Source organism: Streptomyces sp. NPDC104309, from assembly GCF_055584025.1.
Genome location: NZ_JBVJMV010000041.1, coordinates 1 through 57,671 on the forward strand (window position 1 = coordinate 1; position 57,671 = coordinate 57,671).

Annotated in this window: 42 protein-coding genes and 4 pseudogenes (1 of these 46 running past the window's edge); 17 read left to right on the plus strand and 29 right to left on the minus strand. The window is 69.7% G+C overall.

Features of this window, described 5'->3' with window-relative positions; genetic code table 11:
- Positions 1-275: 275 nt before the first annotated feature.
- The 4 genes and pseudogenes from ACZ68L_RS36915 to ACZ68L_RS36930 all read right to left on the minus strand — a co-directional run.
- Positions 276-2,252: a recombinase family protein gene (locus ACZ68L_RS36915; protein WP_469586407.1), complete on the minus strand. Its 1,977-nt coding sequence runs from the start codon at positions 2,250-2,252 to the stop codon at positions 276-278.
- Between the two features lie 1,005 nt (positions 2,253-3,257).
- The gene (locus ACZ68L_RS36920; protein ID WP_469586412.1) at positions 3,258-4,274 is read right to left on the minus strand and encodes a TIGR03842 family LLM class F420-dependent oxidoreductase; all 1,017 of its coding nucleotides are present in this window, start codon (positions 4,272-4,274) and stop codon (positions 3,258-3,260) included.
- Positions 4,275-4,322: 48 nt separating this feature from the next.
- Positions 4,323-5,714: a dihydropyrimidinase gene (gene hydA / locus ACZ68L_RS36925; protein ID WP_469586415.1), complete on the minus strand. Its 1,392-nt coding sequence runs from the start codon at positions 5,712-5,714 to the stop codon at positions 4,323-4,325.
- Between the two features lie 145 nt (positions 5,715-5,859).
- Positions 5,860-6,333: pseudogene (locus ACZ68L_RS36930) on the minus strand (amidohydrolase family protein); the annotation flags it as partial.
- Between the two features lie 53 nt (positions 6,334-6,386).
- On the opposite strand from ACZ68L_RS36930, the gene ACZ68L_RS36935 reads away from it, so the two are divergent.
- The 5 genes from ACZ68L_RS36935 (at position 6,387) to ACZ68L_RS36955 (ending at position 12,420) form a co-directional block, all read left to right on the plus strand.
- Positions 6,387-6,788 (plus strand): peptidase associated/transthyretin-like domain-containing protein, encoded by a 402-nt coding sequence (locus ACZ68L_RS36935; RefSeq protein WP_469586417.1) that lies wholly within the window; start codon positions 6,387-6,389, stop codon positions 6,786-6,788.
- A gap of 234 nt (positions 6,789-7,022) precedes the next feature.
- Positions 7,023-8,387: an MFS transporter gene (locus ACZ68L_RS36940; RefSeq protein WP_469586420.1), complete on the plus strand. Its 1,365-nt coding sequence runs from the start codon at positions 7,023-7,025 to the stop codon at positions 8,385-8,387.
- Between the two features lie 54 nt (positions 8,388-8,441).
- Positions 8,442-9,749, plus strand: a complete 1,308-nt coding sequence (locus ACZ68L_RS36945) for a hydantoinase/oxoprolinase family protein (RefSeq protein WP_469586423.1) — start codon at positions 8,442-8,444, stop codon at positions 9,747-9,749.
- Complete coding sequence (locus ACZ68L_RS36950; protein ID WP_469586426.1) at positions 9,746-10,864, plus strand: DUF917 domain-containing protein; 1,119 nt, start codon at positions 9,746-9,748, stop codon at positions 10,862-10,864. The genes ACZ68L_RS36945 and ACZ68L_RS36950 overlap by 4 nt, the downstream gene beginning before the upstream one ends.
- Positions 10,858-12,420, plus strand: coding sequence for a helix-turn-helix domain-containing protein (locus tag ACZ68L_RS36955; RefSeq protein WP_469586429.1), 1,563 nt, complete (start codon positions 10,858-10,860; stop codon positions 12,418-12,420). Before ACZ68L_RS36950 ends, ACZ68L_RS36955 begins: the two co-directional genes overlap by 7 nt.
- A 141-nt stretch (positions 12,421-12,561) precedes the next feature.
- Here ACZ68L_RS36955 and ACZ68L_RS36960 read toward each other — a convergent pair whose 3' ends face one another.
- The 5 genes from ACZ68L_RS36960 to ACZ68L_RS36980 all read right to left on the minus strand — a co-directional run bounded on the left by ACZ68L_RS36960 (position 12,562) and on the right by ACZ68L_RS36980 (position 19,076).
- Positions 12,562-14,238: a hydantoinase B/oxoprolinase family protein gene (locus tag ACZ68L_RS36960; RefSeq protein WP_469586432.1), complete on the minus strand. Its 1,677-nt coding sequence runs from the start codon at positions 14,236-14,238 to the stop codon at positions 12,562-12,564.
- Entirely contained in the window at positions 14,235-16,277 is a 2,043-nt protein-coding gene (locus tag ACZ68L_RS36965) for a hydantoinase/oxoprolinase family protein (RefSeq protein WP_469586435.1), read from the minus strand. The genes ACZ68L_RS36960 and ACZ68L_RS36965 overlap by 4 nt, the downstream gene beginning before the upstream one ends.
- 110 nt (positions 16,278-16,387) lie before the next feature.
- Positions 16,388-16,852 carry a nuclear transport factor 2 family protein gene (locus ACZ68L_RS36970; RefSeq protein WP_469586437.1) on the minus strand — a complete coding sequence of 155 codons (465 nt, stop codon included), beginning with the start codon at positions 16,850-16,852 and terminating at the stop codon, positions 16,388-16,390.
- Positions 16,853-16,953: 101 nt separating this feature from the next.
- Positions 16,954-18,237 (minus strand): aspartate aminotransferase family protein, encoded by a 1,284-nt coding sequence (locus tag ACZ68L_RS36975; protein WP_469586440.1) that lies wholly within the window; start codon positions 18,235-18,237, stop codon positions 16,954-16,956.
- The gene (locus ACZ68L_RS36980) at positions 18,234-19,076 is read right to left on the minus strand and encodes a nitrilase-related carbon-nitrogen hydrolase (RefSeq protein WP_469586443.1); all 843 of its coding nucleotides are present in this window, start codon (positions 19,074-19,076) and stop codon (positions 18,234-18,236) included. Before ACZ68L_RS36980 ends, ACZ68L_RS36975 begins: the two co-directional genes overlap by 4 nt.
- Before the next feature lie 269 nt (positions 19,077-19,345).
- On the opposite strand from ACZ68L_RS36980, the gene ACZ68L_RS36985 reads away from it, so the two are divergent.
- The gene (locus ACZ68L_RS36985) at positions 19,346-20,614 is read left to right on the plus strand and encodes an aspartate aminotransferase type Ic (protein ID WP_469586447.1); all 1,269 of its coding nucleotides are present in this window, start codon (positions 19,346-19,348) and stop codon (positions 20,612-20,614) included.
- Between the two features lie 349 nt (positions 20,615-20,963).
- On the opposite strand, the gene ACZ68L_RS36990 is transcribed toward ACZ68L_RS36985, so the two are convergent.
- Entirely contained in the window at positions 20,964-21,437 is a 474-nt protein-coding gene (locus ACZ68L_RS36990; RefSeq protein WP_469586449.1) for a carboxymuconolactone decarboxylase family protein, read from the minus strand.
- 415 nt (positions 21,438-21,852) lie between these two features.
- Between ACZ68L_RS36990 and ACZ68L_RS36995 the strand changes: the two genes are divergently transcribed.
- Together ACZ68L_RS36995 and ACZ68L_RS37000 are read left to right on the plus strand one after the other, a co-directional pair.
- Positions 21,853-22,674, plus strand: coding sequence for an SDR family NAD(P)-dependent oxidoreductase (locus ACZ68L_RS36995; RefSeq protein ID WP_469586452.1), 822 nt, complete (start codon positions 21,853-21,855; stop codon positions 22,672-22,674).
- Between the two features lie 226 nt (positions 22,675-22,900).
- On the plus strand, positions 22,901-24,049 hold the full coding sequence (locus ACZ68L_RS37000; RefSeq protein ID WP_469586455.1) for a Rieske 2Fe-2S domain-containing protein: 1,149 nt from the start codon (positions 22,901-22,903) through the stop codon (positions 24,047-24,049).
- A gap of 419 nt (positions 24,050-24,468) precedes the next feature.
- Here ACZ68L_RS37000 and ACZ68L_RS37005 read toward each other — a convergent pair whose 3' ends face one another.
- The gene (locus ACZ68L_RS37005) at positions 24,469-24,738 is read right to left on the minus strand and encodes a helix-turn-helix domain-containing protein (RefSeq protein WP_469586458.1); all 270 of its coding nucleotides are present in this window, start codon (positions 24,736-24,738) and stop codon (positions 24,469-24,471) included.
- A gap of 41 nt (positions 24,739-24,779) precedes the next feature.
- On the opposite strand from ACZ68L_RS37005, the gene map reads away from it, so the two are divergent.
- On the plus strand, positions 24,780-25,547 hold the full coding sequence (gene map / locus ACZ68L_RS37010) for a type I methionyl aminopeptidase (protein ID WP_469586460.1): 768 nt from the start codon (positions 24,780-24,782) through the stop codon (positions 25,545-25,547).
- Positions 25,548-25,658: 111 nt separating this feature from the next.
- On the opposite strand, the gene ACZ68L_RS37015 is transcribed toward map, so the two are convergent.
- Both ACZ68L_RS37015 and ggt read right to left on the minus strand, forming a co-directional pair.
- Positions 25,659-26,411: a glycoside hydrolase family 75 protein gene (locus ACZ68L_RS37015; RefSeq protein ID WP_469586463.1), complete on the minus strand. Its 753-nt coding sequence runs from the start codon at positions 26,409-26,411 to the stop codon at positions 25,659-25,661.
- 146 nt (positions 26,412-26,557) lie between these two features.
- Positions 26,558-28,366 (minus strand): gamma-glutamyltransferase, encoded by a 1,809-nt coding sequence (gene ggt / locus ACZ68L_RS37020; protein WP_469586466.1) that lies wholly within the window; start codon positions 28,364-28,366, stop codon positions 26,558-26,560.
- A gap of 100 nt (positions 28,367-28,466) precedes the next feature.
- On the opposite strand from ggt, the pseudogene ACZ68L_RS37025 reads away from it, so the two are divergent.
- Together ACZ68L_RS37025 and ACZ68L_RS37030 are read left to right on the plus strand one after the other, a co-directional pair.
- Positions 28,467-28,757 (plus strand): annotated as a pseudogene (locus tag ACZ68L_RS37025) (hypothetical protein); the annotation flags it as partial.
- A 59-nt stretch (positions 28,758-28,816) separates the two neighbouring features.
- Entirely contained in the window at positions 28,817-29,701 is an 885-nt protein-coding gene (locus ACZ68L_RS37030) for a serine hydrolase domain-containing protein (protein WP_469586469.1), read from the plus strand.
- 3 nt (positions 29,702-29,704) lie between these two features.
- On the opposite strand, the gene ACZ68L_RS37035 is transcribed toward ACZ68L_RS37030, so the two are convergent.
- A complete protein-coding gene (locus ACZ68L_RS37035) occupies positions 29,705-29,998 on the minus strand; it encodes a hypothetical protein (protein WP_469586471.1) in 294 nt (97 codons plus the stop codon).
- A 59-nt stretch (positions 29,999-30,057) separates the two neighbouring features.
- Between ACZ68L_RS37035 and ACZ68L_RS37040 the strand changes: the two genes are divergently transcribed.
- A complete protein-coding gene (locus ACZ68L_RS37040) occupies positions 30,058-30,429 on the plus strand; it encodes a hypothetical protein (RefSeq protein ID WP_469586474.1) in 372 nt (123 codons plus the stop codon).
- A gap of 60 nt (positions 30,430-30,489) precedes the next feature.
- On the opposite strand, the gene ACZ68L_RS37045 is transcribed toward ACZ68L_RS37040, so the two are convergent.
- The 4 genes from ACZ68L_RS37045 to ACZ68L_RS37060 all read right to left on the minus strand — a co-directional run bounded on the left by ACZ68L_RS37045 (position 30,490) and on the right by ACZ68L_RS37060 (position 39,126).
- Complete coding sequence (locus tag ACZ68L_RS37045) at positions 30,490-30,984, minus strand: hypothetical protein (RefSeq protein ID WP_469586477.1); 495 nt, start codon at positions 30,982-30,984, stop codon at positions 30,490-30,492.
- Between the two features lie 91 nt (positions 30,985-31,075).
- On the minus strand, positions 31,076-37,282 hold the full coding sequence (locus ACZ68L_RS37050) for a DNRLRE domain-containing protein (protein ID WP_469586539.1): 6,207 nt from the start codon (positions 37,280-37,282) through the stop codon (positions 31,076-31,078).
- 237 nt (positions 37,283-37,519) lie between these two features.
- Positions 37,520-38,173 (minus strand): response regulator, encoded by a 654-nt coding sequence (locus ACZ68L_RS37055; RefSeq protein ID WP_469586479.1) that lies wholly within the window; start codon positions 38,171-38,173, stop codon positions 37,520-37,522.
- Positions 38,170-39,126: a HAMP domain-containing sensor histidine kinase gene (locus ACZ68L_RS37060; RefSeq protein ID WP_469586482.1), complete on the minus strand. Its 957-nt coding sequence runs from the start codon at positions 39,124-39,126 to the stop codon at positions 38,170-38,172. Before ACZ68L_RS37060 ends, ACZ68L_RS37055 begins: the two co-directional genes overlap by 4 nt.
- 563 nt (positions 39,127-39,689) lie before the next feature.
- Here ACZ68L_RS37060 and ACZ68L_RS37065 point away from each other — a divergent pair.
- A pseudogene (locus ACZ68L_RS37065) lies at positions 39,690-40,066 on the plus strand (hypothetical protein); the annotation flags it as partial.
- Positions 40,067-40,092: 26 nt separating this feature from the next.
- On the opposite strand, the gene ACZ68L_RS37070 reads toward ACZ68L_RS37065, so the two are convergent.
- From ACZ68L_RS37070 to ACZ68L_RS37090, 5 genes are all read right to left on the minus strand, one after another.
- Positions 40,093-40,623 carry a hypothetical protein gene (locus ACZ68L_RS37070; protein WP_469586485.1) on the minus strand — a complete coding sequence of 177 codons (531 nt, stop codon included), beginning with the start codon at positions 40,621-40,623 and terminating at the stop codon, positions 40,093-40,095.
- Positions 40,620-42,053, minus strand: coding sequence for an ATP-binding protein (locus ACZ68L_RS37075; protein ID WP_469586488.1), 1,434 nt, complete (start codon positions 42,051-42,053; stop codon positions 40,620-40,622). The genes ACZ68L_RS37070 and ACZ68L_RS37075 overlap by 4 nt, the downstream gene beginning before the upstream one ends.
- Complete coding sequence (locus ACZ68L_RS37080) at positions 42,050-42,733, minus strand: response regulator (RefSeq protein ID WP_469586491.1); 684 nt, start codon at positions 42,731-42,733, stop codon at positions 42,050-42,052. Before ACZ68L_RS37080 ends, ACZ68L_RS37075 begins: the two co-directional genes overlap by 4 nt.
- A 65-nt stretch (positions 42,734-42,798) precedes the next feature.
- Entirely contained in the window at positions 42,799-44,460 is a 1,662-nt protein-coding gene (gene murJ / locus ACZ68L_RS37085; protein WP_469586494.1) for a murein biosynthesis integral membrane protein MurJ, read from the minus strand.
- Positions 44,457-45,623, minus strand: a complete 1,167-nt coding sequence (locus tag ACZ68L_RS37090) for a lipid II:glycine glycyltransferase FemX (RefSeq protein ID WP_469586496.1) — start codon at positions 45,621-45,623, stop codon at positions 44,457-44,459. Before ACZ68L_RS37090 ends, murJ begins: the two co-directional genes overlap by 4 nt.
- Before the next feature lie 226 nt (positions 45,624-45,849).
- On the opposite strand from ACZ68L_RS37090, the gene ACZ68L_RS37095 reads away from it, so the two are divergent.
- Complete coding sequence (locus tag ACZ68L_RS37095; RefSeq protein WP_469586499.1) at positions 45,850-47,064, plus strand: L,D-transpeptidase; 1,215 nt, start codon at positions 45,850-45,852, stop codon at positions 47,062-47,064.
- Positions 47,065-47,206: 142 nt separating this feature from the next.
- Here the strand turns inward: ACZ68L_RS37095 and ACZ68L_RS37100 are convergent, their stop codons facing one another.
- Together ACZ68L_RS37100 and ACZ68L_RS37105 are read right to left on the minus strand one after the other, a co-directional pair.
- The gene (locus ACZ68L_RS37100) at positions 47,207-50,599 is read right to left on the minus strand and encodes a S8 family peptidase (protein ID WP_469586501.1); all 3,393 of its coding nucleotides are present in this window, start codon (positions 50,597-50,599) and stop codon (positions 47,207-47,209) included.
- 452 nt (positions 50,600-51,051) lie between these two features.
- A complete protein-coding gene (locus ACZ68L_RS37105) occupies positions 51,052-52,080 on the minus strand; it encodes a TrmB family transcriptional regulator (protein ID WP_469586504.1) in 1,029 nt (342 codons plus the stop codon).
- A 398-nt stretch (positions 52,081-52,478) separates the two neighbouring features.
- Between ACZ68L_RS37105 and ACZ68L_RS37110 the strand changes: the two genes are divergently transcribed.
- The 3 genes and pseudogenes from ACZ68L_RS37110 to ACZ68L_RS37120 all read left to right on the plus strand — a co-directional run.
- Complete coding sequence (locus tag ACZ68L_RS37110; RefSeq protein ID WP_469586507.1) at positions 52,479-53,435, plus strand: ATP-binding cassette domain-containing protein; 957 nt, start codon at positions 52,479-52,481, stop codon at positions 53,433-53,435.
- Positions 53,432-54,088, plus strand: a complete 657-nt coding sequence (locus tag ACZ68L_RS37115; protein ID WP_469586509.1) for a hypothetical protein — start codon at positions 53,432-53,434, stop codon at positions 54,086-54,088. Before ACZ68L_RS37110 ends, ACZ68L_RS37115 begins: the two co-directional genes overlap by 4 nt.
- Before the next feature lie 303 nt (positions 54,089-54,391).
- Positions 54,392-54,770 (plus strand): annotated as a pseudogene (locus tag ACZ68L_RS37120) (acyl esterase); the annotation flags it as partial.
- 58 nt (positions 54,771-54,828) lie between these two features.
- Here ACZ68L_RS37120 and ACZ68L_RS37125 read toward each other — a convergent pair.
- The 4 genes in view from ACZ68L_RS37125 to ACZ68L_RS37140 are tightly spaced (at most 16 nt apart) and all read right to left on the minus strand, a layout consistent with a single transcriptional unit that may run on beyond the window.
- Positions 54,829-55,701 carry an amino acid ABC transporter permease gene (locus ACZ68L_RS37125; protein WP_469586511.1) on the minus strand — a complete coding sequence of 291 codons (873 nt, stop codon included), beginning with the start codon at positions 55,699-55,701 and terminating at the stop codon, positions 54,829-54,831.
- Positions 55,698-56,342, minus strand: a complete 645-nt coding sequence (locus ACZ68L_RS37130; protein WP_469586514.1) for an amino acid ABC transporter permease — start codon at positions 56,340-56,342, stop codon at positions 55,698-55,700. The genes ACZ68L_RS37125 and ACZ68L_RS37130 overlap by 4 nt, the downstream gene beginning before the upstream one ends.
- Positions 56,343-56,358: 16 nt before the next feature.
- The gene (locus ACZ68L_RS37135; RefSeq protein ID WP_469586542.1) at positions 56,359-57,270 is read right to left on the minus strand and encodes a glutamate ABC transporter substrate-binding protein; all 912 of its coding nucleotides are present in this window, start codon (positions 57,268-57,270) and stop codon (positions 56,359-56,361) included.
- 13 nt (positions 57,271-57,283) lie between these two features.
- On the minus strand, positions 57,284-57,671 hold the 3' portion of the coding sequence (locus ACZ68L_RS37140) for an amino acid ABC transporter ATP-binding protein (protein WP_469586545.1). The gene runs 356 nt beyond the window's last position; the window shows 388 of its 744 coding nt (coding positions 357-744); its start codon lies beyond the right edge, outside the window; it ends in the stop codon at positions 57,284-57,286.

Genomic DNA, 57,671 nt, shown 5'->3' on the forward strand with positions numbered 1-57,671 from the left:
TGGTGGAACGAGACTCCTCTTGCCGGGACCCGGACCTCCCGGCTGGCAGCTCTCGAGCTCGCGGCCTGAGATCAATTGGGCAACAGGGTCATCGAAGGCTGGTACAACTTGCACCGACTGCACAGCAGCCTCGGCTACTTCAGTCTCGCTGAGTACGAGACCGCACTCGCAGCGTGACCACCACACCAATGGTGTCCGTCAAAGCGGAGCAAGCTCAGCCCAAGCGGAGCAGGATCACGACCCTCCCTATGGCCCCGTAGCCCAGTATCAATTGGTCAGACGTCCGGCATCACGGCGTGAGTCGGTGACGTCATCAAGATCGGATCGAAAGTGCAGCTGATAGCGATGTCTGGAAGTACGTAAAGCGGCGGCACCGCCGTACCCTCGCAGTCCCCCAGCGCGTCTACTGCCCGCTGCCAGGACCCGTCCTTCAGGTAGCCCAAGGCGCGCTGATAGACGCCTTGCGGACGCTGCCCCTGTAGCACCTCCACCGGGAGGGCACCCCACCGGACACCGTGGCGCACCTTGTACAACGCTGCTTCGAAGGCCACTCTCGGTGGAACCACACGTGTCTTCTTGCGTGGCTCAGGAAAGTACGAGGCCAACGCGGCCCACTGGTCGTCGGTCAACGGCCGAGGCACGGCACGTTGACGCTCGTTGAACCAAGCCTCAAATAGGCAACCCGCTGCCCGTATGGTGCCAGGAACCTTCGTGAGAGTACGGACCTCGACGCCCAGCAGATCAAGCAGTTCCAGTCGCTGCTCAACATCAAGCGCATCCAGGCGGCGCTGTACGTCCGCACCATCCTCCAGCACGCGTCTCGCCCGGATCTCCTGCCGCTGCGCCGCCGCCACGCGGCCCGCGACGGCCTCGCGCAACTGCCCCAGCCGTCGGTCTTTGTCGGCGAAGTCGTCCCCGACCTCAGCAAGAGCCGCCCGCAGCTCCTGGACGAAGCTGGAGTCCTCGCTCACTCCTGCCGTAACGGCCCCCGCGAGGGCAACAAGCTTCTTCTTCCTCACGCGGCGGCAGCGTTCGATGCGCGCATCAAGGTCCACCAGGCGTTCACCAAGCGACCTCTCCTGGCCAGGAACGACACCGAGCAAATCTTCAGCCACTACACGGAGCTGAACACGGTCGACAAGCAACTTGGCGACCTCACGCCACACCGCGTCCTCCAGCGGGCCAGCCACGATCTCCCCACAGTTGCAGGGTGGGTCGGACCGACGCCCCGTACACCGATAGGCGGTGCGGCCGCGGTCTTCCCTGTGCGCCCCGATGTAGTGATGCCCACACGAGGAGGTGACCCGGCCCGACAACAGGTACGTTCTCTGTTCTTCCCTCGCGTAAGAGCGGCGGGCAAGGGCAGCCCGTACCTGGCGGACACGGCCCGCAGGAAGCGGTATCGGCACAGCAATCCGGACAGTCTCTTCCGGTACCGACACCCCATCGCCCTCGTCACGATCGCGGCCGGCCCCGCGATGCCGCGCAAAGCGAAATGCGACGTACCCGTCCAGGGCCGTCTGCTGGAAAACCCTGGCCAGGTTCTCCCCTGTCCACGGCAAGCCTCGTGCCGTCACATACCCCAGCGCGTTGAGGTTCTCCGCTGCCTCTGCGGCGCTCAGCCGCTCCTCGCCGATCAGCCAGGCTCCGACATCGAGTAGCTCCACTCCCGCAGCCCGCAGGGTCGGCGCCTCACAGTCCCCCCTCGCTGGCAGCGTCAGCCAAAACGGTGCGACGCCCCCAGGCCAGCCGCCCGCCGCAAGCTTCATTTCTCGCCCCCTCAGGGTCCGTTCCAGGAGCAGTGCGTGCTCCAGCTCTGCCACGTAGGCAAGCAAGCTCAGCTGGATGCCGAACATGGGATGCTCGCTGTCGATACGGCCGTCCGCAGTCGCCACACGGACCCGCTGCCCCCGGCGGGTCTCGATATCTGTGGTGTCGTAGACCCAGCGATGGATCTCCCTCATAGTGCGGCCGATGCGGTCGAGCTTTCCGAACACGACAATGTCGTAGAGGCATCGCGCGAGGTCCGCATCCAAATCCGCCAGGTCCGGCCGTCGCGCCAACTTCCCAGACACGGCACCATCGGTATACACATCATAGGAATACAGCCCCTTCCCCACTGCGAAATCAAGCCAGGCAAGGCATTCGTTCAGCTGGATATCAATACCGTAGCCGCACAGTTGCCCAACTGTCGAAACCCGAAGGTAGACGGCTACCCGAATGAGGGGGGATTTGATGTTCACCATTCCCATTCACGAATCCAGCATCGAATCACTGACGTGAGAGAACGCACCGGCCCTACGCGCAGAAGGTGAGGCGTCGACCGCCAAGACTTCAGACAAGCAGATGTCTCGATCAGCATCCTCTTGCCTGGCACCGAGAAGGATCACCGCCAACCGTCGGCGATCCTCCGCCCCTAGCAGGCTGTGCTTCAAGACCACGTTGACGACAGGCGCCTTACAGCAGCCGTCGACCAGACAATCCTCTCCACCCATCGAATCACTACCCCTGAGAACACGTAAGGAGAAAGGGGGATCGCTTCAGACATCGCCCGCTCGACCGAGAATCATCGGCGGCAGGCTTCCCTTCCACGTCACCATTGACACCCCCCTTCATGCCCACTCTCTTCTCGCGCTACACTCATTTCCGCGCGTGGGCCACAATGCCGAATTCTAGGGCAGTGAAGTGAAAGAGTTCCCCGGATACTCCAGTTGCCACCTCATAGCCGCTCTTGGACCGCGCCACCACCAATACATACGCGCCAACCTGCCTTCGGGGCATCTGGAATGCCGGCTACCCCCATCCTCATACCCGGCTACAGCCATGCCCGGAAAAGTCAGATCGTCAGCCTTCGAAGCACCGAAGATGTAGGGCGACCGATAGGCAAGACACCAATGACGATCAGACGGGGCACTTCAGTGGTACTTCGGGCATAGCTGCTGATCAAAATACGATCGCCGAAGTCGGGACTGCTGCACGAGTAGGTGCCGGCCTCGTGACACTCTTCGTCCTGTGGATCAAAGGAATATGACTGGAGGGCTGTGTAACAGTCACCACAGGCTCACTGGTTTCCCAGCGGCGGCCGCTTCCGGCTCGCCGAGCGCTCGGCCGGCGCGGATCGCAGTGTCGACCGCACGGGCGCGATACGCAGGCCCTCGGAAGTCCGCGAGAGGACTTCCGAGGGCGCACCGGTGGCCCCTTCTTCGGTGGGCCGGCACCACGTCGCACCGACTGTACGGAGGTACGGCCGGTCCGCGTCAGGCGTTGATCGCGGGGATGATGTCGGTGCCGTAGGCGTCGATGGTGGCCTCGCGGTTGTCGTGCATGTTGTAGACGGCGAACTGGTCGACGCCGAGGTCCCGCAGATGGCGGAGCTTGTCGATGTGGGCCTCGGCGGGGCCCAGGAGACAGAAGCGGTCGACGATCTCGTCGGGGACGAAGGCGGTGTCAGGGTTGTCGGCGCGGCCGTGGTGGGAGTAGTCGTAGCCCTGACGGTCCTTGATGTACACCGTCAGCTCCTCAGGGACGATCGAGGAGTGTTCGCCGTACTTGGCGACCAGGTCGGCGACATGGTTGCCGACCATGCCGCCGAACCAGCGGCACTGGTCCCGGGCATGCGCCATGGCCTCGGGCGAATCGTCGGCCGTGACATAGGCCGGGGCGGCGACGCAGATCGTCAGCGCGTCGGGGTCGCGGCCGGCATCGGTGGCGGCCTGACGCACGGCCTTGATCATCCATTCCGTCAGGAACGGGTCGGCGAGCTGGAGGATGAAGCCGTCGGCCTTCTGCCCGGCCAGCGCGAGGGCCTTGGGACCGTACGCCGCCATCCACACCGGCAGCTTGCCGTCCTTGACCCACGGGATACGGATCGGATTGCCGTCGACCTCGGCCTCCCGGCCCTCCGCCAGATCGCGGATGACATCAATGGCCTCACCGAGCCGGGCCAGGGTGTTCGGCTTGCGGCCTGCGACGCGCATCGCCGAGTCGCCCCGTCCGATCCCGCAGACGGTCCGGTTGCCGTACATGTCGTTCAGGGTGGCGAAGGTGGAGGCCGTCACCTCCCAGGTGCGGGTCCCCGGGTTCGTGACCATGGGGCCGACGACGAGGCGCTCGGTGTGTTCGAGGATGCGGCTGTAGATGACGAAGGGCTCCTGCCACAGCACGGCGGAATCGAAGGTCCAGCCGTAGCGGAAGCCGTTGCGCTCAGCCCTGCGCATGAGCCCGACTACCTGCGAGGCGGGCGGATCAGTCTGCACAACGAGCCCGAAGTCCACGCGGACCTCCAAAGTTTCGAGTCGATAGAGGACGAGACCCCGGTGCGCTCAGCCCAGGTACTGACAGAGGCCACGCGGCAGGAACACCCCGTGACCCGCGTGACCCACATACTTCCGCTGATCCACCACCACCTCACCCCGTGAGAGGACCGTCTCGACCTGGCCGGTCACCCTCTTCCCCTCGTACGCCGAGTAGTCGACGTTCATGTGATGAGTCTCAGCGGACAGCACCTGGGTGGCATGCGGGTCGTAGATGACGATGTCCGCGTCCGCACCGGGACCGATAGTGCCCTTCCGCGGGTAGAGACCGAACATCCGGGCCGGAGAGGCACACGCAATATCGATCCAACGACGTCGCGAGATTTGACCGTCCACCACCGCCTGATGGAGGAGGTCCATGCGGTTCTCCACTCCCGGCAGGCCATTGGGGATCTTCGAGAAGTCGCCCCGGCCGAGGTCCTTCTGCCCAGTGAAGCAGAAGGGGCAGTGGTCGGTGGAGACCACCTGGAGGTCATTGGTCCGCAGGCCCCGCCACAATGCCGCCTGGTGCTCCTTCGGCCGCAGCGGCGTCGAGCACACGTACTTGGCTCCCTCGAAGCCCGGCTCCGCCAGATTGTCCGTCGACAGAAACAGGTACTGCGGGCAGGTCTCACCGAACACCGGCAGGCCCATATCCCTCGCCCCCGCCAGTTCCGCCACCGCCTCCTCCGCGGACACATGGACGACATACAGCGGGGAACCGGCCACCCGGGCCAACTGAATCGCCCGGTGCGTCGCCTCCGCCTCCAACAGAGCCTTGCGGACCTCCCCGTGATAGCGGGGATCGGTCTCGCCCCGGGCCAGAGCCTGTTCGACTAGGACGTCGATCGCGATGCCGTTCTCCGCGTGCATCATGATCAGCCCACCCGTATCGCCGGCCACCTGCATCGCCCGCAGAATCTGGCCGTCATCCGAATAGAAGACACCCGGATACGCCATAAACAACTTGAACGAGGAAACACCGATCTCGACGAGCTTCGGCATCTCTCGCAGCGTCGACTCGTTCACGTCCGACATGATCATGTGGAACGCGTAGTCGATCGCGCAGTTCCCGTCCGCCTTTTCCATCCAGGCGTCCAGACCGGCCCGCAGCGCCTGCCCCTTCGACTGCACCGCGAAGTCGACGATCGTCGTCGTCCCGCCCCACGCAGCCGCCCGAGTCCCCGTCTCGAACGTATCCGACGCGAACGTGCCACCAAAGGGAAGCTCCATATGCGTGTGCGCGTCGACCCCACCCGGAATCACATACTTCTGCGACGCGTCGATCACCCGGTCCGCCGTCCACTCCTGCGTCCCCGGCGCCGCCAACGCCACCACCCGGCCGTCCTCGATCAGCACATCCGCATGCACCTCGTCCGCGGCCGTGATCACAAGACCACCGGTAATCAGAGTCCGAGTCATTTCCCAACATTCCCTTCACGCCGACCACTGACCAGGCCACCACCGACACGGGCCGGGGCCACGCCCCGGCCCACCGGCCCCCTCACGCCGCCACCTCGCACGGCACACGGCCTACTCCGTAAGAAAATTCCTGGTCACGCGACCGAACGAAACCCTTGAACGAGGTGACGCCCTCCGACACGAGAAGGTCCATCTCCTTGAGCGAGGACTCGTTCACATCGGAGAGGATCATGTGGAAGGCGTAGTCGATGGCGCAGTTGCCGTCGGCCTTCGCGTACCAGGCGTCGAGCCCTTCGCGGACCGCGTGGCCCACGGACTGGATGGCGAAGTCGACGATCGTGGTGGTACCGCCCCAGGCCGCCGCCCGGGTGCCGGTCTCGAAGGTGTCGGCGGCGTAGGTGCCGCCGAACGGCATCTCCATGTGCGTATGCGCGTCGACACCCCCCGGGATGACGTATTTGCCGGTGGCGTCGATCCTCCGGTCGGCGCTCCAGCTCTCGGCCGCGTCGGTGCCGTGCGCCGCGAGAGCGGCGATGCGGCCGCCCTCGATGAGTACGTCGGCATGGATTTCGTCGGACGCGGTGATGACGAGACCGCCGTGGATGACGGTGCGGCTCATGTACCCCTCCTCACAGTGGCGGAATGGGTCTACGCACGTAGATGAGGTGCGTGGTGAAGAACGTAGAAGTGGGTTACCCACTGTGGCAATACCGCTGCGGCCAACCGCTGAAGACGTTTCCGTTTCCCCCGCCCGGCACTCCACCGGCCCACAGCGGGACGCGGTGCGGCGCCGCCTGGAAGATCACCGCGAACGGTGTGGTCAGGACCGCTCAGGGCAAGGCGGTGAAGGGCGCGAAGGTCACGGCCGAGCTGACGGCCGGGGGCACGGCGCGGAAGCTGACCGGCACGACCGAGAAGGACGGCTCGGTGCGTTTCAAGGCCACGGTGGACCGGGGCGTCGCCGAGGCCACGCTCACCGTCACCGAGGTGCGCTACGAGCACCTCGCGTACTACGGCGAGCTCGACCCGGTCCGCACCCTGGACCTCACCCGCCCCACCGGCCACCGGGGCTGACCGTCCGGCCGGGCCCCGGAGTCACCGGGGTCCGGCCGCATCGCTGCCGCGCCGGGTTACCGTGGCAGTTCACGCCGGTGCGGCCCTCCACGGCCCGCCGGGGCACACAGCACAGCGGCCCCGCATGCCACTGTGCGCCGCGCACAGGTATCCGCTCCCGGGCCTGTCTACTGTGCCGCCATCTCCACCCGCTGAGTGGTGAGTCGGTCGGTACGAAAGCCTGGAGGACAGCCGGTGAGCGCGACAACCGCACGTTCCGGTGCAACCGGAGAACCCCTGCGACCGGGCGAGGGCCGAATCCACGGGCCGCGTCCCGTCGGCGCGTACTTCGAGGCCATGCCGTTCGGGCGCGTCCATGTACTGGCGGCGCTGGCCCTCTTCATGGCCTTCGTCATCGAGTCGTGGGAACAGCTCGCTCTCGTCTATGTCTCCGGTGATCTCGGTGACGCCTTCTCCATCGACGCGGGCCGCATCGGGTGGGCGCTCTCCGCCGTCGCGCTCGGCATGATCCCCGGTGCGCTGGTCTGGGGTCCGGTCTCGGACCGGATCGGCCGACGCGCGGTGTGTCTGTGGAGCCTGTCCGCGTACGGAGTGGTCGCGCTGGCCAGCGCCTTCTCGCCGAACTTCACGGTCCTGCTGATCACCCGGGTGCTGTCCGGTCTGGCACTGGCCGGGATCTACACGGTGACCTTCCCGTACTTCCTGGAGCTGCTGCCGTCCCGGATGCGCGGCCGGGCCGCGGTCTATCTGTCGATCGGCTGGCCGATCGGTGTGCTGGCCGCGGTCGGGGTCACCCAGCTGCTGGCGGGCCTCGGCTGGCATGTGGTGGCCATCGCCTCCGCCCTGGCGGGACTCTGGGTGTTCGCGATCCGCGCCTGGGTGCCCGAGTCGCCGTACTGGCTGGCCGGGCAGAACCGGCACGACGAGGCGGCGGCCGTGCTGCGCCGGCTGGGCGCCGACGTCCCGGACGGCACCCGCTTCGAGGTCGTCGCCCCCGAGAAGGCCGGACGTCCAGCGGAGCTGCTGCGTGGCAGGCTGCTGCGGATCACGGTGCTGATGCTCGTCGTGAACTTCACCTTCAACTGGGGCTACTGGGGTCTGCAGACCTGGCTGCCGACGCTGCTCCAGGACAGGGGTCTGAGCATGTCGGCGAGCCTCGGCTTCGTCGCCCTCAGCGCGCTGTTCATGATCCCCGGCTACGTCTCCGCCTCGCTGCTGACCGGACGCTTCGGCCGCAAGAAGGTCTTCCTGCCGTACGTCGCGCTCGCCGCGGTCAGCGGAATCTTCTTCGCCTACTCCGGCTCGCTGACCGAGCTGTACATCGCGAACTTCGCGCTCTCCTTCTTCAGCCTCGGTGCCTGGGGCGTGTGGAACACCTGGAACGGTGAGTTCTTCCCGACCGCGCTGCGCGGCACGGGGTACTCCTGGGCCACCGCGGCCCAGCTGGTCGCGACGTCGCTCGCGCCTTCGGTGGTCGGCTTCCTGCTGGCGCAGGCGACCGGGTTCTCGACGACGATCCTGTTCATCACGGCCTTCCTGGTGGTGGCGCTGCTCTTCGCCGCTCCGCTGCCGGAGACCGAGGGGCGGGATCTGGAGTAGGGCCGGGATCTCGAACAGGGGCGCGGTCCAGCGCCTGGTGGCAGGATGACGCAGGTGAGACTAGGTGTGGACGTGGGGCGTACGACGACGGTCGCCGTTCTCGTCGGTCCCGACGGCACCGTGCCGGCCCACGCCGTGGTCGACTCGTCGGCCTCGCTCGACCGCTCGCTGCGCGACGTGCTCGACGCGCTGGACCCGCACACGGACACCCCGTACGACGGTGTCGAGGTCGTCTGCCTCACGACCGACCTCGACCGCACGCCCTGCACCCCGTCACCCGTCGCCGTGCTGCGCATCTCTCCTCCCGGCCATCCCGCGCTCGGCCCGTCCCCGCAGCCGGGCGGGCTGACCCGCGTGGTCGCGGGCGGGTCCTCGCTCACCGGCCGGCCGCTGGCGCCGCTCGACCGGGCCGGCGTCGAGGCGTTCGCCCGGGACGCGGCGACCGCCTCGATCACCTCGTTCGCACTCTGCGCGGCCGGTTCGCCCGCCCGCCCCGAACCCGAACTGACCGCGGCCGCCGTGATCGCCCGCCACCTGCCCGGTGCGCACATCACCCTCTCGTACGAGATCGGCTCGCCCGGTCTGCGCGAGCGCGAGAACGCCGCGGCCGCCAATGCCGCGCTCGGCCGCTGGGCCGAGCACCTCACCACCACCGCCGAACGGGCACTGCGCGCCCGTGGCATCACCGCCCCGCTGTTCTTCGCCCGGGACGACGCCGGTCTCGTCTCCGCCGAGTACGTCCGCCGCTACCCGGTGATCGCCACCGTCTCCGCGGCGGCCTGCGCGCTGCGCGGAGCCGCGCTGCGGGCAGGCACCGAGCGGGCCGTCGTGGTCGACGCGGCCGGTTCCACGATCCGCTGCTCGGCCGTCACGGACGGCGAACTGGAGGCCGGGGACGCGGGCCCGGGGCCCGGCGGCCTCTGGATGGATGTGGGCAGGCCGCGCCTGGACACCCTGCCGTTCGGCGGCGAGGAACTGCCCGCCGACGCACGGCCCCGGGTCGACGCGCTGGTGGCCGGAGTGCTGGAGCGCTCGCCGGGCAGCACGGTGCTGTACGCGGGCGGCGCGGCCCCGTACTTCGGCGGCGGCGCGGACGGGATCTGCGCGGCGGCGTACGGTGCGGCGCGCTCCGACACGCGGGTGGAGCTGGAGCAGGTGGTGGTCGCGCCGGGCCGGGCGGAACTGGACCGGCTCATCGGGCTGGCCCGCGACCAGGCGCTGGCGCGGGTCGTGTCGGCGGGTGCGGCGCCGGGCGGTGCCCGGGTCGCACGGGCGGACCACACGCCCGTCTCATATCTGCCGGGCGGGGTGCATCGCATCAGGGTCCGGGCCGTGGGCGCACCCGCCGGGGCGACGTCATGAGCGAGCCACCGCTCCAGGTGGACGCGGCCGTGCTGGAGCGGCTGGCGGCCGGGTCGCTGGTGCTGGCGGCGGGCGCGGCGGAGTCGGCGTTCCGGGTGGCGCTGGACTGGGCGCGGGCATCGGTGGCCACGCACGGTCCGGTGTGGTTGCTGGCCCCCGGCGAGCTGAGCGGGCTGCGGCTCTGTGTGACCGTCACCCTGGTCGGCTCCTCGGCGGCGCTCGCCGAGCAGTTGCCGACGGGCGCGGAGACGGTGCGGGCGGTGCGCGCCCTGGAACGGCTGCTGGGCGCCCGCGCCGATGCGGTCGTCGCGCTGAACACGGCGGGCGAGAACGCGCTGCTGTCGGTGGCCGCCGCGGCGGACTGCGGGCTTCCGCTGGTCGACGGCGACGGCTGCGGACGGGTGCTGCCGCTGCTGGAGCAGTCGACGTTCACGCTGGCCGGGGTGGCCGCGGCACCGCTCGCGCTGGCGACCCCGTCGGGCGACGTGGTCGTGGTGGAGTCCGCGGGCGGACGAGTGGAGGACCTGGTGCGTCCGCTCGTTCCGGCGGCGGGCGGCTGGGCGGTGGCCGTCTGCTACGCCATGCCGGGCGAGGTCCTGGCCGGTTCCGTGGTGCCCTCCACGGTGAGCAGGGCGATCCGCGCGGGCACGGCGGCCCCCCGCGATCTGTTCGCCCCCTGGTCACCGCGGCGGCTGTGCCGGGGCCGGATCACGGCGGTGGAGCACCCGGCGGACGAATACGGCTACGGGACGCCGGAACCGTACGGCCGGCTCGGCGGCCCGGATGCCTCCCCGTGGCCCGCGCTGCCGTCCCGCCCGACGAGTGTGCTCGTCGCCGAGACGGAGGGGCTCGGCCGCCACTTCCGTCTGGAGGCGCACAACGAGGTGCTGCTGGCGCTGGCGGACGGGGCGCCGGTCGCCGCCGCCCCGGACCAGATCCTGATCCTGTCGGCCTCGGCCGACCGGCGTGTACTGGATGTGGAGCGGGCGGTGCCGGGCGTGGCCGTCGAGGTGGTGGTCATCCCCGCCGCACCCGCCTGGCACACGCCCGAAGGCCGACGGCTGGCCCGTGCGGGCGCGGTCGATCCGCAGGGCGCACAGGAGGAGCCATGGTGAATCGCCCGTCAGGCCGCGCGGTCCGCGAGGGCGCGCTCACCGTCGCCGAACTCGTCCAGCAGGGGCGGCTCGCCGGGGTCCGGATGTCCGGGGCGAGCGGCCGGGACATCGAGGTGCGGTCGGTGCGCATCGTGGACCGTACGGCGGCACTCGACACCCTGGAACCTCATACGGCGGTCGTGCTGACCGGCCGGGTGGCCGCCGCGGGCTGGACCGTGGAGATGGCGCTGCGCAAGGCGTGGGAGCATGCCGCGGCCTGTGTCGTGGTCACCGAGTCGGCGGGCCGGCCCGGCTCGGTGGGGGCGCTCGCCGACCGGCTCGGGGTGCCACTGCTGGTGATCGACGAGGACGCGCTGGACGCGGCGGTCCGGATCGCCTCCGCCGTCGCCCGGCCCGACGCCGGACGGACCGCGCTGGTGGCGCAGGCGGCCCGCGCGCTCGCCGACGCCGGACCGCACGCCGGGCGGGTGCTGTCCGCCCTGCACGCGATCCTGCCGTCCACGGCGGTGGCGCTGACCGGGCCGACCGGTGACGTGCTGGCCGGCCGGCGGGCCGCGCTCTCGGCGGAGGGCGGCGCGCTGACCGTCCGGGTGGAGGTGCCGGACGGCGACAGCGGCGCGCTGGGTGCTCTGGTCGCCCGGTCGGGCTCGCGGGTCGCGGGGTGGGGGGAGACGGTGCGGGACGTGCTCCGGCTCGCGGTCGCTCCGCTCACCGCGTGGTGCGCGGTGCGCCGCCTGGACGACGAACGGACCGGCCACCGCGCCGAGTTGCTGCTGCACCGACTGCTGGAGGATGCCTCCGAGGCTCCGGCCGGCGACGGTCCCGGGGCGGGGCCGGGCGAGGACGTACGCGCCGAGGCGGCGGCGCTGGGCTGGCCCGCCCGTGGCCCGCTCGTCGCGTACGCGCTGCGCCCGGTCGCGGGCCGGGACGGCCCGGACCCCGGCCCCGCGCTGCGCGCGGTGTGGGCGGCGGCGGGACCGGGTGGACCGCTGGTCGCGTACGAGGGTTGCTGGGTGGCCTGGCAGTCGGTGTCCCCGGCGGGCGGCGCGGACCCGCTCGACGGAGCGGCCCGGCAGTTGACCGGCGCCCTCGCCGCGCTGTCCGCCTATGTGCCGGTCGCGGGCGGAGTGGCCGGTACGGCGGCCTCGTTGTCCGCCCTCGGCCCGGTCCTCTCCGACGCGTGCGCGGCGGCCGGAGTGGCCGCCGCCGGGGACCCCGCGAGCGTGGTGCGCGGGGACCGCATGGGCGCGGCCCAGCTCCTGTCCGCCGTACCGACGGAGCTGTTGCGCGGCCCGGCCGAGGTGGTGCTCGCTCCACTCCTCGCGGCGGACCGGGACGGCACGCTGCTGCGTACGCTGGCGGTCGTCCTCGACGCGGGCGCGGCACCGACGGCGGCGGCCGAGGTGCTCGGTGTGCACCGCAACACGGTGGCGGCGCGGCTGGACCGTATTCGCGCACTGGGCTTCGATCCTGACGACGCGTCACAACGGCTGGCGCTCCATCTGGCCTGCCGGGTGCTGCTGTCCGAGGACAGGGACGGCGACGGCGAGCACTGAGCGGCTCGGCGGCCACCGCAGCCGCGGAATCACCGACCGCCGATGCGATGAGGTGGGCGGGCACCGCGGCGGTGCCCCGCCCGGGGCGGGGACTCCCGTTCCACGGTGCGATCGCGCGTTCGAACCCATCACGTCCGCCTGTCAGGCTCCGTACACGGCCGCCGCGTGCCCCGCCGACAGCAACCCCTGCCGCACGTCCTCGGCCACCGCTTCGGGGGACCGCTCCCCCGCCGGACCGAACCCGCCGCCGCCCCCGCTCTCGCAGCGCAGCACATCCCCCTCGCGGACGGTCAGCGCGTTGACCTTCAGCAGTGAACGCGCGCCGTCACGCCCCGGGTTGAGCGTGACCTGCGGCGGAGCACCCGCTGCCCCGCCGAAGACTCCCCAGGCCGGAGTGACCGAACGCTCCCACCACAGCGAGAGCTGCTGGTCGGTGGTGAACCGGTACTGCCGTACCACCCCGTTGCCCCCGCGCGTGCGGCCGGCACCGGCGGAGTCGGGGCGCACCGCGTACTCCTCGACACGCACCGGGAACAGGGTCTCCAGCACCTCGACCGGCATGTCGCGCAGCGAGCCGTTGACGTTGTTGATCAGGCAGGACTCGCCGTCGGAGGTCTCCCAGGCGCCCCAGCCGCCGACCGTCGCCTCCTGGGAGACGAAGAGCTTTCCGCTGCGCGGGTCGGTGCCGGTGAACTGGACGATCATCGAGTCGCCGTAGCTTGCCGCGGCGGCGCGGTCCGGGACGGCCGGGGCGAGCGCCTTGACGACCAGGTCGATGACCAGGCCGAGGTGCGAGTAGTAGTACTGACAGGCGGCCGGTTCGACGGCGGCGAGCATGGTGCCGGGTCGGGTCAGTACATCGAGTGGTTTGAACGAGCCACCGTTCAGCGGTACTTCGCCGCTCACAAGCAGCTTGTAGCCGACCCGGCAGGCCGCGACGGTCTGCGCGGCACCGCAGTTGACGGGCCCGGTCGCCTGGTCGGCGCAGTCGGTGACGTCCATCGTCATGCGGTCGCCGTCGATGGTGACGCGGACGGTGACACGCAGCGGCGCGCCGAGGTCGATGCCGTCGTTGTCGAGATGCCCCGTGGCCTCGTACACACCGTCGGGGATCGCGGCGATCTCCTGGCGCTCCAGTCGCTCGGTCTGGGCGAAGATCGCGTCACGGGCGGCGAGCACGGTCTCCAGACCCCACCGCCCGACGATCTCCGCGAGCCTGCGGGTCCCGGTGCGGGCGCAGGCGACCTGGGCGCGCATGTCGCCGAGGGTGGGGTGCGGGAATCGGACCTGCCGGGAGATCAGATCATGGATGAGCGTGCATGCCTCACCGTTCTCGTAGATCTTCAACGGGCCCATGCGCAGGCCCTCCTGATAGATCGTCGTGGAGTCCATGGAACCGCCGGGGTCCTTCGACCCCATGTCGATCCAGTGGGCGCGGGAGGCGGCGAAACCGACGAGTTCGTCGTCGACGAAGATCGGGGCGTAGACGGTGACGTCGTTGAGGTGCGTGCCGCCGATGTACGAGTCGTTGAGCACCCATACGTCGCCGGGCCGCCAGACCTCGCGGCCGTACATCTGCTCCGTGGCGCGGGTGCACTCCTCCAGATTGCCCAGGAAGATCGGCAGGCCGGAGGACTGGCCGAGGACGTGGTGGTCACGGTCAAGGAGCGCGACGGCGCAGTCCTTCGCCTCGTAGATGGTCGGGGTGTACGAGGACCGGATCAGGGTGGTGTTCATGTCCTCGGCGGCCTGGAGCAGCGCGCAGCGGATGATCTCCGTGGTGATCGGGTCGACGGCTGCCGTGGTCGTGCTGGTCATGCGACGCCTCCGAGCTTGATGACGAGGAATCCGTTGTCGTCCACGGTGACCGTGGCGTCCGGCGGGACGACGGTGGTGGAGGTGGCCTCGACGATGACGGCGGGGCCGGGGATGTACTGCCCGGGGGCGAGGTGTTCGCGGCGCAGCACCGCGGTGTCGTGCGCGGCGCCGCCGAAGACGACCGGCTTGACCGTGGTCGCAGGGGCCTCGCCCGGCGCCGCGGCGTACGGGACGGCGGCGAGTTCGGGGAGTCCGCCGAGCGCGGTGGTGCGCAGGGTGACGAACTCGACGGGCGCCTCGGGGGTCGCATGGCCGTATCGGCGCTCGTGGAGTTGGGCGAAGCGGTCGGCCACCGAGTCCAGGAAGCCTTCGGCGGCGGGCTCGGCCGGTCCGGAGAGCGGCACGGTCAGGGTGTAGTCCTGGCCTTCGTACCGCATGTCCACGGCGTGCTCGATACGGTGCCGGTCCGCCGGTACGCCCTGTTCGGAGAGGGCGTCGAAGCCCTCGGCCTGCAGAGCGGCGAGTGCGTCGGCCATGGCCGGGCCGTCGAGGTCGGCGCCCGGGGTGAAGAACTGGAGCGTGAGGTCGCGGCGGACCTCGGTGCCGAGCATGCCCCAGGCGGAGAACGCGCCGGGGAAGCGCGGTACGACGACTTCCTCGATGCCGAGTTCGCGGGCGATCTCCACGGCGTGCATGGGTCCGGCGCCGCCGAAGGCGAGGAGGACGAACTCGCGGGGTTCCAGGCCGTGTTCGACGGTGAGCGTACGGATCGCCTGGGCCATCTTGGCGCTGGCGACGTCGCAGATGCCGCCGGCCAGCTCGACGGGGTCGAGGCCGAGGGTGTCCGCGAGTTCCGCGACGGCCCGGTGGGCGGCTTCGGTGTCCAGGGTCATGTGTCCGCCGGCGAACCAGTCGGGGTCGACGCGGCCGAGGACGGTGTTGGCGTCGGTGACGGTGGCCTGTGTGCCGCCGCGTCCGTAGCAGGCGGGGCCGGGTACCGCGCCCGCCGATTCGGGACCGACGCGCAGTCCGCCCGCCTCGGCGTAGGCGAGGGAGCCGCCGCCCGCCCCGATCGTGTGCAGGTCGACGAGGGGCATGAGCACGGGGAAGCCGTCGGCGACCCCCTCGTTGGAGACATGGGGCCGCCCGCCGAGGACGAGCGACACATCGAACGAGGTGCCGCCCATGTCGACGCAGATCGCGTTCGGCCGCCCCAGCAGCGCGGACGCCGAGACGCCGCCCATGGTGCCGCCGACCGGTCCGGACAGCAGGGTCTGGAGGGGGTGGCGACGGGCGAAGGAGGCATTGACGACGCCGCCGGAGGACTGCATGACCTGTACGGGAACGGTCAGCCCGTGGGCGGCGAAGCGGTCCTCGATCCGGCCGAGGTAGCGGCGTACGACCGGCCCGGTGTACGCCTCCAGGACGGCGGACGAGGTGCGTTCGTACTCGCGCCATTCGCGCGCCACTTGGTGGGAGAGCACGATCATCACGTCGTCGCCGAGCTCCTCGGCGAGGATCTCGCCGGCCCGCAGTTCATGGGTGGGGTCGACGTAGGAGAAGAGCAGTGCGACGGCGACGGCGTCGAAGCCCTCGTCGCGGGCGCGACGGGCCGCGGCCCGTACGGCGCCCTCGTCGAGCGGGACCAGTTCGGTGCCGCGCGAGTCGAAGCGTCCGCCCGCCTCGGCGGTCGCGTAGCGGTCCACGAGCGGCACGGGCTTGCGGTAGTGCAGGTCGAACATGCGGTCCCGGTTGCCGCGGGCGATCCGGTAGACATCGCGCATCCCGGCCGAGGCGAGCAGCAGGACGCGGGCCCCCTTGCGTTCCAGCAGGGCGTTGAGGCCCTGAGTGGTGCCGTGGACGAAGAAGGAGATGTCGCCGGGGTCGTCGACCGCCCGGCCCAGCGAGGAGAAGACGCCCTCGGCGAGGTCCCCCGGCGTGGTGGGGGTCTTCGCCGCGTCGAAGGTGCCGCGCGTCTCGTCGTACGCGACGACATCGGTGAACGTGCCACCGATGTCCATGGCCACCCGGTAAGTCATGCCGCCTCCCGGCTTTCTCAAGGGAATGGCGTGACGCTATCGACGGGGCGCGGCGGGTCGCTGTGCGCTGCGCACGGTGGACGGAGTCCGGCCGTGCGCAGCGCCCGGCGTCAGCCGACGGGGCCCGGCCGGCGCACGTCCTCGTGGAGGTGGACGATCCGCCAGCTCTCCCCCGCCCGGTGCAGGATCACGGTGTTCCGGATCAGCTCGGGGCGGTTCGGCGTACCGTCTGCGGCGGGGGCGAAGTCGACGCGCAGCCAGAAGCGCAGGACGGCGATGTCGCCGAAGACGTCGACGGTGCGGTCGTACGCGGTGAGGCCGGTCTCCTCCGGTCCCTCACCGGCAGCCGGGCGGGCGTCGCGGATCCGGTCGAGGTCGGGCTTGCCGAGCAGGAGCGGGTCGGCGGCGGAGTCCCAGACGGTTGCCTCGGGATCGAGTGCCTCGTCGATCCCGGCCCGGTCGCCGGCGTCGTACGCCTCGTACATTCCGGTGAGGACGGCCCACACGGCGTCGGCATCGGCCGCCGACGCGCCGGGCCTGGCGGTGGACGGGAGGGGGAGGATGTTCTCGGGCATGGTGCTGCTCCTGAACGGACACGGGTGTGCTCGCGACACGGGGGTGTGATGGCGGCCAAGCTACACAGCCGCGTACCGGCCGTCGCCCACACCCCCGTCGCTCAGGCCACCGATCGGAGGGCCTCGGCCAGGATCCCGGCGCCCTCCTCCGCCTCCGCGACGGTCAGCGTGAGCGGCGGTGCGATCCGCAGCACGCTGGTGTTGTGACCGCCGCCCTTGCCGACGAGCAGACCGCCTTCACGGGCGGCTTCGAGTACGGCGGTGGCCGCCCGCGGGTTCGCCTCGTCGGTGCCGGGCTCGACCAGCTCGATCCCGATCATCAGGCCCCGGCCGCGCACCTCCCGTACGCACTCCGAGGCCGCGCCGATCGCACGCAGCCGCTCGATCAGCAGTCCGCCGACGCGGCGGGCGTTGCCCTGCAGATCGTGTTCGAGGAGGTACGAGAGGTTGGCGAGGCCGGCCGCCATGGTGACCGGGGAGCCGCCGAACGTCGAGATGGAGTTGGCGTCGAGGCAGTTCATGACGTCGGCGCGGGCCACGACACCGCCGATCGACATGCCGTTGCCGATGCCCTTGGCGAACGTGAGGATGTCCGGCGGACCGTTCTCGCCGTGCGCCTGCCAGCCCCAGAAGTGCTCACCGGTGCGACCCCAGCCGGTCTGCACCTCGTCGGAGATCCACAGGATGCCGTGGCGGTCGAGGACCCGGCGGAAGGCCGCGTACAGACCGTCGGGCGGTGAGGTGAACCCGCCGACGCCCTGGATGGGTTCGGCGATCAGGGCGGCGGGCTCACGGGTGTGGCCGAGCAGGTCCTCCAGATCGGCGACGCAGGCCGCGATGAACTCGGCGTCGCCGAGGTACGCGTAGGGCCCGCGGGTGCGGACGCCACCGTGCACGTACAGCGTCTGCAAGGGCGACAGGCTCGTGGGCGACCAGGCGTTGTTGCCGGTGATGGAGACGGCGGAGAAGGATCTGCCGTGGTAGCTGTTGCGCATCGCGAGTATCTGGTTCGACCCGCGGTACGCGGTGGCGAGCAGCAGGGCCGTGTCGTTGGCCTCGGTGCCGGAGGTGGTGAAGAAGACCCGTGCGTCCGGGATGCCGGAGAGCGTGGCGACGCGTTCGGCCAGCTCGACCATCGGCCGGTTGAGGTAGAGCGTGGAGGAGTGGATGATCCGCCCGGCCTGCTCGCTGACCGCCTTGGTCACCTCGGGCAGGGCATGGGCGGTCATGGTGGTGAGGATGCCGCCGAAGAAGTCGAGGTAGCGCCTGCCGTCGGCGTCCCAGACATGGCGGCCCTCGCCGTGGGTGATCTCCAGCGGGTCCTTGTAGTAGAGCGCCAGCCAGTCGGGGCTGACGGCGAGATGGCGTCGGTGCAGGCTGCTCACGGCTCCACCAGTCCTTCGTACGCGTCGGGCCGGCGGTCCCGGTAGAACGCCCACTGCTGCCGGACCTCGTCGATGAGGCCGAAGTCGAGGTCGCGGACGACGAGTTCCTCCTCCTTGTCGCTGGCGACCTCGCCGACGAACTGGCCACGCGGGTCGACGAAGTAGCTGGTTCCGTAGAAGTCGTTGTCGCCGTACTCCTCCTGGCCGACGCGGTTGATCGCGGCGACGAAGTACTCGTTGGCGACTGCGGAAGCGGGCTGTTCCAGCTGCCAGAGGTAGCTGGAGAGGCCGCGCGAGGTGGCAGACGGATTGTACACCAACTGGGCCCCGTTGAGACCGAGTTGACGCCAGCCCTCCGGGAAGTGACGGTCGTAGCAGATATAGACGCCGACCTTGCCCACGGCAGTGTCGAAGACCGGCCAGCCGACGTTTCCGGGCTTGAAGTAGTACTTCTCCCAGAACCCTTTGACCTGCGGGATGTGGTGCTTGCGGTACTTGCCGAGGTAGGAGCCGTCGGCGTCGATGACGGCGGCGGTGTTGTAGTAGAAGCCGGACTGCTCGATCTCGAAGACCGGCACGACGATCACCATGCCGGTCTCGCGGGCGAGTTCCCGCATCCGCAGGACGGTCGGCCCGCCCGGGACGGCTTCCGCCCAGCGGTAGTGCTCGGGTTCCTGCACCTGACAGAAGTAGGGGGCGTTGAACACCTCCTGGAAGCCGATGATCTTCGCGCCCCGGCGGGCGGCCTCGCGCGCGTGTTCCTCATGCTTGGCGATCATGGATTCGGTGTCGCCGGTCCAGGTCGCCTGGACGAGTGCGGCGCGTACTACTTGGGACATGAGCTGCTCCTTCGACGCGGCGTCAGAGAGCCTCTACGCGTTTCTACGCCCGTAGACACGTGCGTAGAGGAGAACGTAGGCCCCGTCACACAGCGGGGCAAGACCATCGCCGTGAAGCGGCGGAGTCGATCATGTTTCACACCCGTGCGGGCCACACGTCCGCACCGGCCGGGCCGGTACGGCACCCGGCTCCGATTTGCTCCCGCGCGCCGGTTTGTATTCTCGGCAGGCACCACCCCATCAGTGCGGCACCTGCGAGAGGAAACACCATGACCACCGAGCTGAGCCCCGCCGCCCTGACGGAGCCCCTTGAGCGGGCCCGCCAGGACTACCGGGACCTCACGGGACTCGGACTCTCGCTCGACCTCACCCGCGGCAAGCCCGCGCCGGAACAGCTCGACCTCTCCGACGACCTGCTGAGCCTGCCCGGCGGGCGGCACACCTCCGCCGACGGCACGGACGTACGCAACTACGGCGGACTGCAGGGGCTGCCCGAGCTCCGGGAGATCTTCGCCGGGGTGCTGCAGGTACCGGCCGGACAACTGCTCGCGGCCGGGAACTCCAGCCTCGAACTCATGCATGACTGCCTGGTGCACGCCCTGCTGAGCGTGCTGCCGGGCGCGGAGTCGCGGTGGGTGGAGCAGGAGCGGATCGCGTTTCTGTGTCCCGTGCCCGGCTACGACCGGCACTTCGCGCTGTGCGAGCGGTTCGGGATCGACATGATCCCGGTGCCGATGACGGCCGAGGGCCCGGACATGGATGCCGTGGAACGGCTCGTCGCCGAGAACCCCGCGATCAAGGGCATCTGGTGCGTACCGAAGTACAGCAATCCGGACGGTGTCTGCTACAGCGACGAGACCGTGGCACGCCTCGCCTCGATGAGCACCGCGGCTCCCGACTTCCGAATATTCTGGGACAACGCCTACGCCGCACACCACCTCACCGACGAGCCCGTCGAAATCGCCGATCTGCTCGCCGCCTGCACCGGGGCCGGGAACCCGGACCGGGCCTTTGTGTTCGGCTCCACCTCGAAGATCACGGCGGCGGGCGCGGGCGTCGCCTTCTTCGGCTCTTCGCCCGCCAATGTGCAGTGGCTGCTCGGCAACAACGCCAAGCGATCGATCGGCCCCGACAAGATCAACCAGCTGCGGCACGTCCTGTTCCTGCGGGACGCCGACGGGGTGCGGGCCCACATGGAGCGCCAGCGGGCCCTGCTGCAGCCCAAGTTCGAGGCGGTGGCGCGGATCCTGGAGGCCGAGCTCGGCGGGACGGGACTCGCGACCTGGACCTCGCCCAGGGGCGGGTACTTCGTGACCCTCCAGGTGCCGGACGGCTGCGCCGAGGAGGTCGTACTCCGCGCCGCCGAGGCGGGCATCGTGCTGACCCCGGCCGGCGCCACCCACCCGTACGGTGACGACCCGCGCGACGCGGTCATCCGGATCGCCCCCAGTTACCCGGGCCTCGCGGAGCTGGAGCAGGCGATCGCGGGACTCACCGTCTGCGTCCGTCTCGTGGGGTACGAGCAGCGGGCGCGCTGAGCCGCTGCGCCCGGACGGTCCGGTCAGGACGCCGTTGAGGATCCGAACCGGGCCGTCGCGACGGATTCCCCCGTGTGCGCGCCCACCGGCGCCCGGCCGGGGCCCGTGGGAACGGGGCCCGGCCGGACGCTTCCCTCCAGGTTCTTTCGTCCGGACGAGCCCGGCATGACCCGGACGAGCGGCCCCAGGTCCTGTCCTGTCGAGCTTCGTGGATCAGCCTGGGGCGTCTGGTGCGGTGCATCGCAAGGCGGAGGATCGTCCTCGTACTGGACGTACTTGGGCGACACCGACAACGCGGCGAGGTGCCGCACCAGACGCCCCGGGCCCGCGAAGATCGCCCGGACAAGTCCTAGGCGAACTGGCCGGGCCGGTAGTCACCGGCGGGCTGCTGGGTGATGACGTTCACGCGGTTGAAGGCGTTGATGAGGGCGATGAGCGACACCAGGGCCCCGAGCTGCTCCTCGTCGTAGTGCTTGGCGGCGTTCGCCCAGACCTCGTCGCTGACACCACCGGCCGCGTCGGCGATGCGGGTGCCCTGCTCAGCGAGTTCCAGGGCGGCGCGCTCGGCGTCGGTGAACACCGTCGCCTCCCGCCAGGCCGCGACCAGATGGAGACGCGCCGAGGTCTCCCCGGCGTGCTCGGCGTCCTTGGTGTGCATGTCGACGCAGAAGGCGCAGCCGTTGATCTGACTGGCGCGGAGCAGCACGAGTTCCCGCGTCGAGTCCGGCAGCGTCGAGTCCGTGACCACCTTGCCCGCCGCGACGATGTGCTTCAGGGCCTTGCCCGTGACCGGGTTGCTGAAAAGGTTCAAGCGAGCATTCATGGTGCACTCCTTGCCGTTGTTGGCGGTTACACCTCTCTGACGGAAACGGCACCGCAGGATGTGACGGCGGCGAATGTGACGTGCGTCTCCCTGCCTCATCACGACAGCGACCGTCCGCCGCGAAGCGATCAGGACAGTCACCCGGCCGCACCCGGCCGCACCCAGCCCCTCATGGGCCGCTCACGCTCTCCTCCGACCCGGCCCCATGCGACCACACACCCACAGGACCGCCCTCCGGTCCGCCCGGTGATCCGAACGACTGCGGGTGATCGAAAGTCTCTGGATTCGGACGAGCGGGTTCGTTATGGTCTTCAACGAGACGGAACGGTCCGTCTCGTCGAGTGAAGTGGCATGTCCTTTGCGGGGGCACCGCCGTGGAGCGCGGCGTTCTCCATGGACGAAGGAGTGGGTTTCTGTGCCGAGTGCCAGGGTTTGGTTCCTCACCGGTGCTTCCCGCGGCCTGGGACGCGCGTTCACCGAGACGGCCCTGGCCGCCGGGGAGCGGGTCGTGGCAGCCGCCCGCAACGTCGAGCCGCTCGCCGGGTTGGCCGAGGAGTACCCGGACGATCTCGTACGGCTCTCTCTGGACGTCTCCGACCGCCGGGCCGTGTTCGAGGCGGTGGAACAGGCGGTGACGGCTTTCGGCCGACTCGATGTCGTGGTCAACAACGCGGGCGGTCTGCTGTACGGCATGGTGGAGGAGGCCACGGAGGAGCAGATCCGAGATCACCTCGACGTCAACTTCTTCGGTGCGGTGTGGGTGACGCAGGCCGTGATCCCGCACCTGCGCGCGCAGGGTTCCGGGCGCGTCCTGCAGATCACGTCGATGGGCACCGGCGGCGGCATGGCCTCCGTCGGGTTCTACGGGGCGGGCAAGGCCGCGCTCGACTCGGTCAGCGAGGCACTGGCGATGGAGGTCGAGCAGTTCGGGATCAAGGTCACGGTCGTCCAGATGGGCGGCTACGCCACGGAGCTGTTCACGGCGGGCACGACAGCGACGGCACTCGACCCGGCCTACGACACGCTGCGGACCCGGCTGGCCGAGATGTGGGGCGAGGACTCCGGTCCGGATCCGAGCACGGCGGCACCCGCGATCATGGAGCTGGCCGCGCTGCCGGACCCGCCTCGTCGCCTGATTCTCGGCGGCCGGTCGTTCGACCTCGTCCAGGAGATGAGCCGGGCGCGCGCGGAGCAGTACCGGGAATGGGAATCCCTCAGCCGCATGGCACCGGGCTGACCCCGCAGGGCGGAGAGTCCGGCCCCGCCGAGCCCGCCGCCCGGGGGTCGCCACGCGACGGCCGGGCGGCCCCTGTGCACCGGCGGGCGGACGTCCCGGACGGCGCGAGCGCGCACGACGTCAAGGCGTTCCGCGTTCTTTCCCGTTCGGGTGATGTGCGGCGTGTCGGGAGGATCTCGGAGCGCTTTGGGCAGCCTCCAGGCGACCGATCCTGAGAGGGGAAGCAGTGGGGCTGTCACGCGCGTACGGGCACGCCATCAGTGAGGGGCCGACGCCGGCCGATGCGGCGGGGGCGCCGGCCCTGCCGTATCCGAGCGGCTGGGCCGCACTGGCCTTCTCCGACGAGTTACGGCCGGGCACCGTGCTCACCCGGCCGTTGGCGGGACAGGACGTGGTGCTCTACCGGCTCGGTACGGGGGCGGTCCGCGCCATCCGCCCGTACTGTCCGCACCTCGGCGCCCATCTCGGCCTGGCGAAGGTCGACGGCGACGATCTGGTCTGTCCCTTCCACTTCTTCGCGTTCGGCCCCGATGGCGCGTGCGTGCGGACGGGATACGACACGAAGCCGCCGAAGTCGCCTCTTACGCACCTGCCGGTGCACGAGGCCAACGGCGCTGTCTTCGTCTGGCGGCACCACGACGGCCGGGCGCCGGACTGGTTCATCCCCGACTGGCACGAGGTCGGTCACCGCCCGGCCCGCAGTGCCGCCTGGGAGCTGGCCGGCAATGTCCAGGAAGTCATCGAGAACTCGGTGGACCTCGGGCACTTCGCCACCCTGCACGGCTGGGCGAAGGCCGAGATCGGCGGGCCTGTCGTCTACGACGATGCCGCGTTCCACGTGTCCATGCGGGCCCACGAGTCGGCGCCGCTGCTGGGCGACTTCGTCGTCGAGGTGGAGGTGGACGGATACGGACTCGGTTGCCTGCACGCCGATGTGCACACGCCTCGGATCGGGCTGCGGATGTGCACGATGGTGCTGCCGACGGCGATCGCGCCCAACCGGATGCAGTTCCGGCAGAGGAACCGCATCGCGTTCACGGAGCCGGCCCGGCTGCCGGCCCCGCTCGCGCGGGCGGTCAGCCGGACCGCCGCGCGACTGCTGGACCGCGCGGTCTTCCGGTCCAGTTGCGAGTTCACCGCCGCCGACTTCCCGATCTGGAACCACAAGCAGTACCAGCAGCCGCCCCGGCTCGCTCCGGGCGACGGCCCGATCGGCCCGTTCCGGCGCTGGGCCCGGCGGTTCTACCCGCCGCCGGGAGAGAACGGGGGACACGGCTCGACCACGGCGGGCGAGGTCGGCCGGTTCAACGCCGCGACGGAGCCGACGCGGCGTGAATCCTCCGGAGTCACCGCGTCGGGACCCGAGCACGGCTGAGCCCCGCGCGGTGTCGGCATCGTCGCCCGGATACCCCGAACTCCGGCTGCTGCCCCACTCGTTCGAGAACATCACGCCGTACGATCCGTCACCGGCCTCCCGTGGATCCGCCGCCCCGGGGCGCGCGCACGACGCCGGCCACCCGTAAGGCACCCCGTGGCTGCTTGCGCCCACGCCCACCGCCCGGCCCCCGAGCGGACACGCGGACGGCATGGCGGCACACCTCCGCCGAGCCCCTGCTCCTGGCGGGCCGCAGCTGTCTTGGCACGCGCCACCGAGCCCCGTCGCGGGCCGCGGCGAGCGGGCCGAGAAGGAGCGAGGGGACGGGCGCCGCCAGTTGTCCGCACCCCACCCATGGTGGCCGCTCGGCTTGGACGGCGCGGACGATCGGGCCGTCCGGTGGAACGGCCCGATCGCGCCTACCCAGCCATCGGCACCGCGTCCGGCGCCGGGGCGCAGCGCCTGAGCAGTTCGTCCATCGACAGTCCGAGCGCCCCGGCCAGCGCCGCGACAGTGAAGAAGGCGGGGGTCGGCGCGCGACCCGTCTCGATCTTGCGCAGCGTCTCGGCGGAGATTCCGGCACTCGCCGCGATCTCGACCATACTGCGCCGACCACGCGCCTCACGGAGCAGCGCTCCGAGGCGTTCGCCGCGGAGGCGCTCTTCCGGGGTCAGGGGGGTCCGTACCATGCCGTCATTCTAATACCGCCACGACCGGTATAGTAATTGGCATGGTGCAGCTCAAGACGGACACATCCATCGAAGCGATGCGCGAGACGGGCCGGGTCGTGGCGCAGTTGCTGACGGCCGTGCGGGAAGCGGCGGCGGTCGGCGTCTCCCTGCGCGAACTCGACGCGGTGGCCCGGGAGGTTCTGCGCGAGGCGGGCGCCGGCTCGCCGTTCCTGAACTACCGGCCGCATTTCGCCCCGACCCCGTTCCCCGCGGTCATCTGCGCGTCGGTCAACGACGCGATCGTGCACGGCATCCCGACCGATCAACGGCTGTGCGACGGCGATCTGGTGAGCATCGACGCGGGCGCGACGCTCGGCGGCTGGGCGGGCGATTCGGCGATCAGTTTCACGGTCGGTCGCGCCCGGCCGGCGGACACCCGGCTGATCGACACGGCGTTCGCGGCCCTGGAGGCGGGCATCGCGGCGGCAGTGGTCGGCAATCGGATCGGCGACATCGCGCACGCCATCGGCACGGTCTGCCGAGCGGCCGGCTACGGCATTCCGGAGGGTTTCGGCGGCCACGGCGTGGGACGTTCGATGCACGAGGACCCGGCCGTCCCCAACGAGGGACGACCGGGCCGCGGCATGCCGTTGCGGCACGGGATGGTGCTGGCGATCGAGCCGATGCTGATCGGCGGCGGCAGCGACGGCTTCCACCCGGACCGGGACGGCTGGACCTTGCGAACGTCCGACGGCAGCCGGGCGGCGCATGCCGAGCACACGGTGGCGATCACCGACGAAGGTCCGCGCATCCTGACAGCGTTGTGAACACTTGGCGCCGGCGTCCTTCCCTGTGCCGCCAGGGCCTCACCTCTGGATCACGCCGGGCTCGCGCACCCCGCTCGCCGGTCCGGACCGGACCGGACCGGACGAAAAACCCTAGTTGTTCTGGATGAACTGCTTGGCCAGGGCCTCGCCGGCGGTGACGGCGGCGCTGTGGCTCTCGATCGGTGACACCTTGGAGTTCTTGAAGAGGATGTAGGTGACGCCGGAATCGACGCCACCGGTCTCCGGGTCGGGGTCGATGCCGAGCGCCTTGGCGGTGGCGTACGAGGCTTCACCGATGATCTTGCTGGGGCCGGTGTCGCCGACGACGGCGTACTCGACCTTGTTGTTGTAGATGACGGCGACGACGCCACCGCCCTTGATCCCCGCGCTGCTGTAGTTCCAGATGCCGCTGCTGCTCGGCACGACGACGTACGGCAGCCTCTCGGCGCTCAGCGGCTTGTCGCCGGAGGTGTGGAACGCGGTGTCGTCCTGGAACCACGGGTCGGTGTTCGCGTTGCAGGCGGTGGTGACCTGGCCGTCGCAGTCGATGTCCATGTCGGCCTTCCAGAACACGGCACCGTTCTTGCCGCAGACCGGTATGGTCGCCGACGTCTCCTCGTCCGTACGGTACTTGCCGGTGGAGATCTGCGAACACGAGGTGACCTTGGCCAGCAGATCGGCCGCACTGACGGAACCCTCCTTGATCCCGGCCCCGGACCGGTCGGCGGTGCCGGAATCCGCCCGGGGCGCGGCGCCGGACACGGTGCCCGGAGCCGGACTGGCCTCGGCGGCGGGGGTCAGCGTGGCGGTCGCGAGCAGGGCTGCGCCGGAGGCCGCGGCGAGGGCGAGCGTTCGAGTACGCACAGTGGGGGTGCCCTTCTATTAGGAACCTTTCCTTACCGACGCGGCCAAGATGGACCCTGCGTCATGCCCCCGTCAAGACCGCGGGGCCGGCTCTCGTGTGACACCCACGAAGAACCAGCCCCGCACAGAACCTTATTGACGTATCGTCAGGGTCGGTCGCTCGGATTCACGACCATGGCCGACCCCCCACCGCGGCGCACCTTCTCCGCAGCCGCCAGCCACCGACCGTCCGGCAACCGCTGCACACCCGTCGCCGCCCCGATCTCCGGGTTCAGCTTGAAGACATGCCCCAGCGCCTCCAGTTGTCCCCGTACCGGGCTGTTCCACAGCCCCGGTTCGAGCTCCGTCGTCGCCGAGTTGCGCTGACTGGCACGCGGCGCCGCGATGGCGTCGACCAGCGGCAGCCCTCGGTCGACCTTGCCGATGAGTGACTGCAGCACGGTCGTGATGATGGTCGCACCGCCCGGCGACCCCAGGGCCAGCACCGGCTCTCCGTGCTTCAGCACGATGGTCGGCGAGATGGACGAACGCGGGCGCTTGCCCGGACCGGGCAGATTCGGGTCGTGGACCGCCGGGTCGGCGGGCGCGAACGAGAAGTCCGTCAGCTCGTTGTTGAGCAGGAAGCCACGTCCCGGCACGGTGATCCCGCTGCCGCCGGTCTGCTCGATCGTCAGCGTGTACGCGACGACGTTGCCCCACTTGTCGGCCGTCGTCAGATGGGTGGTGTTCTCCCCCTCGTACGTCGTCGGGGCGGCCTTGTCGCCAGCCTCGCAGTCGGCCGGGTGGCGGGGGTCTCCCGGCGCCAGCGGGCTGATCAGCACCGCGTCGTCCTTGATCAGACACTCCCGCGAGTCGGCGAACCGCCGGCTGAGCAGCTCCTGCGTCGGTACGTCCTCGAACGCCGGGTCGCCTACCCACCGCCCCCGGTCGGCGAACGCGATCCGGCTCGCCTCGATGTAGCGGTGCAGATACCGCGCCTCGCTCGCCTTCGAAAGGTCCGTGGACTCAAGGATGTTGAGTGCCTCGCCGACGCTCGTACCGCCGGACGAGGAGGGCGCCATGCCGTACACGTCCAGGCCCCGGTAGCCGACCTTCGTCGGAGCCCGCCGCAGCGCCCGGTAGGACCGCAGGTCCTTGGCCGTGAGGTCACCGGGACGTACGACCCGGGTGGACCTCGGGTCCACCGGCGGGTTGCGCACGGTCCGGATGACGTCCTCGGCCAGCTCGCCCCGATACAGCTCGTCGACGCCCTTGCGACCCACCTGCTCGTACGTGCGCGCCAGATCGGGATTCTTGAAGACGGAGCCGACCACCGGCAGTTGACCGCCCGGCAGGAAGAGCTCCCTGGTCGCCGGGAAGTCGGCGAACCTGGCCTGATTGCCCTCGGTCTGCGAGCGGAACGTGCTGTCGACGACGAAGCCGTCCCTGGCGAGCCGCTCGGCCGGCTTCAGCACCTGCCGCAGCGACTTGCTGCCCCAGGTGTCGAGCGCGGTGTCCCAGGTGGCCGGCGTGCCGGGGGTGCCCACGCCCAGTCCGCTGGTGACGGCGGCGTCGAAGGCGATCGGCTTGCCGTTCTCCAGGAAGAGCGAGGAGTCCGCACTGAGCGGCGCGGTCTCCCGGCCGTCGATCGTCTCCACGGTGTGCTTCCTGGCGTCGTAGTAGACGAAGTAGCCACCACCGCCGAGACCCGCCGAGTAGGGCTCGGTCACACCGAGCGCGGCCGCGGTCGCCACCGCGGCGTCCACCGCGTTGCCGCCCTTGCGCAGCACCTCGATGCCCGCGGCCGACGCATCCGCGTCGACGCTGGCGACCGCCCCTCCGTACCCCACCGCGACAGGCGACTTGGGGGGTGGCGCGGTCGGTGGTGCGGACGAGGACGGGGCCGCTGCCCCGACCGTGACGACAGCGGCGAGAACAGCCGACAACGACACACTCCGCGCGACGGAACGTCGCATGCACACCTCCAGTGAAGGATTGTTCGCCGCAGGGTAGCGCCGCTCCGCCCGCCCCGTCAGGACCGACCCCTGAACCACGTGCCCGCTAACATGCCCGCCCATGAGTGACGACGTACGCAACACCGTGCTGGGCGTGACAGCCGCCGGATCAGTGCCGCGCTCGGCCGGCTCGCCCGCACCCACCTCCGGCGCCGCAAACTCCGCTGCAAACAGGCGTTCTTCGGGCTGCCGGGCAACTCCGAGTGCCTGCTCGTCGTCCACCGCGAAGCGGGCGGCGACGAAGCCGTGCACCGCCACGACGCCTTCGCCCTGCTCGAACTCTCGGCACTGATCAAGGACTGTTCGGCACACGCGCAGATCCTGTCCGCAGCAGGGCTTCGGGGAACGCACCGGATGCCCGCCGGCACAGCGGCATGTGCTCTCCCCCGTCCCCACCACTGAAAGGCTCCCATGCGCCCCGTCCCCACCTGCATCCTCAGCAGCGGCAGAGCCCCCCAAGCCCTGCATGGACACGATCTCGACGCATACGTCCAGATCGGGTCGCTGAGTAAGACACTCACCGGAACCGCGCTGGCCCAACTGGCCACCAAGGGCGTGCTCCAACTGGATGCCCCAGTGGAGCAGTTCCTGCCCGTCCCGCGGGGCACCGGCATAACCTTGAGGCATCTTGCCCAGCACACCTCCGGCCTGCCACGGCTCCCGCCGCACGTGAAACGGCGCGACCCGTACGCCGCCTTCGACGATGCCGCCCTATGTTCCGTTCTCCAAGGGCTGGACACCCTCACCACCACCGCCCCGGGCCATACCGAGGAGTACTCCAACCTCGGATACGCCGTCCTCGGAGCTGCGCTGACTTCCGCCGCGGGTATGTCCTACCAGGATCTTCTGGACCACTACGTCCTTGCCCCTCTGGACATCACCGAGGTAAACAGCACTCCGCCGCCGAACAGACGCCTCTACAGCCGTGGGCTGTTCGGTCGTTCACGCCGCCCCTGGACCATGACCGGCGCGATCCTGCCCGCCGGCGGACTCTGGGCCACCCCGCAGGCCACTGCTGACCTGGTGACCGCGCTCCTCGTGGAACGAAGGCTGGGGGAGCCAGCCATCTCCTGGCAGAGAGCCGGCACCGTGCTCTGGCACAACGGCGCCACCCGTGACGCCTCCGTCTTCGCCGGCGCCATGCCGGACGGCAGATGGGCACTGGTCCACCGCCTCACCGGGCAAGCAGACCGCACCGACGAACTGGGCATCAAACTCCTGCAACAGGCCTCACCTGGCAACCCAGCCGAACAACAAGGCCCGAACCGCCCCGCCGAGCAACAAGGAGACGAGTGAGTCTTACAGTTCCGCTTGTAGTGTCTCCCGCGCCGACTTCCTGGTGACCGGGTCGGTGTCCATGGTGATGTCGCGCCACTTGGTGCAGAAGGGGCCGTATCCTGCTGCCCACGAGCGCGTCGGCGCCCAGGACACCGGCCTGGGGCCCGTATCCGTGAAGCCGCAGAACGTCAGGACCGTGCACTCACCCACCACCGTGAGCCCGAGGAAGCGTTCACCGAGCAAGCCCCCGTGGGAGAGGCGCGCCTTGTTTCGGCCGCGCCAGTCCGCGTGCCCACCGGTCACTCCCGCCGCCACACTGTCTCCTGGAACGGCTCGGGCCGGTCACCGAAGCACGCGAAATCTGCCGCGGAGTCGTGGCCTCGACCAGCGCCCGGATCCTGGGGGCCGCCACCGTGGACGAGTACCGGGCGGGCCGCGCCCTGACTGAGGAGTGCGACGTGAACCTTCGCGAAGGCGGCCATATCAGCATCAACGCCTACTACGGCCCCTCCGCCCTGCAGGAGTTGTATCTCAACGGCCGCTACCTCGGGAGCGTCATCGGCGCCATCACCCGGTCGCACGCCTGCCCGGGGGCCCTCGGCACGGCGTACTTCAAGGTCACACCCCAGAAGTTGCCCAACAGCCGCCCCGCCCCGCTCGGCGCCTCGAAACGCGAGGCGCTCAACGAACTCCCCACGGCCTTCGCCACGACCTCCGGCACACGCCACGGCTGCTCCACCGGCTGATTCCGGCAGCCGTGGCCATGGTGCCGGAGACGGTGCCGCGTGTGCCAGCTAGCTGGATGATCAATTCCTCCTACTTTGCCCCCTGTTGATGCGGAAGGCGTACGCGGACGGCCACACGAGGGGCGAGAAGACGCAGTACACCAATGTCACCGCCGCCGGAATGAGGAAGAGAGGCGAGGAAAGGAAGGCGGCGAAGGAAGAGAGGCGCTCATTCCAGGTCCGCTCACCCAGGAGTACTCCGGTGACGAGGACGACGGCCATCTGAGTGGCAAGAATGATCACCAGCGACCGTGCCCTTGAGACCCAGCCGCTTGGCTGGATGTCTTCTCCATCGCGGATCAAGGTGAAGCCACCGCGGCGTGTGACGAAGGGTACGAACAGTGCGTAGGCGAGGGCGAGAAGCCAGCCCAGGAGCGGGATTCCGCCAAGGAGTTCAGCCAAGCTGTTCGTTCCCGTCGCGACGGCTCTGCCTGCGGTCAGGGCGTACAGGATCCAGAGAACAGTGGCCGAGACAGCCAGACGATTGGCTGTCCTGCAGCGGGGCCTCTTGGGCATCGGTGTGGACCTCTCGTGGGTGGGGGAAGAGTTGGGCCCTGTGGGCGCCGTCGGGCTGACGACGCCCACAGGTTCCTGGGGGTGCGGCGGGTTACGCAGGTCCGCACCGGCCGTGCCGAGCGTAGGCCCCGACGCCTATGCCGGCGCTGAATACAGACAGCCCTCGCTGGTAGTTGGAGTTGGACGGCTTGTGCCACAGACCGAACATGGCACCGCCACCACCCCAGCCGATCGCGCAGGCCGCCGCCTTGCGGTAGCTGTTGCCGCGTGCCGCATGCCGTGCCCCGCGGTAGGTCCTTGCGGCGTGGCGTGCCGTGCGTGCCGCCCGCACCACGCGGTAAGCGCGGTAGGCGCGAACGCCCCATGCCACTGCGCCGACGCCGGGGATGAATCCGGCAGCTGTCAGTGCGATGTCCCACTTGTACTTCCAGGCGACCCGTCCGACCCTCTTGGCGGCTCGCTTCACCTTGCTCCACCAGCTCTTGCCGTCGAGATCGAACTGATTGATGGGGTCGCCGGGGTAGGCGTACCGGTTGTCTCCGCCGCCGTACACCGGATCGATGGAGAGGAAGCGGCCAGTGTTCGGGTTGTAGAGGCGGGCGCCCATGAGAGTGAGGCCGGTGAGGGTCTCGGTGGAGCGCTGCTTGGCGCCGAGCCAGTTGTAGCGGGTGGCTGCCTGGCCTGCGCGCGGGTTGCCGTACTCGTCACTGTCCAGGGCGACCGGCGCCTTGCTGGTGTCCAGCGGGAGCTGGAGGGCGACGTCACCGTGGATGGTGGTGAGGTGCAGGACGGTGTCGCCGGTCTTGCTGGTGGTCGCGGCGAGGTCGCCGGTCGCCGAGGCGACGTTGCGGGTCGTAGCGCCCGTGGCGGTGTCCTCGACGATCCAACGGGGGCTGTCGCCGTCGCCGGAGTAGTGGTTGAGCTTGGACTCGGTCTGGGTCCAGGTGGTGCCGCTGCCGGTTTCGACCTTCCACGAGCGGAAGCGCAGGTCTGCGTCGAGCTGCCAGGTCTGGCGCTTGCCGCCGGAGGTCTGCTGGTGGGCGAGATCGTTGGCGTAGTAGCCGATGGTGCTTCCGGGCAGGGCGGTGGTGCGGCCGAACGCGTCGTAGGTGTAGCCGGCGTCGACCAGTCGGTCAGCGCTGTCGTAGGCGTGGCTGGTGGTGGTGCCTCCCGTGGTGGTGCAGTCGAGGCCAGGGGCCGCTGCCGTGTTGATGCGGGACTTGCGGTTGGTGCGCGCGTCGAAGGTGTAGCTGCGACGCTCGCAGACGGTGTCCGCGGTGTCCTCGACGGTGGTGAGTCGGCCGATCGCGTCGTAACGGTAGGTCTGGTCGGACCAGCCGTCGTGCGAGGTGACCTGGCCGTGGATGGACTCGGTGACCGTGTCGGAGTAGACGACCGTGCCGTCGCTGTCGCGAGTGTAGGTCCGCTGCAGCGTGCTGCCGGTGGTCTCCTTGGTGACGGTGAGGGTGTAACCGCCGGGCAGCTTCTCGGTCTTGACCTGGCCCTCGGCGTCGTACGTGGCTTGGAGGACGCCGGCGACGGAGTCGGTCCTCTTCGTGGCCAGACCGCGCGGCTCGGCGGTGTGGTCGTAGGTGTAAGTGACCGTGGAGGGTGCGTTGTCACTGACCTTGACCTGCCGGTTCAGCAGGTCGTACGCGGTCGTGGTCACACCGCCGTCGGCGTCCGTGTACGAGATGAGTCGGCCGAGCTTGTCATAGGCCTGGATGATCGTTCCGCCCGTCGGCGAGACCGTCTTCACGGCCTTTCCGGTGGCAGGGTCGTACTCGGTGGTGACCTCCGGCACCGCCTGACCGATGCCACCGGTGACGGCGACCTTGATGGTGCGGCCCGCGTTGTCGACGGTGGTCGTGGTCGCGCGGGTGACGCTGTTGGCCGTCTCCGTGACCTTCGCCGCGGTGCCCCACCAGTTGTACTCGGTGGTGGTGGTCGGCAGCTGGGTCGGGTTCGTGCCACCGCCGGTGATCGCCCCGGCCGGGCCCGTGGAGCACACCAGGTCGGCCCATTCCGGGCGGCCCTGACAGGTGCCCGTTCCGCTCGCGGACCAGTACGTGGTCACCCGGGTCGCTGCGTCCGTACCCGCCGCGCCGGGCAGGAGCTGCTTGGTGACACGCCCTTGGGCGTCGTACTCGGTGGTCTCGGTGATCGCGAGGCCGCCGGGGTCCTTGATGGTTTTCGTCGGCAGGCCAAGAGCCCAGTCGTAGACCGTCTGCCTGGCCCGGGCCTCACCGAGCACGGTGGGGTGCTCCCGGACCTGGGCGCCGGTCGTGGTCTTGGTGATCTGGTCCTTGACCTTCGCAGTTCCGTCGGTAGGGCGGCCTGCGTCGTATTCGTTGACCGTCCAGGTACGGGCGGTGACCGAGGTGCCGGTCGGAACCAGGATGGTGGTTCCGGACTTCAGGTCAGCCGTCAGGTCGATGCGCCGCAGCGGGCCGAACTCCTCCAGCTCGCGGGTGCCGTTCTCGTCGTAGACGGACCTCGTGGTGAGCAGGTCGGCGCGCTCGGCGCTGGTGAGCTGGCCGATGCCCAGCTCTGCCTGAAGTGCCCTGTCGGCGTTGCTCGTGCCCAGGGCGACGGCCCGGTTGGCTGCGCTGAGCTCGCGGACTTTGTTGCCGAACCGGTCGTACTCCGTGGTGGTGATGTACCCCCCAGGAGTAGCCGCGTTGACGGTACGTCCTGACACTCCCATGTAGGTGACATCGGCACGGGCGTAGGAGCCTACCGTCAGGCCACTGCCTTCGTGGGACGCGGGGACGACGTCGGCCGGGAAGACCGCAGTGGCGTCCGTCGGCGCGTCGAGCTGGCCCCAGGCCCTCACGTCCGCCGTGCCCATCTTGTACGGCGCTGCCGTGCCGGTGAGAGGAACGTCGTAGACGAGGGAGGTCGTCGCGGTGCCTTCCTGGACATCGCTGGTGCCCTGCTTCAGACCGGAGCGGGACGCCTTGAGCAGCATTCCTTCACCGGCGGTGACGGCGTTGCCAGCCTTACCGTAGACGAAGGACCAGGGCAGTTCACCCGGCGCGGTCAGCTGTGTGACCCGACCCGCGCTGTCGTAAGCATACTGAGTCTTGAGGGACGGGGTGATGCGCGGGTTCCATGCCTCGCGCAGACGGCCCGAACCGTCGTAGCCGTAGACCTGAAGGGTCTTGTACTCGGCAACCGTCGCGCCGGGCTCGGTGGACCAGCCTCTGATCGAACTGACCTGGCCGGCGAAGTCACCGAAGGCGGTGTCGGTGGCCGTTGTTGTCGTGGCGTAGACGAACTCCAGCGCGCGGCAGCCCTTCGTGGACGGCGTTGCCGTGCAGGCGGCGGCGGTCGCGGCCGACGTGGGGGCGATGACCCGCTTGGGCCGGGCCAGTTTCTTACCGTCGACCGTCACCGTCTCAGACACGACCGTGGTGGTGGTGTTGGAGAGGCCGTCCAGCAGGGTGCTGGACACCTGCCACGTAGTGGCGGCCGCATCGGGCTTGGTGAACTGGGTGACCGTGCCCTCGGTGTCGGTGAGCGTGAACGATCCGGTCACGCTACCGGTCAGGGTGAGGTCCTCGGACCCTGTCTCGGGGATCCAGCCGGTCTTCGCCGCATTGGCGGTGAAGTGGGTCTCATCACCCTCCGACTCGACGACGACAACGGCGGTGTCGGAGACTCTACGGATGTGGGAGAAGTCCGACTGGGTCGCCTCCGCGGCGGTTCCCGAGACCCACTCCTTGCCGAAGATCGGCGCCTGGCCTTCCTGCTTCGCGCCCATGTCCGGGGTGCGGGAGGACGCCGTCCGGGACACCGACAGGTCGAAGGCCGAGGCATCCGACGCGGACAGCGTGTAGTCACCCGTGAGCAGGTTGACCGAGCCCGGTCCGACTTCCTCTGTGGCCGCGCCGCTCGCAGTGCGGTCGACGATCACCGGCAGGGGCTGCGTGGAACCCGAACCGCCAGGACCGGTGAAGTCGGCCTTGATCTGGACCGTGCCGTCCGGGTCGACCGTGTCGGTGGCGTTCCACACCAGGGCCGCGTTCTTCCCGCCAGTCATGGCCACCGGCCACGCGGTCAGCGGACTGCCGCCGGATGTCACCTGACCTGCGGGAATCCGCACCCACGGGTCCGCCTCGGAGCGGCGCCACGAGAAGGACACCGCGTTGTACTTCGAGCCGTCCGCCTCGGCCACGAGCGGCAGGCGACGAGCGGTGCGCTCACCCTCGGCAGGCTGGACGAATCCGCCTGGGCCGGCGTGGAAGCTGTAGGTGATGGCCTCGGACTTGTTGTCGGCCTTGTCGACCTGCCGCACCTGGAGGGTATGGGTGCCGTCCTTGGTCGGGGTGACGGCGATGGTCTTGGCAGTGGTGGAACCCCCGGTGGCGACCTTGGTCCAGGTCACGCCGTCGAGGGACCACTCGACCCAGTTGTGGTCGGTGCCGTTCGGAGTGACGGTGAAGGTTCCGGCCTGGCCCGCGCCCTTCACCCATGCGCTGCTCGGGTAGTCCGTCGAGGTGATGCCCGTCGGGGCGATGGGCGAGGTGGTGTCGACCGTGAAGGTCTTCCACTCGGACCAGCCCAGGTTGTAGTGCGTGCCGTCGTACGGGCTGGTGCGGAACTTGTACGTCTTCCCGTTGGTCAGCACACCGGCGGGGACAGCTACGGAGGCGACCTGTCCGGAGTTCACCCATGGGGAGACGATGACGTTGCCGACCTGGGTGTTGGTGGCGGAGTCGAAGATCTGGAAGGTGCCGTTGACCTTGTCGCCATTGGGGTCGACAAACGTGTCCCGCAGCGTCGGGGTCGTGGTGTTGACCACGTAGGCGCCGCCGTAGGAGAAGAACGGCGGGCCCGCCTCCTGCTTCGTGCCCGTGCGCGGCCGATAGTTGTAGGTGACGACCAACTTCGGAGGGTTCGAGGCGGCGTTGGCGGAGTTGACCCGCTTCCACTGCCCTGTGACGTTCTCGTCGGAGGCGCGCAGGCCCATGTGCGACTTGGCGGTCTTCGCCGAAGCCCACTCCTGCACCATCGTGGTCACGTTGGCGTTGATCCAGCCACCAGGCTGGGTCGAACAGGAGGAGTTGCCCCTGGTCTCCGAGGAGGTGGCCTTCGTCGCGATCCACGCCGGCTGGTTCGGCGCGGCCCAGCGCGAGGACGTGGACGCGGCCCCGGTGGACCACACCTCCCACGGCTGCAGGGGACACGACGAACCGGTGTAGTTGCCGGAGTGGAAGTTCCACAAGCTGAGCTTGGCGTCCATCACCAGCGCGTCGGCGATCGGCGCGGTGTTCCAGGAGATGAAGGAACGCGCGGTCCGGTAGGTGCCGTCGGCGTTCTTGGTGCCCGGGTTGCCCAGGTCCAGCTCGACGTCGGTGGACCAGTCGCGGGTCTCGCCCTGCTGGACATAGGTGTCGAAGACGTTCGACAGGGCCGAGGTGGACGGGTCGACCGTCACCGGGTACTCCGTCGCGGAATCGGCGAGGAAGCCGACGTCCGGGGTGAGGACGAGATCGACGCCACTCTTGGTCCTGACGACCTTCATGGCGACCGCGACCTGGCGCGTGTGCTTGCCGGAGATGGGGTCGATGGTCGCGTCCCACATCGCCGGGGCGGGCATGACCGCGGTCTTCTTCGACTTCTTGTCGGTGAACATCACGCTGCCGTCGGCCTGCTGCTCGACCTTCAGACCCTTTGCCTTGAGGGGCAGAGTGTAGGAGTAGCCGTCGGCCGGCTTCTCCTTGATCTCGACGAACTGCTCGAAGCCCGTACGGGTCGCCTCGACCACGACATCGGCGCCGGGCACCGCGTTCACATAGGTGGCACGGGTGCCGTCGAGCTTCGGCGAGGGAAGGCCACCCCGCCACTGCAGGGTGATCTGCTCGTCCCCCTCTCCGAGAGTGACCAGGTCGGTGGTCGGAGCGGACTGCGCCGCACGCAGCGAGCGTGCAGGCGACCCGGTCCTACCGGCGAGCGTCAGCCCCTTCGGGTGCGCCTTGGCAGCGACTGAACCATCAGGCTGCGCGGCCAGCTCTACATCGACATCGCGCCAGTCATCTGTGGCCGGATCCTGGAAACGGACCGGGCCGGCGGTCAGCTCGGTGGTGAGCGAGCCGTCCTTGTTGGCCCAGGTCGTCGACGTCTCTGTCCGCTCCGACAGCGCCTCCACCCGCTTGCCCGACAGCCTCGCGGCGACGCGCGCCGAGGTGATGTCGGCGGCCGCGGTGACCCGCTGTTCGGCCAGCTTCTGCTGTGCCTGCGGTACGGGGGCGGCAGCCGCTGCCTCCGCTCCGTAGATCATGGAGACGGCCATCAGCAGCGCGGTGCCGACCGCTGTACCACGCAAGCCTCTGGACTGATCGAGTCTGTACCGCGTGCGACGCCCGGATGGGCGCGCCGGTATATGGCTCTTCACGTGTTCCCCTCGTGTCCTGATGTGCCCGTGCATTGCGATGTGAGGCCGGCGCACGGGGCGCCGGGCTGACGTCGGCCCGACCGGAAGAATCGGTCCGGCCGACGAGTCCTTGAGGTGGTGGCGTCGCAGGCGGTGCTATGGCTCGATCAGGCCGGTCCTGATGGCGTAGCGGGTGAGCTCCACCCGGTCGCGCATGCCCAGCTTCTGCAGGAGGTTGGCCCGGTGCCGGTCGACGGTCTTGACGCTGATGACCAGCAGCTCGGCGATCTCCTTCGAGGAGCGGCCCTCGGCGACGTGCTTGAGGATCTCTTCCTCGCGCTCGGTGATCAGCTTGCGAGGAAGCGGCTCCCCGCGGCGGATGAGGTCCAGGTGGTGGCGGATCAGCGCGGTCTCCGTGCCCGGGTAGAGGAACGGTTCGTCGCGTACGGCCGCCCGGCAGGCATCCACGAGGTCGCGATCGGCGACCGACTTCAGGACGTATCCGCAGGCGCCGACCTTGAGGGCCTCGAAGAAGTACTGCTCGCTGTCGTGCATGGTCAGGAACAGGATCTTCACGTCCGGCCGTGCCCTGGCCAGCACTCGAGCCGCCTGGAGACCCGTCATGCGAGGCATGGCAATGTCGAGAATGGCGAGATCGGCGACTGTGTCTTGAGCCACCTCGATGAGGTGTGCGCCGTCGCCGGCTTCACCGACCACGGTCAGGTCCGCTTCGGACTCGAGGACGAGGCGTACGCCGCGCCGTACGAGGGCGTGGTCGTCGGCCAGCAGGATGCGCACAGGGTTGATCACGGGGTACCGCCCGTCGATGGCGGGACGCGGAGCCGGACGGTGGTGCCGCCCGGCTCGTGGGGACCGAGGGTGAGTGTCGCGCCGAGGAGGAGGGCGCGCTCACGCATGCCCTGTAGACCCGCCCCCTCCGCTGCCCGCTGGATGCCTGTGCCGTTGTCGCTCACCGTCAGTTCCACAGCACCCAACCCCGCCGAGCGGAGTTCGAGCTCGATTCTGCTCGCGCGGGAGTGGCGGGCTGCGTTGGTCATGGCCTCCTGGGCCACGCGGTAGAGCACGAGCTCGGCCTCAGTCCCGAGAGCCGGCAGCGAGCTCTCGATCCGTTGTCTGACGGTGACGCCAGGCGCGGAGAATTCCGATACGAGGGCCCTGAGCGCGATGGGCAGGCCGAGGTCCTCCAGAACGCCCGGTCGCAGTCTGCGGGCGATGCGCCGCACTTCGTCCAGACTGCCTCGTACCGTCTCCTGCGCGGTGATGACCTCCTCGTGCAGCGCCGCCGGCACGCGGTCAGCGAGGCTCTTGAGTTGGAGGAGCACAGCGGTCAGGGTCTGCCCGACTTCGTCGTGCAGTTCGCGGGCGACCCGTCGGCGCTCCGACTCCTGCGCCGACAGAACACGGCCGCTGCTCGCGGCCCGCTCGGCCTCCAGACGGCCGAGCATGACATTGAACGTCTGGGTCAGCTCCGCCAGTTCGCCGCCCCCTGTGACCCGGGCGCGCCGCCCCGGCTCCTGCAGATTCGCATCCACCATCGCCTTGGTCAGACGCTTCAACGGGGCGAGCTCGATGCGAAACAGCAGCGCGTCGACCACCAACATCGCGATCAGCCCGCCGCACAGTACCAACGCCTCGCGGTCGAGGACCGGGCTGGACACCGTGACCCACGGCCCCATCAGCAGCCCGGTCGCGAGCACGAGTACGACGGCGTTCGACAGGAACATCCGCCAGAACAGCGACACGCCCCGTCTCCCCCTTGCCCCGGTCGGTGTCTTTGACGCGGCATCGGACGCCCCTGATTCGGGGCCCCGCTTTCGGAGCAAGCCTTGTCGACCTCGATCGACGATTCCATACATGCTGCCACCCATCTTTCGATCTGGCGCGTGACGCTGACGTGGCCCCCCGCTGGGGCAACTTGCACGCAGCGAACGCGCCCGCCCGCTGGTGATCGAGGGGATCACGGCAGTGGCCGAACAGGTTCGGGTCAGCGCATGCTTCCACTGCCGCATGGCGCTGAGGGGTGGGCGCTGAGCATGCAGTTCGTTCCTGGTCGCGCGTTTCCACAAGGTGCCTCGTCGTCAGCTGCCGGGAGCGGGGCAAAGGCCCGAGCGGCGCTCGATCTCGAACTCCGTTCACGCTCACCACCCGGATCAGCCAGTACCGCGAGCGCGGCATCTCCACGGCGGCGGCCAGGGCTACAAGAGGCACTGGGCCGCCGGCCATTGTGCGGGCAGGGCTAGGGTAAATCGCACATACGTCGGATCGAGGAACCACACACGGGTCTTGTGTCATTCGATGACGAGTGGGTCGGCAGGTGAACACCGATCCGGAGCCCGGCCCCGACCGGGGCGCCTTCCAGATCGGTGTGGAGCGCTACCGGGCGGAGAAGGGCATTGCCGAACATGTGCTGCCAGTGAGGCTGACGATGAGTCAGGAAACAACGTGCCCGGACTTCCTGTTCTGCGGACAGCAGGCGATCACCAACCAGGCGGCCCCCGCTATCTGCCCCGCAACTACGAGAAGCTCGGCCGCAAGCACGGCAACACCACGTTCTGCCTGCTGCTGAAGGTGGTCAACTCCCAGGCGTGCGGGCCCGATGTGGTGGAGATCGTCACCGATGTGACACGGGCCGCGCAGGCTCCCGTGCCGGCACCGCGCAATGCGCACCGGGCAACGTGCTGATCCCCGCCCCGCGGACCGGGCGGGCGTCAGACGGAGCAGTGGGCCGGTCCGATGACACCGTCGGTGCCGATCACCTTCACCGCCGCGCTCCGGTCCGCGGTCCGGGCCTGGGCGGCCGTGCAGATCAGCTGCTGCCGGGCGACCTCGGAGAATTCCGAGACGGCTGTGTCCACCCGGACTGTCACCCCGTCCGGCTCCAGAGTCAAGCCCAGTGTCCGGGTGTACGGCAGTTCGGAACGCAGGCCCGCGTCGGCCTCGGCCTTGGTGGGTCCGCCGAAGAGCATGGCCACGGCCTTGTCGGAGCCTCGCCACGCGCGCACCGCGCCCCCGGTGCCGGCATCGCCTTCCGTCGTCAGGTCGACCTGACGCACCACCGGCATCAGCCGGCTCGCGGAGGACGAGGACACGAAGTAGAGCAGCGTGCCCTCCGGGCCGCCCGGCGCGACGTCCACCGTCGCCGGGTCGCCGACCTCGACGACGTCCGTCGCCTGTATCCCGCAGCCGGCCACCGGCAGCACGAGGGGCAGCAGGAGGCCGAGGGCGCGGATGCCTCTCACTGCCCCTCCAGCGGGAGTTCCACCGTGAGGACCGCGCCGCCCCCGGGCGCGTTGGCCGCGTGCACGGTGCCGCCGTGCAGCCGCACGTTCTCCTGGGTGATCGCCAGGCCGAGCCCACTGCCCGCCGAACGGGTGCGCGCCGCGTCGGCCTTGTAGAACCGGTCGAAGATGTGCGGAAGCACTGCCGGGTCGATACCGGGCCCGTTGTCCGCGACTTCGGCCACCAGCCAGGAGGCCGCGCCCCGCGATTCGGTCCGCAGTCGTACGGTGACGGGCCGCGCACCGTGCCGCAGGGCGTTGCCGACGAGGTTGGCGACGACGACGTCGAACCGACGCGGGTCGAGCACCGCCCTTACTCCGTCGGGGAGTTCGGTGTCCACCCGGTCCTCCCAGTGCCTGCTCTGCAGGGTCTTGCGGATCGTCTCGGCGACATCGACCTCGTCGAGGTGGAGATCCGCCGCCTTCGCGTCGAAGCGGGAGATCTCCATCAGATCCTCGACGAGGGTGGCGAGCTTCCCCGTCTCGGCACTGATCAATCGGACGGCCGCCGCGGTGTCGGTGTTCAGCTGGGCGGCGTCCTCGTCGAGCACCTCGGTGACGGCGAGCATACCGGCGAGCGGGGTGCGCAGCTCGTGCGAGACGTCCGAGGCGAAGCGTCTGGCCCGCGCCTCCGCCCGCCGGAGCTCCTCCACCGACTCCTGGAGCTTTGTCGAGGATTCGTTGAACGTCCAGGCGAGCTCGGCGAGTTCGTCGGATCCCCTGACCTCGATACGGGTGTCGAGCTCGCCCCGGCCGATGCCCGCCGCCGCCCGCCGTAGATCGCGTACCGGGCGCAGCACGCTGCGGGCGGCGAGCAGCGCGGGCACGAGCGCGATCAGGAGTGCGGGCAGGGCACCGTCGCGGGCCGCGGTGACCATGGCCTTGACATTGGCCTCCTCGGTGGTGAGCGGCATCACGGCGTAGAGGACGAGCCCGGTGGGCTGACGTCCGTCGCCCCGGTCGAACACAGCGGGCATCCCGACGGTCAGCCAGGGTTTGCCGCCCTTGACGACCCGTTGGAAGGAGCCACGTGCGTTGCCGCGGACGGCCTCGCGCAGTGCGGGGGTGATCACGTTGGAGGTGGGCCGGTCCGACGAGGAGACCCGGATCTTCCCGTACTCGGCGAAGACACGCGTCTGCGGCCTGCCCTCCCTGGCGAGTTGCTGGCAGTTCCGCCGCAGTTGTTCCTCGTCCACGGGCAGGGTCACGGCCAGCGCACCGATCCGGTCGCGGAACTGGTCGACGGCCGTGTCCTGGGCCTGCTGGAGGATGGCGGAGCGGGCCTCGCGGTAGGTCAGGGTCGCGGTGGTGACGGCACTGATCGCCGCGACCAGGAGAAAGGCGGCTATGAGGCGGGTACGCAGTCCGAACCGGGCGGCGAAGAGCTTCACGCGAGCGGCCCGAAGCGGTAGCCGAAACCGCGGACGGTCTGGATGTAGCGCGGGCTGCCCGCCACGTCCTCGATCTTCTGCCTCAGCCGCCGCACGCAGGCGTCGACCAGCCGGGCGTCTCCGTGGTAGCTGTGCTCCCAGACGCATTCGAGGAGCTGCTGCCTGCTGAACACCTGCTCGGGCGAGGCCGAGAGATGGAGCAGCAGCTTCAGTTCGGAGGGCGCCAGGAGGATCCGCTCCCCCGCCTTGGCGACCGAGAGACCGGCGCGGTCGACCGCCAGTTCGCCGTGGTGTTCGAGGCCGCTGCGCCCCGTGGGCTCGGCGAGCCTGCGCAGTACGGCACGGATCCTGGCCTCGATCACCTCGGTGCGGGCGGGTTTGACGATGTAGTCGTCGGCCCCGGCCTCCAGACCGACGACCACGTCGAAGTCGTCGCCGCGCGCCGTGAGCATGATGATCGGGAGCTGGCTGGTCTCCCGGACCCGCCGGCAGACCTGGACCCCGTTCATGCCTGGGAGCATCAGGTCGAGGAGCACCAGATCGGGCCGGAACTCCCCCAGCGCGGCCAGCCCCGCCTCACCGGTATCGACGGCCCGCAGTTCATGGCCGCGCCGCCGCAGCCCCAGCTCGACCCCTTCCCGTACGGAGGGGTCGTCTTCGATCAGCAACACGCGAGGCATGGCAGCAGTATCCCAGCGATCAAGGAGTGGATTCGAACCGGTGAGCGGGCCGTGCGCCCGGCGGATCAGGCCCGCCGCAGCCGCCCGCGGCCCGCCGCGATCAGGGCGCTGATCTCGCGCAGCCGGAGCGGCCGGGCCAGCAGCGCGACCGTGAGCAGGAGCACGGCGGTCCCCGCCCCCACGGCCGCGAAGTCACCGAAGCCCTCGCAGGCGCGAGCGGCCAGGTATCCCAGCAGCCCGGCGGGGACACTCGCCACCACCAGCCGCAACTGCGCCCACAGCCCGGCCGAGCGCAGCAGCGAGGGCCGGGCGGCGGCGCCGGCGCAGACCCTGCGGTGCAGCACGTACGCGGTGACGCCGAAGCCGGCGAACAGTGCCACCGAGTACGCCCCGGCCATCCCGGTCACGGCCCAGCGGACCGGCAGCAGCTGATACGCGACGACACAGAGTCCGGCGTTGAGCGTCGCGATGACCAGATTGAGGAGGAACGGCGTGCGGGTGTCGCTCATCGCGTAGAACGCGCGGGAGAGCACGTACTGCCCGGAGTAGGCGATCAGCCCCGGCGCGAACGCCATCATCATCCCCGCCATGGCCGTGATGTCCGCGGCGCCGGTGCGCCCGTATCCGTACACGGCCCCCATCACCCACGGCGCGAGCGCGAACAGCACGGCCACGGCGGGCACCACGGCCGCGGCCGAGGTGCGCAACGCGTACGAGACATCGCGCCGCACACCCGTCAGGTCGTCGTCGGCCGCCGACCGGCTCATCCGGGGCATCAGCGCCGTGACGAGGGAGACGGTCACGATGCCGTGCGGCACCACCCACAGCTGATAGGCGTAGCTGTACGCGGTGTAGCCGACGCCGCCCGCCACGTGCTGTTCGACGGCGTGCTGGCCGGTGGCGGTGGAGAGCCGGGTGACCACCCAGTAGGCGATCTGGTTGGTCAGCACGAGCATGACGAGCCAGCCGGCCGCGCGCAGCGGCCGGGTGAGACCGCTGCCGCGCCAGTCGAACCTCGGCCGCCAGCGGAACTTCGCGGCGCGCAGCGCGGGCACCAGGGCGAGCGTCTGCACCGCGATCCCGGCGGTGGTTCCCCAGCCGAGCCATTGGGCCTGTGCCGAGGTCAACGTACCGTCGGAGCCTGTCGCGACGCCGAGATAGATCCCGAACACCGCGATGATCACAACGTTGTTGAGGACCGGGGTCCACATCATCGCGCCGAACCGGTCGCGGGCGTTGAGCACTTGGCCGAGCAGGGTGAACAGTCCGTAGAAGAGGATCTGCGGCAGGCAGTAACGGGCCAGGGCGATGGTGAGATCGGCCTGTTCGCCGTGGTAGTCGGGGGCGTAGACCGAGACGATCCACGGTGCGCCGACGACGGTGAGCGCGGTGAGGGCGAGGAGCCCGATCGTGCAGAGGGTGAGCAGCCGGTCGGTGTACGCGGCTCCGCCGTCGGCATGGTTCTTGGCGGCCCGCACCAGCTCCGGGACGAAGACGGCGTTGAGCGCGCCGCCGATGAGCAGCGTGTAGAGGATGTTGGGCACGGTGTTGGCGACGGTGTACCCGTCGGCCTGAAGTCCGGTGCCGAGCGCGGCGACGACGACCGCCGAGCGTACGAAGCCGGTCGCCCGGGAGACGACGGAGCCGGACGCCATGACGGCGCCGCTGCGCAGCACCGAGCCGGACGTGCGTTCCGCGGCCTTGGAGGCCGCCTCGGTGGCCGTCATCGGCGGGCCAGGTACGCCTGGAACGCACGGTACAAGGTGTTGTTGGCGGCTCCGCCCACCGACGTCTCCCACTCTCCGAGGGTCTCGACGACCTGGCCTCCGGTGCCGAGCTTCCAACGGAGCAGCCCGAAGGGGCGGTCGTCGGGGTCAAGGGTGGAGGGTACCCCGCGCATGTCGTGCACATCGGCACCGAGCCCATGGGCGTCGAGCATCATCTTCCACTGCAGCGCGTTGCTGGGACGGACCTCTCGGCGGTGGTCGGCGGAGGCACCCGTCTGGTACCAGACCCGCCGACCGGTGCTGATCATGGTGTGGGCGGCCAGGATCTCGCCCTGGTGGACGGCGAGGTAGAGCCTCATCCGGCCGGGCTGCTCGGCGTTGAGTACGGCGTACTGCCGCTGGTAGTACGCGAGGGAGCGGCCGAGCCGGAAGCCGTCACGCTCCTCGGTGATCCGCAGCAGCCGGTGGAATTCCGGGAGTTCGGCCTCGCTGCCGATGACGATCCGCACCCCGGCCTTCTGTGCCTTGCGGACGTTGCGGCGCCACTCCTGGTTGAGTCCCGACCACAGTTCGTCGGGGGTCCGCCCGGCGAGCGGGACCCGGAAGACGTAGCGCGGCTGCGCGTCGGCGTCCTCGCCCCCGTCGCCGCCGCAGCGGCGCCAGCCGCGGGCCCGGAGCCGCTCGGCGACGGCCGTGCCGAGTGGGTCCACCTCGGTGGCGAGCACGTCGCCGATCCTCCGGCCGGGGCCGGTGGCCGCCTTGAGGCGAGCGATGTCCCAAAGGCGGTACGCGGGTGAGGGGCCGATCCGTACGGCGAAGGCGCCCGCCTTGCGCAGGCGGGCCACGAGCGGCCGCAGCCAGCGGTCGATGTCGGGGTCGGCCCAGTCGGCCACCGGGCCCTCGGGCAGATAGGCGAAGTACTTGCGGGTTCCGGGGAATTGCCGGTAGAGCACCAGAGCGGCTCCGGCCAGTTCGCCGCGGTCACTGTGCCAACCGACCGTTTCCGAGGTCCACTGGTCCTTCACTCCGGCCCAGGACGGATACTGCAGAAAGCTCGCCTCCGTGCGGGTGGCGACGAATGCCCGGTGCTCGGCGGCGGTCAGGCCGCATATCCGTAGCTCCTGGTCGCGGCTGCGGTCCCCGGTCGCGAGCAGTGCTGACATGTTCGTGGCCCTCCCTGGTCCGCCCCGCTGTCGGCTCCCGCGGGGCTGCACAGGATGCTCACAGCGGTCCGTGACGGAGCCGAGCGGCGTATGTGACCGGACGATGACCGTTGCGCTGCGGTCCATGTCACACAGAGGATTTCCTGGCATTCGGCCGATTTGTGGAACCTATCTTCGGTTGTAACGCCTCTTCACCGATGAGAAGCAATGCCATGGAGGTTTTCCGTTGTTCTCCGCACGCCGGCGCATACGCCGTACCGCCCCGCCCGTCCGCCCGGTCCGGCTCACCCTGATCGCCGGCACCACGGTGCTCGGCGCCACGCTCACCGCCTGCTCCGGCGCCTCCGTGTCGGACTCGGGCAAGGGGGCGACCGGGGTCGCACCGGCGCACGACACCAGCATCTCGGTGAACTTGAAGGGCGCCGAGGCCGCCCCCGGTCGGCCGGTGACGGTGACGCTCGGCGCCGGAAAGCTGAAGAAGGTCACGGTGAACGCGACCGAGGGCGACGCGCTCACCGGCCGGATATCCGCCGACGGCAAGAGCTGGACGTCGGACCGGCCGGCCGGGCCCGGCACCACGTACAGCATCGAGGCGAAGGACACCGAGGGCGGCAGCGACAAGGCCGGCTTCACCACCGCGGCGGCCGAGAAGGTCAACAAACTGACGCTGGCTCCCGGCAAGAACACCACGGTCGGCATCGCCCAGCCCCTGTCGATCGTCTTCGACAACCCGGTCAAGGACAGGGCCGCGGTGGAGAAGGCCCTGAAGGTCTCCACCTCGAACAACACCGAGGGCTCCTGGGGCTGGCTGCAGGACTACTCCGGCAAGGACCGCGTCGACTGGCGGCCCAAGGAGTACTGGAAGTCCGGGACGAAGGTCACGCTCGACGCCGACCTCAACGGCATCGACTCGGGCCCGTCCGGCGGCTGGTTCGTCCGCGACTACAGGACCACCTTCGCGATCGGCGCCGATCAGGTGGTCAAGGTCGACCTCGACCGGCACCGGCTGGCGCTGAAGCGGGACGGAAAGACCGTCATGGACGTGCCCATGTCGGCGGGCACGCCGGGCGGCGAGAAGGCGTCCTGGCGCGGCACGGCCGTACTGATGGCCAAGGAGGGCACGATCAACATGCGCTCCGAGACGGTGGGTCTGGGCGACGCCTACGACAAGATGGTCGACTCGTCGATGCGGCTGACCTGGTCGGGGATGTACGCCCACGCGGCACCGTGGAACGCCGCCTACTTCGGTGTGGCCAACCACAGTTCGGGCTGTGTCGGCATGAGTGACACCAACGCCGCTTCGCTGTACCAGCAGGTGCGGGTCGGCGACCCGTTCGAGATCACCGGCGCCGACGCCAAGGGCACGGTCGCGGAGGGCAACGGGTACGGGGCGTGGAACGTGTCCTGGGCCGACTGGCAGGCGAAGAGCGCGCTGAAGTGAGCCGCAGCGCGGGCAAGCTGGCGGTTTGCCAGGTATACGGCGATCCGCACCTCTGCCCGCACCCGGTGAACACGGGCGCGGGCAGCAGGTGGGTGGCCGGGCGGGCCCCCGTCAGGGGAGAGCGTCCGGCCCGACCGGATGGTTACCGAACGTCGTAGGCGCGGGTGATGGTCTGGGTGACCGCGTTGCCGTTGGCGTCGGTGAAGGTGGCCTTCGTCATGACCTGCTTGCCGGCGGCGCCGGTGTGGTCGAGGACGGCCGTCCACTTGCCGTCCCGCTGCTGGGTCGGCGCCTGGGTCCAGGTGCTGCCGCCGTCGTAGGAGTAGGACAGCGAGGCCGACGTGATCGCGCCCGGGGTGTACCCGGCGTGGCCCTCGACCGACAGGCCGACCTTGATGCCGCTCTGCGCGGGCAGGGTGTTCATGCCGTCCACCGGCAGGTCGTACGCCGGGGCGAGGATCGGCAGGCCGCGCGAGTAGACGTCCGGCTCCCGGTGGGAGCGGAAGCTCCACGTCGTGGTGACGGCGGTGGAGCGCAGCCAGTTCCGGTCCGAAGTGTCGATCTTCTCCAGGTTCTGGGTGAGCTCGTACGCGGAGTCCTCGTCCGGCACCTGGAACACGTCGTACGGGTAGCTGCTCCTGGCGATCTGCTCACCGTTGCGCTTCAGCAGCAGGTTGCCGAGGTCGCCGAACGACCCGCCGTAGGACCAATGGTCACCGGAGCCGTCGACCCAGAGCGCGTTCTGGAATCCGATCCGGTCGCCCTGCCGCTCGGCGGCCAGCATCAGCTTGCCGTCGGCGTCGCGCGCCGCGGCCGGCCGCAGGGGGCCGCCGTACCACGCCTCGGTACGCCGCTCTCCGGCCCGGTAGGTGCGCTCCTGGTCGCTCATGAACGCGGCGAACGGGAAGCTGGTCATCGCTCCGTGGTACCAGGCGTCGTCGCCGGTCGTGTAGTAGGCGGTGCGGGTGGCGGGCACGTGGACCTGGCCGAACGGGCTGACGGGGACGTAGGCGCCGCTGTTGCCGCCGGCGGGGCGGATGAACATGGCGTCGATGTAGTCGGCCTCCTTGCCCATGGCGTGCCACCTTTCGGTGACCTGGGCCAGCTTGGAGTCCTTGGGCTTGTAGACCTGGTCGGAGTGGAGCGGACCCCGGGTCGGGAACGACAGGTTGTAGACGTAGGGCGAGCCGTTCTCGGCGCCGGTCGCGCGCCAGGTGGGCCGGAACTCGAAGGTGCCGTTCTCGGCGCGCCCGTCGACGTCCGCGTAGAACTTCTGGACGGTGTTGCCGGCCATGAGCGATCCGGATATCTGCCAGGTGTCGTCCCACGTGCGGGCGTAGCTGAACGTGGTGTTGTTCACCGTCGAGGGCCGGTCGGTGCGCAGGCTCAGCCGGTGGGCCTTGCGGGCGTCGAGGACGACGGTGGTGTCATGGGTGATCCGCAGCTGCGGGTTCGCCAGGTAGCTGACCGACTCGGGCGCGTTGTTCGCGTCGTTCGTCCCCACGAAGCTGCTGAGGGCGTAGTCGCCCGGGCGCACACGGTACGTCTGGTCCGTCGCGCCGTTGTTGATGCGGCGCTCGCCCTTGTCGGTGTCGAGGCTGACCAGGTCCAGGGAGGAAGGGCCGGCCGCGGGCTTGCCGTCGCGGTCGATGACCTTGACCCGGAGGGTGACCGTCTCCGGCTGGACGTGGAGCGTGACGGGCACGGAGACGTGCGCATCGCCGCCGGTGGCCAGGATCCGGCCGGTGACAGCGCCGTACTGGCCGGCCTTGAGGCGGGCGGTGGGGTCGATCCGCAGCGGCACCTGAACGGTGGCCCCCGCGGGGACGGTCACCCTGCCCTGCTCCAGCTTGATGATGCCCGAGTTGACGTCGCTGCCGTCGTTGCCGTGCACACCGCTGACCTTCAGGCTCAGGGTGAGGTCGCTGCCGCTGGTGTTGGTGAAGGGCACCTTCACGGTGGTGCGGTCCGAGGCGTCCTGCGGCCAGTTGTAGCTGCCGGCCTGGACGGCGGGCGCGGAGAGCACCTTCTGGTTCACCGCGCCGAACACGTCGAGCACCCCGCCGCCGGTCTGGTCGGCGCCGGCGACCTTGCCGCCGGTGCGGGCGGAGGAGACCAGGGCTGCCTTGATCTGCTGCGCGGTCCAGTCCGGGTGGGCCTGGCGGACGACGGCTGCGGCGCCCGCGACATGCGGGGTGGCCATGGAGGTGCCGGACATCGTCTGGTAGGCGTAGACTCCGCGGCCGCCCGCATTGGCCGCCGAGATGTCGACGCCGGGGGCGGCGATCTCGGGCTTGAGGGTGTGGGTGACGGCCACCGGACCACGGCTGGAGAACTGCGCGGTGGTGTCGTCGCGGTCGACGGCCCCCACGGTCAGCACGCTGGGCACGCAGCCGGGCGAGGAGACGGTCTCGGTGCCCGGACCGGCGTTGCCTGCGGCGACGACGAACAGGGTGTGGCTGTTCTGCGAGAGCTGTTTCGTGGCCTGGGCCATCGGATCGTTGCAGTCGCGGATCGTGGGATTGCCCAGGCTCATGGAGACGACGTCGGCCTGCTGGTCGACGGCCCACTGCATACCCGCGATGATCCAGGAGTCCATGCCGTAGCCCTGGTCGCTGAGGACCTTGCCGATGAGCAGGGAGGTCCCGGGGGCGACGCCCTTCTTGCGGCCGTCACTGGCCGCTCCGGACCCGCCGACCGTGGAAGCGGTGTGGGTGCCGTGACCCACCCGGTCGTCGGTGGTCTTGGAATCCGTGAAGTTCTTGGACGCGGCGACCCGGTTCACCAGGTCCGGGTGCTCGGCGTCCACGCCCGTGTCCAGCACCGCGACCTTGGTGCCCTTGCCGTCGTAGCCGGCCGCCCAGGCCTCCGGCGCGTGGACCTGCGCGGTGGACCGGTCCAGCGTGCCCTCCACCTTGCCGTCCAGCCACAGCTTCTTCAGCGTGGCGGCAGCACGTGAGCGGGTGTCGGTGATGTCCTGCCAGAAGGCGGCGGCAGTGTCCTTGCCGGCCTTGAGCGCGACGCCGTCCACGGCCGGGAGGCTCAGGCCCCGCTCGGCCCCGCGAGGGGCCGCCGGCGCGCTGTCGGCAACGTTCACACCGTTCTGATAAGTGGCGATGAGCGGCAGCGTGTCGGTATGCGCGTCGTCGTATCCCTGGCGGATGAGCCCGGTGACATTGAACAGCTGCTCGTCGACCTTGCCCTCGGCGACCGCCCGGGAGGCGTCCTCCGGGTAGACGTAGAGGTCCTTGCCCATCTGGTAGGTCTGGACCATCGGCTGCGTGCCGTCCTCGCGGGGCAGCACGGCCGCCGAGCTGTGGCCCGACGCGTCCGTGGTCACCAGCACCTTGTCGCCGGTGACGAGCGTGACCGACACCTGCTTGCCGCCCTTTGCCGTGGCGCCGCTTCCGACGACGGGCCTCTTCCCCGAGGCACCGTCAGGCGGCGAATCCGCCGCCCCGGATGGCGTGACCGCCGTGACGGCCAGGACGGCGGCGGTCGCCGCGCCCAAGGCTATACGCGTTGAATAACGCATGAATCTCCCTACTCGAAGGCGTGAACACGCCTTGCTGCGGCTGCAGCCTGGCAGACACGGAGATTGCGTAGGGATGCCGTACGTGGCGGGTTTCCCACGTGTCGGATTTCCGTCACGCGGTCACATCGATTGCTGCGTCGGCCCGGTAGGGCCTCGGCCCGGCAGGTGGGTGTTGCCCGCGGGGCCGACGCTCACCGGCACGATCGCCGGTGTCGTCGTCGAGGCCGCCGCCATCGCGATTCGTTCCTCGTCCCGGGACCGCCGAGAGCCGACGGTGATTCGCTCGGTCATCCGTCGGCATGGGTGCGCGCGCCGCCGCTGCGGTGGATGCCTCCAACCCGGATCGCCGGCCGGCCGGCGGTGAAGCAGGAACCTGCCGGGAGTTGGCGGCCGCCCTCGCGGGGTGAGGACCAGCAGCCAGAGACTGAACGGCCATCAGGCCGAGGAGGAGGTCAGAGCCAGCCCGCACGTGCGGCGTGCCACCCGAGTTGCAGGCGCGAATCCGCTCCGGCAAGGTCCATCAGACGGCGTGTCCGCCGCTCCACGGTGCGTATGGAGAGGCCGAGTTGGGAGGCGGCCCGCCGGTCGGAGATACCTGCCAGCAGCAGAGCGAGAACCTCCAGTTCCCCCTCCGACGGCTGCTGGTCGGTCACCGGCTCCACGCGTAGACCCGTGGAGGTGTTGTACAGCGGCCAGGCCTGGGCCCACTCCTTCTCGAAGAGGTGGACCAGAGCCGTCAGCAGGCCGCTGCGGTGCACCACGATGGCGCTCGGTTCGGCGCCGGAGTCCGCCATGTCCAGTGGCACCATGGCACGCTCCCGGTCCGACACGACCATCTTCAATGGCAGCGAGTCGACCATGCGAAGCTCAAGACCCGCCGTGATGGCCGCCCGGACGTCCCGCGCCACCTCGGGACCGTCGAGATAGCTCTTGGCAGCCACGACCCGGAAGTCGACTCCACGGTCCAGCGCGGAGTTCTCCGACATGTCGGCATCCTCGCGCGGCACCGCGATGGGCACGCCGACGAGGAAGACCAACAACTCCCGCTGGGCGCCGCGCTGCAGTTGGTGGAACCGGTGCGCGACCTGATCCACGCCGACGACCACCTCCACGACGCTGCCCGCGGGGTGTGCGGCGGTACTGCGGTACTGCTCGGTCAGCATCGAGAACGCGGTCTCGGCCCGGTGCAGCGCGTTGCGCTGCTCGACGAGGAGCGGAGCCAGGGCCACCGAGGGTGGTGTGAGCCGGTAGCGGGCGGGCTGGAGGCCGGCCCCGCAGACGGCCGGGTCGGGCGCCCCGCTCCCGGCCTCGGTGACGACCGCCACCAGGCCACGTGCCACCAGGTCGACAAGGATGCGGGCCGTCTCGGTCCTCTCGATTGCCGTCTGCCGGGCGAGCTCCTGCGCGGAGGCTGTCGGGCGGGCCAGCAGTGCCGTGTAGACGGCCTCTTCGGCCGGGCCCAGTCCCAGCGCCTGCAGCATCCGGCTCCTCCTCGGGCGGCCGCCGTGTCCGGCCCCGGCGCGGCTCGCGTGGACCGAGCGGAATCTTCTCAGCCCAACCCTATCCCGCCGTCAGGATGTCGCCGTTGGGGGATTGCCCGGCGGCACGATGGCCAGATCGATGAAGTCCACCTGCGACCCGCCCGGTTGCCTTTCGAAGGGGCGGAACACATCGACATGCCCCACCCCCGCTTTTCCGGACTGAGGAATTGATCACGAGGTGGTCGTGCTGCTTGGCGGCGTGTTACGAGGTACTCGGCGCGCTCGTACGACAGCCGACCGTGGCCGGTGTGGGGCAGAGGCCGACTTCCCGAGTGTGCGAGGCCGCGTAGCCGCAACAGTTGACCCTGACGCAGGGGCAACCTCTCAGCATGGTGGGCATGACTACGAGAACCAGTGCGATCGAGGTCGCCGGGCTACGCAAGTCGTACGGCGACCACGAGGTGGTCGCCGGAGTCGACCTGACCGTCCCCGCAGGCACCGTCTACGCCCTGCTCGGACCCAACGGGGCCGGCAAGACCACGACAGTCCGGATCCTGTCCACGTTGCTCCCCGCGGACGCCGGTGAGGCTCAGGTCGCCGGGTACGACATACGCCGTCAAGGCGACCAGGTGCGTGCGTCGATCGGAGTGACCGGGCAGTTCTCCGCCGTGGACGAGTTACTGACCGGGCGGGAAAATCTGCGGCTGATGGCCGACCTCGGTCACCTCGACCGGCACCATGCGGAGAGCAAGGTAAAGCAACTGCTGGAGCGGTTCCACCTGGCTGATGCCGCCGACCGGCGCGCGGCGACGTACTCCGGCGGTATGAAGCGGCGGCTGGACCTGGCAATGACCCTGGTTGCAGGGCCGCGGCTGATCTTTCTCGACGAGCCGACCACCGGGCTCGACCCGCGCAGCCGCCGTGACCTGTGGGGGATCGTGCGAGAGCTGGTGGCCGACGGGGTCACCGTTTTCCTCACTACCCAATACCTGGAGGAGGCCGACCAGCTCGCCGACCGGATCGGTGTGCTCGACGGGGGCCGGCTGGTCGCCGAGGGCACCGCGGCCGCGCTGAAGCGGCTGGTCCCCGGCGGTCATGTCGAGCTTCAGGCCGCCGACAGTGAGCGGCTGGCCGAGTTGGCGCGCCAGTTCCCCGAGGCAAGCCCGAACGCCGCGTCGCTCACCGTGACCCTGCCGCACGACGGCAGCCTCACCACACTGCGACGGCTGTTGGCCGGGATCGACGACGACGCGGTCACCGGGCTCGCCGTGCACACCGCTGACCTGGATGACGTGTTCCTGGCTCTCACCGACCACTCCACCGCCGACGAGTCTCCCGAGGGGGTGCCGGCATGAATACCGCGACGTATGTCGTCCGCGATTCGGCGACCATGCTGCGCCGCAACCTGAAGCACATGGCCCGGTATCCGTCGCAGACGCTGATGCTGATCGGCCTGCCGCTGCACCTCGCCGAGGCCGGGGTCCCGCTGGCGCGCGTGCGGGAGCTGCTGCAGGCCGACGAGGAGGAGTTCGCCGCGGCAGTCGCAGATATCGACAAGCGGCTGAGGGCGGAGATCCGGGAGCGGCAGCAACACCGCGAGCGGATTGTCCAGGTCGAACGCGACGGCTGGATCCCGCTGGCCGCGCGCTCACCCGGGCGCGTCCCTGAGTGGACGGCACGCAAGCGGGAGCAGATCGCCGACCCGCAGATCATCGACTTCTATCTCACCCTGAGCCAGGCTCTCGACCGCACCGACGGCGACCCACTGCTGGTCGAACCGGCCGACAAGCTGGCCGCCTGCATCACCCAGATGGCCAACGAGCAGGGCGAGTTCTACGTCGACGACACCGACATCGAGCCATCGTTCGCCCAGCTGCTGGACACGCATGTGTTCGACATCCTGCCGCCGAGCCGTCGGCTGATCGAGCTGCTGACGAAGCGAGGCTGGACCGGCTGGACCAAGCTTGAGCGCGTGAACCCAACACGGGGTGCGGCCGGAACACGGTAGGAAGACGGACATCAGGCGAGTGCTCGTTCAACTCCGTCGCCCTCCTTGTTCGTTCGGATGCGCAACGTCTATCGGCCAGGCCGGTTGAGGGACGTGCTTCGGCTCGGCGAATCCTTCGGTAGTCCGGTCAACACCTCCGTGGCATGCGCCCACGCGGAGCAGCTCTTCCGGGTACACAGTGCGTATACGACGTATACCCACTGGACCCCCTCGGACGGCCTGCCTGATGGCAGGCGAACGGCCACGCATAGCAACATCCCGCCTCGGTCGTGACATCCCGCCGGCGGGCCGAGCAGCCGACGGGCACGCGTCCGGCGCTCCGTGGCGTACGCGTCGAAGCAGCGCATCCGGGGCGCGGCCAGGCTCCCCACCACACCGGCCGGCGACGAGAAGAGCGGCACCTTCGTCGCGCGTCTCTGCGACGAAGGCGCCGCTCGGCTTCGGCAAGCTGGTCGGCAACGCCCCCTATACCTTCCACGGACAGACGCCGGGCCGGCCGTTGCCCGCAGACCCGGAGCTGTTCTCCACCGCCTACGACGTCCCGGCCCGTCGCCGGCCCGCCCTGGTGATCGACACGGTCTACCCGACGTGCATCGAGCACGACCCGACCGGCTCGCAGCTGACCTTCTCCTCGCGCTCGGCGGACCCGTCGTACGTGTCCGTTCCCCTGTGCGAGAAGTGATCACCGGCTGCTGCCGGGCGGGCACCGCTCCTCGGGACCGCCTCGCGGCGGATCCCGGCTACTGCGCTCCCGGCAGCAGCGTTCCTGGTTCGGCCGGTGCGACCTCCACGGCCTTCGTCTTCGGATTGCGCCGCTCCTGCTTCGCCACCCAGGTCGCGAACCAGGAGAGCAACATGCACATCCCGATGTAGATCGGCGAGATCACCATCACCACGGGGATGAAGGGAAGATCGTAGTCGAGGTTGGACGCGATGAGCTTGCCCGCGTGGAGGAATTCCTCGTAGGTGATCAGATAGCCGAGTGAGGTGTCCTTCAGCGCCACCACCAGTTGGCTGATGATCGTGGGCAGCATGGCCCGCACCGCCTGCGGGGCCAGTACGTACGTGGTGACCTGCGTCTTGCGCAGCCCCAGCGCGTACGCGGCCTCGCGCTGACCCCGCTCCACCGAGTTGATTCCGGTACGGAACACCTCGGCCAGCACCGAGCCGTTGTACAGGGTCAGACCGGTCACCAGCGCGGGCAGCGGCTGCACCTTCAGCGCCACGAAGATGAAGAAGATCATCACCAGTACCGGCATCGCCCGGAAGAACTCGACCAGGAGCGTCGAGACCCAGCGCACGGCCCGGTGGACGGAGAGGCGTCCGACGGCGAGCACCGCCCCGAGCACGAGGGAGAGCACCGCGGCGTACCCGAACGCCTTGAGGGTGTTGCCCAGTCCGCGCAGCAACAGCTCCTGAATACCCTTGTACTCGAAGGGAGCCCACTTGGCGGCGGTGAACTGCTGGGTGTCGAAGAGCAGATAGACGACCCAGCCCACCAGCGCGAGGATCAGTGCCGTCGAGGCGATCCCGTACACCCGGTGGCGTTTGCGGGTGACCGGTCCCGGGATGTCGTAGAGCGCGGTGGCGGACGGCGGGGTACGGGTGGTCATCGGGCGACTCCCCAGCGCTTCTCCATCATGTGGAAGAGCGCACTGATGGACAGGGTGATGATCAGGTAGCCGACGGCGATCCAGACGAAGGTCCAGATGATGCTGTACCCCAGCTCGTTGAGGGTCTTGTAGGTGCCGAGCAGTTCGGTGACGCTGAACGCCCCGGCGATCGCCGAGTTCTTGGCGAGGGCGATCAGTGTCGAGCCGATCGGTGGGATCACCGAACGGAACGCCTGTGGCAGCACGATGTGGTTCAGCGTCTGGCCGAACGTCATGCCGAGGCTGCGGGCCGCCTCGCCCTGTCCCGTCGGCACGGTGTTGATGCCGGAGCGCAGCACCTCGCAGATGAACGCGGAGGTGTAGCAGCCGAGGGCCAGGACGGCGAAGACCTTGAAGGGAAGCACCAGGCCGAAACGCGGGAGTCCGAGCAGGACGGCGAAGAAGAGCAGCGTCAGCGGGGTGTTGCGCAGCACCGTCACCCAGACCGTGCCGAGCACCCGGAGCGAGCCCACGGGAGCCACCCGGCAGGAGGCCATGAAGAAGCCGAGGAGCAGGGCCAGGATCGAGGAGTAGACGGTCAGTTCGACCGTGCCGAGGAAGCCCTTGCCGTAGAGCGAGAAATTCTGCGTGAGTACGTCCATGTCGGTCCCCGCCCTCTCAGGTCGCCGGGTAGCGGTCGATGGGCGGCGGGGTCGGCGCGGGCACCCCGGACAGACCGAGCGTGGCCTCGAACGCCTTCTTCCAGTTGCCGTTCCTCTGGTTCGCCTCCAGGGCGTCGTCGAGGGCGAACCGCAGCGCGTTGTCGCCGCGCGGCACGCCGATGCCGTACGGCTCCTGGGAGAAGGGCTTGCCCACCACCTTCAGTTCCTTGGGCGCCTTGGCGGCGAAGCCCAGCAGGATCGCGTCGTCGGTGGTGACGGCGTCGACCTGGTACGTCAGCAGGTTGTCGACGCAGATCGAGTAGGTGTCGTAGGCGACCAGGATCGCCTTCGGGTAGTCGGCGGCGATGCGTTGGTACGGGGTCGATCCGGCGGCCGAGCAGACCGTCCTGCCGGCCAGGTCCTGCGGGCCGTGGATGTCGTGCTCGTCGGTGCGCACGAGCAGCGACTGCCCGGCCATGAAGTAGGGGCCGGCGAAGCCGACGAGCTTCTTGCGCAGGTCGTTGATGGTGTAGGTGCCGACGTAGTAGTCGATCTGGCCGTTCTGCAGAGCCGTCTCGCGGTTGGCGGAGGCGATGGTCCTGAAGCGGATCGTCTTCGGCTCGAAGCCGAGCGAGGCCGCCATCATCTTGGCGATCTCGATGTCGAAGCCCGAGTAGACGCCGGTGGCCGGGTCCTTCTCGCCGAGGTAGGGCTGGTCCTCCTTGGCCCCGACCCGGAGGTACCCCCGCTTCCTCGCCTTCGTCCAGGTCGGTGATGCGGGGAGCCGGAAGTTCGTGTCGACCTTGTAGACCGGCAGTTGATCGGCCTTCGGGCCCTTCACCGGCGGGCTGCCCTCCTTGCCGCAGGCGGCGGCGAGCACGGCCAGCAGGAGACCGGCGCAGGCGGCCAGGACCTTTCTCGTACGCAACACGGAGCCCCCGTCAGTGCTTGAGGATCTTGGACAGGAAGTCCTTGGCACGGTCACTCTCCGGAGCGGTGAAGAACGCCTCGGGAGTGCGGTCCTCGACGATCCGGCCGTCGGCCATGAAGACCACGCGGTTGGCGGCGGAGCGGGCGAAGCCCATCTCGTGGGTGACGACGACCATGGTCATGCCGTCCCGGGCGAGCTGTTGCATGACCTCCAGCACCTCGTTGATCATCTCCGGGTCGAGTGCCGAGGTGGGCTCGTCGAAGAGCAGCGCCTTGGGGTCCATGGCGAGGGCGCGGGCGATGGCCACGCGCTGCTGCTGGCCGCCGGAGAGCTGGGCGGGGAACTTGTCGGCGTGCGCGGCGAGTCCGACTCGCTCCAACAGCGCACGGGAGCGCCGG

Excerpts from the sequence above, each read along its gene's own strand:
- ACZ68L_RS36915 (WP_469586407.1), bottom strand. The coding sequence starts at position 2,252 with ATGGGAATGGTGAACATCAAATCCCCCCTCATTCGGGTAGCCGTCTAC.
- hydA (WP_469586415.1), bottom strand. The coding sequence starts at position 5,714 with ATGACTCGGACTCTGATTACCGGTGGTCTTGTGATCACGGCCGCGGAC.
- ACZ68L_RS36950 (WP_469586426.1), top strand. The coding sequence starts at position 9,746 with ATGAGCGAGCCACCGCTCCAGGTGGACGCGGCCGTGCTGGAGCGGCTG.
- ACZ68L_RS36955 (WP_469586429.1), top strand. The coding sequence starts at position 10,858 with ATGGTGAATCGCCCGTCAGGCCGCGCGGTCCGCGAGGGCGCGCTCACC.
- ACZ68L_RS36960 (WP_469586432.1), bottom strand. The coding sequence starts at position 14,238 with ATGACCAGCACGACCACGGCAGCCGTCGACCCGATCACCACGGAGATC.
- ACZ68L_RS36965 (WP_469586435.1), bottom strand. The coding sequence starts at position 16,277 with ATGACTTACCGGGTGGCCATGGACATCGGTGGCACGTTCACCGATGTC.
- ACZ68L_RS36970 (WP_469586437.1), bottom strand. The coding sequence starts at position 16,852 with ATGCCCGAGAACATCCTCCCCCTCCCGTCCACCGCCAGGCCCGGCGCG.
- ACZ68L_RS36980 (WP_469586443.1), bottom strand. The coding sequence starts at position 19,076 with ATGTCCCAAGTAGTACGCGCCGCACTCGTCCAGGCGACCTGGACCGGC.
- ACZ68L_RS36985 (WP_469586447.1), top strand. The coding sequence starts at position 19,346 with ATGACCACCGAGCTGAGCCCCGCCGCCCTGACGGAGCCCCTTGAGCGG.
- ACZ68L_RS36990 (WP_469586449.1), bottom strand. The coding sequence starts at position 21,437 with ATGAATGCTCGCTTGAACCTTTTCAGCAACCCGGTCACGGGCAAGGCC.
- ACZ68L_RS37005 (WP_469586458.1), bottom strand. The coding sequence starts at position 24,738 with ATGGTACGGACCCCCCTGACCCCGGAAGAGCGCCTCCGCGGCGAACGC.
- map (WP_469586460.1), top strand. The coding sequence starts at position 24,780 with ATGGTGCAGCTCAAGACGGACACATCCATCGAAGCGATGCGCGAGACG.
- ggt (WP_469586466.1), bottom strand. The coding sequence starts at position 28,366 with ATGCGACGTTCCGTCGCGCGGAGTGTGTCGTTGTCGGCTGTTCTCGCC.
- ACZ68L_RS37030 (WP_469586469.1), top strand. The coding sequence starts at position 28,817 with ATGCGCCCCGTCCCCACCTGCATCCTCAGCAGCGGCAGAGCCCCCCAA.
- ACZ68L_RS37045 (WP_469586477.1), bottom strand. The coding sequence starts at position 30,984 with ATGCCCAAGAGGCCCCGCTGCAGGACAGCCAATCGTCTGGCTGTCTCG.
- ACZ68L_RS37050 (WP_469586539.1), bottom strand. The coding sequence starts at position 37,282 with ATGGCCGTCTCCATGATCTACGGAGCGGAGGCAGCGGCTGCCGCCCCC.
- ACZ68L_RS37080 (WP_469586491.1), bottom strand. The coding sequence starts at position 42,733 with ATGCCTCGCGTGTTGCTGATCGAAGACGACCCCTCCGTACGGGAAGGG.
- murJ (WP_469586494.1), bottom strand. The coding sequence starts at position 44,460 with ATGACGGCCACCGAGGCGGCCTCCAAGGCCGCGGAACGCACGTCCGGC.
- ACZ68L_RS37090 (WP_469586496.1), bottom strand. The coding sequence starts at position 45,623 with ATGTCAGCACTGCTCGCGACCGGGGACCGCAGCCGCGACCAGGAGCTA.
- ACZ68L_RS37100 (WP_469586501.1), bottom strand. The coding sequence starts at position 50,599 with ATGCGTTATTCAACGCGTATAGCCTTGGGCGCGGCGACCGCCGCCGTC.
- ACZ68L_RS37105 (WP_469586504.1), bottom strand. The coding sequence starts at position 52,080 with ATGCTGCAGGCGCTGGGACTGGGCCCGGCCGAAGAGGCCGTCTACACG.
- ACZ68L_RS37110 (WP_469586507.1), top strand. The coding sequence starts at position 52,479 with ATGACTACGAGAACCAGTGCGATCGAGGTCGCCGGGCTACGCAAGTCG.
- ACZ68L_RS37115 (WP_469586509.1), top strand. The coding sequence starts at position 53,432 with ATGAATACCGCGACGTATGTCGTCCGCGATTCGGCGACCATGCTGCGC.
- ACZ68L_RS37125 (WP_469586511.1), bottom strand. The coding sequence starts at position 55,701 with ATGACCACCCGTACCCCGCCGTCCGCCACCGCGCTCTACGACATCCCG.
- ACZ68L_RS37130 (WP_469586514.1), bottom strand. The coding sequence starts at position 56,342 with ATGGACGTACTCACGCAGAATTTCTCGCTCTACGGCAAGGGCTTCCTC.